Below are 56,726 nucleotides of genomic sequence, written 5' to 3'. Positions count from 1 at the left end.
GCGGCAGCGGCGGGGGCGGTGATCGTGGCGTTGGGTACCGCGCTGCTTTCCGTGAGGGTCTTCGGTCAGGTGAGCGGGGCCGGTATGGCACTGGGACGCTTCCTGACGGGCATGATCCTGAAGTGGATGGTGATCATCGGGGGGATGATCGCGATCATGTTTCAATACAAATTGCCGCCGCTAGCCGCCATCACGGGGCTGGTGGTGGCTTATGCGGTTAATCTGCTGGCGTTCAGATTCAAGGGTTAAAAGATGGCAAGCGAGCCGCAGGGCGGTCTTACCGAATACATTCAGCACCACCTGACGCATTTCAAACCGGTGCAGATCAGCACAAACGGCTTCTGGTCGGTGCATATCGATTCGCTGACGGTCTCTCTGCTGTTGGGCGTGCTGTTCTGCCTGTGGTTCTGGTCCAAGGCCCGCAAGGCAACCTCGGGTGTCCCGAGCAAGGGCCAGGCCTTCGTCGAGATCGTGCTGGAGTTCGTCGACGGCCAGGTCAAGGACGTCTTCCACGGCGATCGCCGTTTCCTCGGCCCGCTGGCGCTGACGGTTTTCGTCTGGGTGTTCCTGATGAACGCCATGGACCTGCTGCCCGTTGATCTGCTGCCCTGGATCACCCATCAATTCGGTATCGGCCATTTCCGTGCCGTGCCCACCGCCGACCTTAACCTGACTTTTGCCATGTCGATCACCGTGTTGCTGCTGGTGATCTTCTACAGCTTCAAGGCGAAGGGTTTCGGCGGCTATACCCACGAACTCTTCACGGCGCCCTTCGGCTCCCATCCGCTGCTCTGGATCCCCAACTTTGTGTTGAACATCGTTGAGCTGCTGTCCAAGCCGGTGAGCCTGTCGATGCGACTGTTCGGCAACATGTACGCCGGCGAGCTGGTGTTCATGCTGATCGCGGGCTTGTTCAGCGCCGGCAGCTGGATTCTTTACGGCATGGGCATCGTTGGTTATGCGGTGTGGGGCATCTTCCACATCCTGATCATCTCGATTCAGGCCTTCATCTTCATGGTGCTCACCATCGTGTATATCTCGATGGCTCACGATCACCACTGATTCATTCACTTTTGTCAGAACAACTGCTTTTTTTCTTGAGGAGAACACCGTGGATCTAGTTGCTCACCTTGCCCAAGTCCAGGGCTTCACCGCCATCGCACTCGGCCTGATTATCGGTTTCGGTGCGCTCGGTGCCTGTATCGGTATCGGCATCATGGGCTCGAAGTTCCTCGAAGCCGCTGCCCGCCAGCCTGAGCTGGTTCCGCTGCTGCAAGGCCGCATGTTCCTGCTGGCCGGCCTGATCGACGCGGCGTTCCTGATCGGCGTGGCGCTGGCGATGTTCTTCGCTTTCGCCAACCCGCTGCTCGGCGTGCTGCACGGCTAATCAGCCGTTCGGGTGTTTCACTTCCGGATGCGGTCGCGAACTTGCGATCGCATCCTTGTAGCAATAGACATTTTTTACAGGTAACGCAGCGATGGAATTCAACGCGACCTTGATCGGCGAAATGATCGCATTCGCCATCCTGATCTGGTTCTGCGTCCACTTCATTTGGCCGCACATCACCAAGGCCATCGAAGAGCGCCAGCTGAAAATCGCTGAGGGCCTCAATGCCGCCGAGCGTGCGCATGCCGAGCTGAAGGACGCCGACAATAAAGTGGCGGCCGAGATCAAGCAGGCTCGCCAGCAGGCTGCCGAAATCATCGACCGCGCCCAGCAACAGGCCAACCAGATTCTGGACAAGGCCCGTGCTGATGCGGTGTCCGAGATCAACCGCCTGAAGGCGGCTGCGCAGGACGATATCGCTTCGATGGCGCAGCGTGCCCGCGAAGATCTGCGTGAGCGCGTCGGTGCCCTGGCTGTTCAGGGTGCATCGAAGATCGTGCAGCGCGAGATCGACGCCGCAGCGCACAGGGCGTTGCTCGACCAGCTTGCCGCCGAGATCTGATCCATGGCAGCCCAGGCAATCACGCTCGCTCGCCCCTACGCCCGCGCCGCTTTCGAGTTGGCGCAGGTGGATGGCGCACTCTCCGCCTGGTCGCAGGCGCTGGCTTTCGCTGCGGAAGTGGCGAAGGATCCGCGTGTGACCGCGCTGAGCACTGATCCGCGTGTGCAGCCGGCGCAGCTGGTTGCACTGCACCTGCCCAACGGTGACAAGGCCGACGGCGCGTTCGGCAAGTTCCTCGGGGAGCTGGCTGAAAAGCGCCGCATGACGCTGCTGCCGGAAGTGGGTGCGCTCTATGAAACCTATAAGCGTGAAGCCGAGTCGCAGCTGTTGGTGAAGGTCACCAGCGCGATGGCTCTGGATGCTGCGCAGGTTGAACAGCTCAAGGAATCGCTCAAGCGCCGCTTCAAGCGCGAGATCGAACTGGAAACCCAGGTCGATCCTTCGCTGCTCGGTGGTGTGGTGATCGATACCGGTAGCGAGGTGATCGACGGCTCCGCCCGTGGTCGCCTGGAACGCCTGGCCAGCGCCCTCGCGCAATAAGCATACACATCTAGGATAACGACCATGTCCAGCACCACCCTGAACCCGTCCGAGATCAGTGAACTGATCAAGAACCGCATCGAGCAGTTCAAGCTTGGCGCGGAAGCTCGCAACGAGGGCACCATCATCAGCGTGTCTGACGGCATCGTGCGCATCCACGGCCTGGCCGATGTGATGCAGGGCGAAATGATCGAACTGCCGGGCAATGCCTTTGCGCTGGCGCTGAACCTTGAGCGCGACTCGGTCGGCGCGGTGGTGCTGGGTGAATACCAGCATCTGCGCGAAGGCGACACCGCCAAGACCACGGGTCGCATTCTCGAAGTGCCGGTTGGCCCGGAACTGCTCGGCCGCGTCGTCGATTCGTTGGGCAACCCGATCGACGGCAAGGGCCCGATTGATGCCAAGCTCAGCTCGCCGATCGAAAAGGTTGCGCCGGGCGTGGTGTGGCGTAAGTCGGTCGACCAGCCGGTGCAGACCGGTTACAAGTCGGTCGACTCGATGATCCCGATCGGCCGCGGCCAGCGCGAGCTGATCATCGGCGACCGCCAGACCGGCAAGACCGCCCTGGCCGTCGACGCGATCATCAACCAGAAAGATTCCGGCATTAAGTGCATCTACGTCGCCATCGGCCAGAAGCGTTCGTCGATCGCCAACGTGGTGCGCAAGCTGGAAGAGAACGGTGCGCTGGCCAACACCATCATCGTCGTCGCTTCGGCTTCCGAGTCGGCCGCACTGCAGTACATCGCGCCGTACGCCGGTTGCGCCATGGGCGAATACTTCCGCGATCGCGGCGAAGACGCGCTGATCATCTATGACGATCTGTCCAAGCAGGCCGTGGCCTACCGCCAGATCTCGCTGCTGCTGAAGCGCCCGCCGGGCCGCGAAGCGTATCCGGGTGACGTGTTCTATCTCCACTCGCGCCTGCTTGAGCGTGCGGCGCGCGTGTCGGAAGAATACGTCGAGAAGTTCACCAACGGCGAAGTGAAGGGCAAGACCGGTTCGCTGACCGCGCTGCCGATCATCGAAACGCAGGCCGGCGACGTGTCCGCGTTCGTGCCGACCAACGTGATCTCCATCACCGACGGCCAGATCTTCCTGGAAACCGACCTGTTCAACGCGGGTATCCGTCCGGCCGTGAACGCCGGTATCTCGGTGTCGCGCGTGGGCGGCGCCGCCCAGACCAAGATCGTGAAAAAGCTGTCCGGCGGCGTGAAGCTGGCGCTCGCGCAGTACCGCGAACTGGCCGCCTTCGCGCAGTTTGCTTCGGACCTCGATCCGGCCACCCGCGCCCAGCTCGACCGCGGCCAGCGCGTGACCGAACTGATGAAGCAGTCGCAGTACGCCCCGTTGTCGATCGCCGAACTGGCCCTGTCCGTTTATGCCGCTGAAAAGGGTTATCTGGACGACCTGCCGGTGAACAAAGTGTTGGCCTTCGAGAAGGGCCTGCACAGCTTCTTCCACCAGAACCATGGCAACCTGATGAAGGCCATCGTCAGCACCGGCAACTGGAACAATGACATCGAAGGGGTCTTCAAGTCTGGCCTCGACGAGTTCAAGAAGACTGGTAGCTGGTAAGAAACAAAGGGTGTGCAGTCGTTCGAGACGAATGACTGCACCGCACGCCGGTCGACTTACCGAATCGGCATAGACCCCACAGGTTGAGGCAAACGTGGCAAGCGGACGCGAAATTAAAACCAAGATCAAGAGCACGCAGAACATGCGCAAGGTGACGCGTGCGCTCGAAATGGTCTCGGCCTCCAAGATTCGCAAAGCGCAGGACCTGATGAAGGCCTCGCGTCCCTATGCGCGCACCATGCGCAGGCTCGTTGCGCACATCGCGCACGCCAGCACGGAGTTCAAGCATCCGTTTCTGGTCGAGCGGGAAGAGGTCGCGCGCGTGTGCTACGTCGTGGTCACCACCGACCGCGGCCTGTGCGGCGGCCTCAATTCCAACTTGTTCCGCCGTCTGCTGCCTGCAGTACGCGAGTGGCAGGACAAGGGTGTGCAGGTCGACGTGGTGGCGATCGGCCAGAAGGCTGTGCAGTTCTTCCGCCGCATCAAGGGTGTCAACCTGATCGGCAGCACCTCGCACCTCGGTGAGCGTCCGAAAGTCGAACAGCTCATCGGCGTCATCAAGGTCGTGCTGGATGCGTACAACGAAGGCCAGCTGGACCGCGTGTTCCTTGCCTACAACGACTTCGTCAACACCATGACGCAGCGTCCCTCCATCGATGCCCTGCTGCCGCTGCCGGTGGTTGCTGCAGAAATGGAAGCGGCCGAAGGACAGCAGGGAGCCGGTACGCCGAGCTGGCCGGTTGCCGGGCTGAAGGTGGAGCAGTCCCACGATTGGGATTACATCTATGAGCCTGATGCACCGACCGTGCTGGAGCACGTGCTTGGGCGTTACATCGAATCGGTGGTGTACCAGGGCGTGCTGGAAAACCTCGCCAGCGAACATGCGGCGCGCATGGTGGCCATGAAGTCGGCGTCCGATAACGCCAGCAAGGTCATCGGCGAGCTGACGCTGAGCTACAACAAAGCGCGTCAGGCGGCGATTACCCAGGAAATTTCCGAAATCGTCGGTGGCGCGGCAGCGGTGTGAGTGCGGTCATCCGTGACCGCGAAGCTCAAAAAGCTGTGGCCCATCGCAGTAAGTTGTTAAGGCGATCATCCCTGATCGCGGAAAATCAAAAAGCTGCCATCCGTGACAGCACTTTTAAATAAAGAGCGACGCCCAGGCGGCGCTTTGACAGTAAAAACAGACACTTTTAAAGATCCATCCGGAGCATATCCATGAGTCAGGGCAAAGTTGTACAGATCATCGGCGCGGTTATCGACGTCGAGTTCGCGCGCGATCAGGTGCCGCAGGTGTATGACGCACTGAAGATCGACGGCACTGCGATTACGCTGGAAGTCCAGCAGGTACTCGGTGACGGCGTGGTGCGCACGATTGCCCTGGGCTCCACCGACGGCCTGAAGCGCGGCCTCGTGGCGCGCAACACCGGCGAAGGCATCAAGGTGCCGGTCGGCAAGGCCACGCTCGGCCGCATCATGGACGTGCTCGGCAATCCGATCGACGAAGTCGGTCCGATCCAGGCGGAAGACCATTGGGTCATCCACCGTGAAGCGCCGTCCTACGACGAGCAGGCGATGGCCAACGAACTGCTGGAAACCGGCATCAAGGTGATCGACCTGGTATGCCCGTTCGCCAAGGGCGGTAAGGTCGGCCTGTTCGGTGGCGCCGGCGTGGGCAAGACCGTGAACATGCTCGAGCTGATCAACAACATCGCGACCCAGCATTCGGGTCTGTCGGTGTTTGCCGGCGTGGGTGAACGTACCCGCGAAGGTAACGACTTCTATCACGAAATGCAGGACGCCGGCGTCGTGAAGCTGGACAACCTGCCGGAATCGAAAGTGGCGATGGTGTACGGCCAGATGAACGAGCCGCCGGGCAACCGTCTGCGCGTGGCGCTGACCGGCCTGACCATGGCCGAATACTTCCGTGATGAGAAGGACGAGCACGGCAAGGGACGTGACGTGCTGTTCTTCGTCGACAACATTTACCGCTACACCCTGGCCGGTACCGAAGTGTCCGCGCTGCTCGGCCGTATGCCGTCGGCGGTGGGTTATCAGCCGACGCTCGCCGAGGAAATGGGTGTGCTGCAGGAACGCATCACCTCGACCAAGACCGGTTCGATCACCTCGATCCAGGCCGTGTACGTGCCTGCGGACGACCTGACCGACCCGTCGCCGGCCACCACCTTCGCGCACTTGGACTCCACCGTGACCCTGAGCCGCCAGATCGCCTCGCTCGGCATCTATCCGGCCGTGGATCCGCTGGACTCCACCAGCCGCCAGCTCGACCCGCAGGTAGTGGGCCAGGAACACTACGACGTGGCTCGCCGCGTGCAGGGCATGCTGCAGCGCTACAAGGAGCTGAAGGACATCATCGCCATTCTCGGCATGGACGAGCTGTCCGAAGAAGACAAGCAGGTGGTGTACCGCGCACGTAAGTGCGAGCGCTTCTTCTCGCAGCCGTTCCACGTGGCCGAAGTGTTCACCGGCGCGCCGGGCAAGTACGTGTCGCTGAAGGAAACCATCCGCGGCTTCAAGATGATCGTTGACGGTGATGTCGACCACATCCCGGAGCAGGCGTTCTACATGGTCGGCACCATCGACGAAGCCATCAAGAAGGCCGAGGAGATGGGCGCCAAGAAGGCGGCCTGATCGACGGCCACACTTCCGGAGTCACCTGCCAGCAGGTTGACTCCGGGAAGATGGATCCATCCTTTCCGTCCGATCCGTCGGGCGAAGCGAGAGAGTTATGAGCACCATTCGTTGCGACATCGTCAGTGCCGAGGCCGAGATCTTTCATGGCGAAGCAGTGATGGTGGTCGCCACCGGCGAACTGGGCGAACTGGGCATCACGCCCCGCCATGCGCCGCTGATTACCCGCCTGAAGCCGGGCCACATTGATGTGGTGCTGGAGGGTGGCGAGCGCCAGCAGTTCTATGTCTCCGGCGGCATTCTTGAAGTGCAGCCGCAAGTCGTGACCGTACTGGCCGATACCGCTGCCCGCGCAGCCGACCTTGACGAAGCTGCTGCGCAGCGCGCCAAGAAGGAAGCCGAAGATGCGCTGGCCAATCGCACTGATGCGCTTGAAGTGGCCGAGGCCCAGGCCAAGCTGGCCCAGGCACTGGCCCAGTTGCAGGCGTTGGAGCGTATGCGCAAAAACCTCAAGCACTAAGCTGCTTTGGCCTGTTACAGCGAAACGCCGGCCTTGTGCCGGCGTTTTTGTCTGCGGCACCATGATCTCCATCCAAGGGGCAGGGGGCGCGGTCGATGAACCGGCGATACGGATTCAGGCTGTCATGTGTTTGCTCGTTGCCGGCTGCGTCGCGGCCACAAGACACAAGCCGAACACGGACGCGATGGCAAAAGGCAACATGTGCTGGAACAGTGCCGAGCCTGTTGGCATCCAGCGCGATCAGCTCAGCCACGATGCCAATGCCCCCGCACGACCGTCCGCGCTATGCCTCCAGCGTCGCCGCCGTATGCCCCTAGCGCGCCCGCACGAACGAGTATCCTTACGCCCATTGATCCCATGTGAATGCTTATGAGCCAGCTACCTCTGCACGTCATTGTTCTCGCTGCTGGCGAGGGCAAGCGCATGAAATCGAAGAAGGCCAAGGTATTGATGCCGCTGGCCGGCAAGCCCCTGCTGGCGCATGTGCTGGCGACCGCAAGAGCACTACGGCCGGCAGCGATCCACGTGGTGTACGGCTTCCACGGCGATCAGGTGCTGGCGGCGTTCGATGGTCAGCCGGATTTGCAGTGGGCCTTGCAGGCCGAACAATTGGGCACCGGTCACGCCGTAGGCCAGGCATTGCGAAACGTGCCGGAAAACGCCCGGGTTTTGGTGCTTTATGGCGATGTGCCGCTCACCCGCGCCGATACCCTGCAGCGCCTGGTGCAAACCGAAGGTGGCCTGACCATGCTCGCCACACGTGTTGTAAATCCGCAGGGCTATGGCCGCGTGCTGCGTGATGGCAACGGCTTTGTACGTGCGGTGGTCGAAGAAAAGGATGCGGACGACACGCAGCGTGCCATTAACTTGATCAATACCGGCATTCTTGCGGCAGAGGCCGCATCGCTCAAGCGCTGGATTGCCAATCTCGATCGCAACAACGCGCAAGGTGAGTATTACCTCACCGACATCTTCAAGCAGGCGTGCGCGGAAAATCGCGCCGCGCAAAGCATCGAATGCGACGACCCGATGGAAGCCGCCGGCGCCAACACGCCGTGGCAGCTGACCGAACTCGAAGATGCTTATCGCCAACGCGCGGCACAGGCCCTGGCTCAACAAGGCGTACGACTGGCCGATCCGCGCCGTCTGGATGTACGCGGTGAAGTCAAGGCGGCTGCCGATGTGGAAATCGATGTCGATGTGATTCTCGATGGTGACGTGCAGCTTGGTGAGGATGTGCGCGTCGGACCGTTCACGCGGCTGAAGGACGTGCAATTGGCGGCCGGCACCGTTGTGCATGCGCATTGCGATCTGGAAGGTGTTGTTACGTATGGCCCGTGCACCATCGGGCCGTTTGCGCGCCTGCGCCCCGGCACCGAATTGGCTTCCGGCGTGCATGTCGGCAACTTTGTGGAAACCAAGAAGGCTTACATCGGCGACAACAGCAAGGCCAACCACCTCAGTTATCTCGGTGATACCTTCATCGGACGTGGTGTCAACGTGGGCGCAGGCACCATCACCTGCAATTACGACGGCGTAAACAAGTTCGCCACCACCATCGAAGATGACGTGTTCATCGGTTCCAACAGTGCCCTGGTGGCGCCGGTAACCTTGGGCGCAGGTTCGACGATCGGTGCAGGCTCTGTGATTACCACGGATGCGCCGGCTGGAGAACTCACGATCGCAAGGGCACGCCAGACCACACTTCCAGGCTGGAAGCGTCCCGTAAAGCAGCCGAAGTAATCCATGTCGGTCACAGGGGTATTGGTGGCCCTTGCTGGATTGCCGGGCACCGGCAAGACGTCTATCGCGCGCGAACTTGCTCGCAGGCGTGGTGCCATGCATCTTCGCATCGACACCATTGAGCAGGCCTTGATAAAAGCCGCCGGGATCACTGGAAAAATAGGTCCAGAGGGATATTTCATCGCTTACGCCCTGGCCGAAGACAATCTGCGGCTGGGCCGGATCGTGATCGCTGATGCGGTCAATCCGCTTGCGATCACACGGGACGCCTGGCGAAACGCGGCTTCACGGGCGGGTGCGTCGATCATCGAGGTTGAAATTTGCTGCTCGGACACGGCGGAACATCGACGCCGCGTCGAATCGCGGACAGCCGACATCGCCGGGCTCGTATTGCCCACCTGGCAAGACGTGCAAAGCCGCGTCTACGAAAACTGGAATCGCGATCGCGTCATCATCGATACCGCGAATCTTACTGTGGATGCGTGTGTGTGGCGGCTCGACCAGTGTTTGTGTGCTGCGAAAGCGGCGCACTGATATCGCCGCGTTTCAGGCAAAGCGCCAGCCGTCAATTTCCACCAGCAGTTCACGGCGGCAAACGTCGCCATGCACCAGCAACACCGGCACACCCGGCAAGCGCTGTTGCAGAACGTCGCGTACGCGAGGCGCATCAACGGGATGGCGCACATAGGCCTTCAGCGGTGAGTGCGTGTCGAATCCGGCAGGCATGTCCGCCGTCGCCAGCAAGGCTTCGAGATTGGTCAGCGTTTCGTTGAGTTGCGCTTCAAGATCGCCTTCGTGCGCCGACGCATGGCCGACCACCGCCGCCGTGCCGGAAATCGCCAGGGCATCGCGCGCCGGCATCAGCATGGCGCGCGCAAAACCGGGCGAAGTGCGGCCGTACTGGCGCGGATAACGCCACGCGCTGACTTGCCGTGGGTTCTCGATGGCAAGCCCCTCATCGACGCTCGCCAGCAGGTAGATCTGCAACAGCGGCTGGTGATGGTGATGCCCGATGGCCGTGGCGGCCGGAAAACCGGCTGCGAAGAAATCGCCCAGGCCCGCCGCGCGACCATCGCAGAATTGCTTGTAACGCTCCGCGTCACCGTCACCGTGGTTGATGTCGCTGATGTAGTTCCAGATGCGCAACACGCAGCGTTCGTCACGCGTACTCATGAACTGGCGCAGTTGCGTATAGGCCTGGTGCGTCGCGCTTTGGGTATCGCCAACCGCGGACTCATTCAACTCAATCGCCGCAAACAGCCAGCCGCCACCGGCCGACCAGCGCACGTCGCCGTGACGGCCGCAGCTCACCTCGCCATCCACCTGCCATAGCTCGAGTGGGGCGGGTGCGTCGAAGCACTCCAACGCCACGCCCAGCCAGCGGGGATCGTCACTGTCAGGCGACCCGGCACCAAAGCCGAAGACCGCCAGCGTGCCAGGTTCGGCCAGGGCTGTCTTGGGAGCCGCCATGCGGTAAGTGACACGTGGACAACGCATTAGGCCCGGCTGGACCTGCAGGTTTTCGCTCGCCTGAACCATGCTTGCAACCAGGGACGACAAGGCCCCTATGTTACACTGGCCGGCCACTTTGGCCCGGGATTGGCCGCGCAAGCCGGAGCACCGAAACACGCATGCCGACGCAGACTGCCGCCGAACACGAACTGGCCATCCTGATTGTGGACGCCCTCAACCTGGAGACGGTCGATCCCATGCAGATCGATCCGCAAGCACCGCTGTTCGGCGGCGACCTGGGCCTGGATTCGATCGATGCCCTGGAAATCGCCCTGGCCGTTTCAAAGCGCTATGGCATGCAGCTGCGCTCGGACCATCCGGATAACCAGCGCATTTTCAGCAGCTTGCATGCGCTCTCCGAGCATATCGAACGGGAGCGAACTGTCTGATCGTGGGCAGGTTCTCACGTTAAGGCCTGTGACAGGTCAGCTCAGCATCATCAGTACAGTACTCCTAATCGGCAACTTCACGTGGACCAGCCCAGCTCGAGCGACCAGCGCTATCGAACGGTGTTCTGCGTAGACCCGGACCACCCGTGCCTGCCCGGGCATTTCCCGGGGCAGCCCTTGGTGCCTGGCGTGCTGCTGCTTGAGCTGGTGGCCAAGGCTTTGCGCGCATGGCGCAACCAGCGTATTGCGCGGGTACTGGAAGCCAAGTTCGTGGCGCCGCTGTACCCCGGGGAACAGGCTGAACTGCAACTGGGCGAAAAGGCAGGGCGCGTGCGTTTTGAAATTTTGCGCGACAGCCAGGTGCTGGCGCGCGGTGTGATCGAGGGCGCGACATGAGTGCGCACTGGCAAGAGCAGCGCGAAGGCGGCAGCCGGGCTTCACTCGGGCTGCTGATCCATGCCGCCCTGCGTTGCGGGCGTGGCTTCATTCTGTTCTGCCTCTATCCCATCACGCTGTACTACTTCCTTAAGCGCGGCGCCGAACGCCGTGCGTCGCGTGACTACCTCACTCGCTTGTTTGGCCGTCCGGCTACGGTGTGGCAAGTGCTGAAACATCTGCACTGTTTTGCGGTGACGATGGCGGACCGCATCTACCTGCTTGCGCATGGTGAGCGGGATTTCGATATTGAAGTGCAGGGGCTTGATCAACTGCAGCAATGCATAGCTCAAGGCCGTGGTGTGTTGCTGGTCGGCTCACATCAAGGCAGTTTCGAAGTGTTGCGGGCGCTCAGTGCGCGTTGTCCGGAAGTGCAGTTGCGGGTGTTGCTGGACAAGCAGAAGACGCCCGCGATCACCGAGCTGCTGGAGTCCCTCGCCCCGGAAGTCGGCGAGGCCGTGATTGACGTTTCGCGTGGTGGCGCCGCCATTACGTTGGCGGTCGCCGAAGCCTGCCGCGCCGGCAGCATGGTCGCATTGCTGGCCGATCGTGGGCGTGCCCATGAGACCCTGCGCAAGGTCGATTTTCTGCAGCAGCCTGCGCCGTTCCCGATTGGGCCATGGTTGCTGGCCAACACCCTGCAAGTACCGGTCGTGCTTTGCTTTGGGATGTATCGCGGTGGCCGCCGCTACGCGCTCAGCTTCGAGTTGTTTGCCGAGCGCGTGGAGATTCCTCGCGACGGCCGTGATCGGGCTATCGATGACGTGTTGCGTCGTTATGCGCAGCGACTGGAACATTACGCACGCCTCGAACCGTATAACTGGTTCAACTTCTACGATTTCTGGCAGCAGGACGAAGCACAGCCCGTCGCGATGGTTCGTGCAAACACCGTGTCTGAAGCGTGAGCACGATGACACAACCACATTGGTCGGCGCTGATTCCACACGCGGATGACATGCGCCTGCTCGATCATGTGATGGACTGGGACGATCGGACCATCCATGCCATTGCCGGGCGGCACGGCGTTCACGATCACCCGCTCCGTGACGCTGCGAATCTCCACGCTGTGCACATGGCCGAATACGGTGCGCAGGCATCGGCGGTCCATGGTGCTTTGCTGGCGCTGGCGCGTCAGGTAACGAGCCCACGGGCGGGCCGCCTGGTCAGCTTGCGTGACATGCAATTAAACGCCGAGTACGTGGATCTTTCCGCTGGCCCTCTCGACGTTCACGCAGAGTGCCTGTTTGCCGATGAACGTGGTGCGCAGTACACGTTCAAGGTTGAGCAACATGGGCACGGATTGGCATCCGGCCGTGTAGCGGTGATCTACACCGAGAGCTGATGCCCTAGGCAATGCGACAGGAATAACTGTCGTCGATCACCAGTGGCTGGGCGCGCGAGCGGTTGTAACTGGCACGAATGCTGCCGTAATGAAACACGCGGCCGACGGTGTACATGGCAATCCGCATCACGTCACGCACGGGACTGAAATGGCTTAGCCGAAATGAGCCTTCGTAACGCGAAGCGATCGGCACCGAAACGATGCCGAGTCCTTTTTCGCGGGATGCTGCGATCAATACCGCCGCCTCGAACACGAAGTTCTCCGCATTCAACTCGACCAGATCCAGCGCGCTGCGCGGATACCAGCGCTGCCCGCTCTGTGTATCGGCGATGGGTTGTGCGCACGCCCAGGAAATACCCCAGTCTGCGAAGGCGTTGGCTCGGCGCCGGCTTTTCGGCTGTTGTTCGCGTTGCAACAGGCGGGCGCCGATGACGATGTGATCCGGAAAGCGTTTGCCGACGTCGACCAGGCGTGGGATGTCTTCGGCCAGATGCTGGCCATCGCCATCCATGGTCACCACGGCGTCGAAGCCCCGTCGCAGTGCTTCGCGGAAACCGGTACGCAGGGCTTCGCCCTTACCTTGTCGTTGCGCATGGCACAGCAAGGAAACCGGCATGGTGTTGACGATCTCGGGTGTGCGGTCGTCAGAGCCATCATCGATCACGATCACCGGAACGCCCAGGCGCAGTGCCGACTTCACCACCCGGCCGATGGCTTTCTCTTCATTGAGACAAGGAATCAGCACACACCAGCGCAGGGTATCGTTCACGCATTCACCTCCATTTCGACCCGCAGTCCATGTCGTTCCGAAGCGGGCAATACGCATTCGCCACCTTCGCTGGCCAGCATGGCCAGCAACGGTAGAGAAGCCGCGGATGGGTTGTCGTGCGTCCATGTCACGCAGGCAGTGGGCAAGGGTGAATGTCGAGGAGCATCCGCAACCACGGTGAGCTTGAGACGAGGCAAATGTGCTTCGCTAGCCGGCGACAGGACCAACGCGCAGGCGAAGGTGAGCTGGCATCCGATGAGTTCGCCTAATGGACCGGCCCCGGCCGTATCGCTGCACACCAGCAGTACTGCACGCTGATCGGCACAAGCTTGCGTGGCGGCTTCCAATAAGCCGGCCCCAAAGCTTGCATATCCCGCACATACGGCGCTTGAAGGGGCGCGGCAATCCGTGGCGATGGTCCAGTAACCAGCCGATGCGTTATGCACGGAGTTATGGAAACGGGTGGGTGAAAGTTCACCGGGTGCCCGCGCAAGCACGCGGCACATATAGTCGGTGGTGGCCTGATCGCCGTAGGCCGATGCAAAAACGCAGGCCAGATTTTCAGCAGAGCGATGACTCATGGCGACAGCTTGTGAAGCAACTTCGATGGCAACCAGTACGCTTTCCGGTGCGCGACGACGTTCATTGAGCGACAAGGCGGAAGCAGTCGGGCGGGAAGCCGCTGCTGCCGGCGTGTCACCTGCGAACAGGCGGCGCAGCGCGTCGAAATCTGTTGCCTGCGGTGTCCACAGGCCAATGCCTTCTACTTGAACGTACAATCCGCTCATGCGCTGACATCCGTCGCTGTGCGCGCAAAAGCCAGGCAGGCATTGCTGCCGCCAAAACCGAAGGAATGGCTAAGTGCAATCCGCACCGGGCGAGATTCGTTGCGCCACGCAAAGTGTTGCGTGCAAGCGGGATCGGGTGAACTTGCGCCGGCGTTGCCCGGCACGAAATCCTCACGCAGTGCCAACATTGTGATCACAGCTTCCACGATGCCGGCTGCGCCCAAGGTGTGGCCAGTCAATCCCTTCGTGGAGCTGACCCGTGTTTGAGGCGGAAACAGGCGTGCAACCAGTGCGGCTTCCATCGCATCGTTCTTCTGACTCGCCGTGCCATGCAGGTTGATGTAGTCGACCTGTGCTACCGCGACGCCCGCGTGATCGAGCACATCACGCAATGCCAGTTCCGCGCCTCGACCGCTAGGGTCCGGTGTGGACATGTGATGAGCGTCACTGGATTCACCGCAGCCAAGCAAGCGCAATGCGGCATCGGGACGGGCATCGATACGTTCAAGCAAGGCGAAGCCGGCGGCTTCGCCGATCGAGATCCCGCGGCGTGCGGCATCAAAGGGGCGGCAAGGTTCGGGCGATACCAGTTCCAACGCGTTGAAGCCGAACAAGACGCTGTCGCACAGTGAATCGACGCCACCCACGATCGCTGCGTCAACGATGCCGAGCCGGATGAGTCGCTCCGCGCTGGCGAACACCTTGGCGCTGGAGGAGCATGCGGTCGAAATGGTCAGGCATGGGCCGCCGATATCCAGCACATCGGCGACAAAGGCCGTCAACGAATGCGGGTTATGGATGACCGGGCGACGCAGATCGGCAGGCAAGCGCTGATCGCCGTCGAGTCGCCGATAGCCTTCCTCGGTCGCGCCGATGCTGGCCGTGGATGTGCCTAGCAGCAGTGCGATACGTGCCGCGCCATAGCGCTGCCTGGCCGCCTGAACCTGTGGCAGAAAATGATCCTGGTTCAGGCCTATCCACGCCAGGCGGTTGTTGCGGCAATCCCATGGCGCATACGCATCCGGCAGGGTCGCCGACTCGACGCCTTCCACGCGGCCAATCCAGCACGGCAGTGGCGCATCGCCGAAATCGTTGGCCCGCAGCCCACTGCGCTGCTGCCGAAGTGCCTCAAGATGGGCGTCCAGGCCAAGGCCCAGTGCGGAGGTGGCGGTATAGGCCGTGACCGCGAGAGGAAAGGGTGTAACGAGCATGTCGTGAGCCTAGCGACGGGTCTTGGGCTTGCCTAGATCCCGTCCGAAAGCCCCGCAGGCTACCGTTCACCCTCCACGCGGCGTTCCCTCCACCTTCATGTGGAGATCACTTGCTAGGGCCTGTTAGCACGATTGGCGTAGCCCGCGTTGCCGAGGAGTGGCCACCATGCGGCAGCGCGCGGCTTGCCTTGGCAGCCAGCCAAGCCTGCGCCACGCACTACCACCTGACGACCACTCCTCGGCAACGCGGGCTACGCCAATCGTGCTAACAGGCCCTAAGCTTTACCCAAACACACGCTGATGGATTGGAATGATGAGCAGCGAGCAAGTCGAACGCGCCGAACAGTTTTTAATGACCTTGCAGGATCGGATTTGCGAAGCTGTCGAACGGATCGATGGGCAAGCTCGATTTGTGGAGGATGCCTGGACACGCCCGGCGGGTGGTGGTGGCCGCACGCGCGTCTTGCGCGATGGTGCGGTGTTCGAGCAATGCGGGGTGAATTTCTCGCTGGTGCATGGCGATAAATTGCCGCCTAGTGCGACCGCGCATCGTCCGGAACTGGCGGGCGGAAGTTTCGTCGCGACCGGGGTCTCGCTGGTGCTGCATCCGCGCAATCCCTACATTCCCACCACGCATGCGAATGTGCGGTACTTCGAGGCGAGCAAGCCGGGTGTCGAGCCGGTATGGTGGTTCGGCGGCGGTTTCGATCTCACGCCGTTTTATCCCTTCGATGAAGACGTGCGGCATTGGCATTCGGTGGCGCGCGATGTGTGTGCACCCTATGGCGAAGATATCTATGCCAGATACAAGCAGTGGTGCGACGATTACTTTTACCTCAAGCATCGCGGCGAAACGCGCGGTGTCGGCGGTTTGTTCTATGACGATCTGAATGAAGGCGGCTTCGAGCGCTGCTTTGCATTTACGCAAGCCGTGGGGCAGGGTTTTCTCGATGCGTATCTGCCGATTGTCGAGCGGCGCAAGGACATTCCTTACGGTGAACGTGAGCGTGAATTCCAGCTCTACCGCCGTGGCCGCTACGTGGAATTCAACCTCGTCTACGATCGCGGCACTTTGTTCGGACTGCAATCAGGCGGGCGTACCGAATCCATTCTGATGAGCCTGCCGCCGCGCGTGCGTTTCGAGTATGCGTATCAGCCGGAAGAGGGCTCGCCCGAAGCGCGGCTTGCGGAATACCTCAAGCCGCGCGACTGGGTTTGAATCCACGCGGAAACCACCGCATCACATGGACGGTGTCGCACCATGGAAGATGTTGGGCTTGGCGCCCTTCACCGGACCGATCTGCGCGCTGTCGCTGACGTCCAGCTGCACCGGGCGGCGGAAATCCAGCGTGCCGGTGACCACGGCATGCGGGCCGATCACGATATGCGGATCGTGGTTGGGCCAGCTCCAGCCGTGGGGTTCATTGACGAGGATGCCGCCTTCAACGCGTGAGCCGTCGCCGACGGTGATATCGCCGCTGGTCGTTTCGATGCCATTGCCGACATGCGCGTGATTGAGCCCGATCGAGCCATTGACGGTCGTCACATTGCCGGCGACATCCGCGCGGGATTCCATGGAAATGCCGCCATTGGTGGTTTTGATATTGCCACTCACGCGGCTGCCTTCATTCAGGGCGATATGGCCATTGACCGTGTGCAAGCCGCTGGCCTGGGCTTTATCGCCCAGATCCACCGAGCCATTGACCGTGCCGGCGGTCTGCACGATCGCTCCACCGCCGATATGCACCGAGCCATTGACGGTATGAACGTCTCCGGCATGTTCACCCGGGCCGACATCGATCGTGCCGTTGACCTTGTCGATATCCTGGGCCGCGGCGGCCAGAGGCAGCAGTAGGGCGAGGGCTAGCGCAACAAGACGCATTGGAAATACTCCTGGGTAGTGTCATCCCTAAGATGCTTCGGCTTGCTGGCGGGTTTAGCGTGACTTTCGGCAGGGTCAACCATTGACGGAGATGGGGTGCGGTCTCACCATTTCGCACTCGCCTCATACTTCAGACACGATCCTATGCATAAACTCGTCTTGATCCGCCACGGCCAGTCCCAGTGGAACCTCGAAAACCGCTTCAGCGGCTGGGCCGACGTCGATATCACCGAGCAGGGCGCGGCCGAGGCCCGCGAGGCGGGCGAGTTGCTGGTCCAGGCCGGGTATCACTTCGACGTGGCGCATACCTCGGTGCTCAAGCGTGCGGTGCGCACCTTGTGGCACGTGCAGGATGCGATGGATCTGATGTGGATTCCGGTGTTGACCGAATGGCGTCTCAATGAGCGGCACTATGGCGCCCTGACCGGTCTCAACAAGGCGGAAACCGCCGCCAGGTACGGCGAGGATCAGGTGAAGATCTGGCGTCGCAGCTATGACATCCCTCCGCCGGCGCTGGAGCGCGATGCCAATCCATCGCTGCGCGACCCGCGTTATGCCGAGCTCGATCCGAAACTGATTCCGGATACGGAATGCCTGAAGGATACAGTCGCCCGCGTGATGCCTTACTGGAACGAAGTGCTGGCTCCTGCGATCGGCGCCGGTCAGCGTGTGCTGCTGGTCGCGCACGGCAATTCGATCCGCGCGCTGGTGAAGTATCTGGACGGCATTTCCGACCAAGACATCGTCGAATTGAATATCCCCAACGGCGTGCCGCTGGTCTACGAATTCGATGACAACATGAAGCCGCTGCGTCACTACTACCTGGGTGATGCCGACGCCATCGCGGCAAAGATGGCTGCGGTGGCGAATCAGGGCAAGGCCAGGTAAATCTCCCGGTAAGAATGCATGACAGGCGTCAGTCGCCTGTCGTGCAAACAGGCCCTAAGCTGCCCGCACCTTTCCCGCACACAGGTAGCAGCATGGCACCTCATTTCACCACGCCCCTGATCATGCTCCCGTTGCTGGCATTTGCGGTGTTGCGGCGTGTGCGCAGCCAGTTCGGGCCGCAACCGATCCGGCGCAACAGAATGACCCTGCGTATTGTCATTTTTGCGGTGCTGGGCTGCGTGATCCTGGCGGCATCCCTGCACAACATCAGCTTGCTGGGCGGGATCGGCGGAGGCGTGATCGCCGGTGTCGCACTGGGCCTGCTCGGCTTGCGCTTTACCCGGTTCCTGGTCGATCCGGTCAAGGGCGACTGCTATGTGCCCAATCCCTATATCGGTACGTTAGTGACCATGCTGTTCCTGGCCCGTTTGCTCTACCGCTTCGCCATGCTTTATCCGCAAATGCAGGATGTCACCGGAGCGACGCCGCCGATCCAGAGTCCGGCCATCGGCCAAAGTCCGCTGACCTTGGCCATATTCGGTCTGCTGGTCGGGTATTACGTCTGCTATTTCGCCGGCCTGCTGATGCATCACCAGCGCGTCCTGCGCAGCCGGCCGGGGCAGCCGGTGTAGGCAGGGTCTAAGTCAGAGCGCGTCGTGATCCAGCTCGCCGGTGCGGATGCGGATCACCTGTTCCAGGCTGCTGACGAAGATCTTGCCGTCTCCGATCTTGCCCGTGCGGGCTGACTGGGTGATGGCTTCAACCACCCGTTCGAGCTGGTCATCCGACACGGCCACTTCCAGCTTGATCTTGGGCAGGAAGTCCACCACGTATTCGGCGCCCCGGTAGAGTTCGGTATGGCCTTTCTGTCGTCCGAAACCCTTCACCTCGGTCACCGTAATGCCTTGTACGCCCGCCTCGGCCAGGGCCTCGCGGACATCGTCCAGCTTGAACGGTTTGATGACAGCCACAACCAATTTCATGGAAATTCCTCATCAGGCCCCAACTGGCCCGGTTACGCGATGCGGAGCATACATTCTGCCTAGCTGAAAGCTAGCCTGTCCTATCTTGTAGGAAAATGCCTACACATTTTGGTGGAGCTCACTGATGGCGCCCGATTTTGCACACTCCTTACACTTTCTCCCGACGAGTTCGAGGTGCCTACCATGACGGGCAGGCAGGATATCGATCAAATTGCCCTTCGACTTGTTTCGTTGGTACCGCCAGGGCTGGCAGACGCGCATAAGGATTTGCGCGCCAATTTTCGCGATATCCTGGCGCAGGGATTGCGCCATCTCGAGCTAGTTACCCGAGAGGAATTTGACGTTCAGACCCAGGTATTGGCGCGAACCCGCGCCAGGGTCGAGGAACTCGAGCGGCGCGTGGCGGAACTGGAATCCGGCGTGCCACCTCAGCGGGCATAGCCAGTTCCGGTAGCCGCCCCCGATTCGTCACCATCACCCCAAGGAGTCGGGGGCGGCTCTTTTCTTTCGCCCCGATTGCCATGGAGTCGCTCGATGGACCGTTCAATCAGCGACTCTGTCGTATACCGCGTTCACACCCGATGAGCCTGGCCGTCACGCTCAGCCGTGCCCAGGAGGGCGTCGCCGCACCGCAGGTGATGGTGGAAGTCCATCTGTCGGGCGGTCTTCCCAGTACCCACATCGTTGGCTTGCCCGAAGCGGCGGTCCGTGAAGCACGCGATCGTGTCCGGGTGGCCATTCAAAGTGCTGCCTTTGAATATCCCAACCGCAAGGTCACGGTGAATCTGGCTCCGGCCGAGTTGCCCAAGGATGGCGGTCGCTTCGATCTGGCCATCGCTCTGGGCATCCTGGCCGCTGGCCATCAGGTGCCGCGCGAAAAGCTCGATGACTGCGAATTTCTGGGCGAACTGGCGTTGTCTGGCCAGCTCCGGCCGGTTTCAGGCGTGCTGCCCGCCTTGCTGCGAGCCCGTGCCCGTGGACGCCGAGTGGTCGTGCCGCGGGCCAATGCCGAGGAGGCGGCGCTGATTTCCGAAGTGGACGTGCGCGTCGCCGACACCCTTACCGAGGTTTGCGGCTGGCTGCGTGGCTCCCACGAGCTGCTGCCACCCACGTCGTCGCTTGCGTTGACGGGCGATGACTCCGGGCCTGACCTGATCGATGTGCGCGGCCAGCTACAAGCGCGCCGAGCCCTGGAAATTGCGGCGGTCGGCGGTCATCACCTGCTGCTGATGGGGCCGCCCGGCACCGGCAAGACCATGCTGGCCGAGCGCCTGCCCGGCATTCTGCCGCCGCTGACCGAATCCGAGGCGCTGGAAACCTGCGCCGTCCTGTCGGTGGCCGGCCAGCCGGTCGATCCCGCCCACTGGCGCCGTCGTCCCTTTCGTGCGCCGCACCACACCGCCTCCGCGGTCGCCCTGGTGGGCGGCGGCTCGCAGCCGAGACCCGGCGAGATCTCGCTGGCGCATAACGGGGTGTTGTTCCTGGATGAATTCCCTGAGTTCAGTCGCCACGTGCTGGAAGTGTTGCGCGAACCGATGGAGTCCGGACAGATCCTGATTTCGCGGGCAGCGCGCCAGCTGAGCTTTCCCGCCCAATTCCAGCTCATCGCAGCGATGAATCCCTGTCCTTGCGGCTATGCAGGCGACTCGCGTCAACGTTGTCGCTGCACGCCGGACCAGGTCCAGCGTTATCGCTCGCGTATTTCGGGTCCGCTACTTGATCGTATTGATCTGTGCGTGGAAGTCCCGGTCGTACCGCTGACCGAATTGAGCTCGCCGCGCAGCACGCGTGACGAAGACTCTGCCACGGTTCGCAAGCGCGTCATCCGCGCGCGCCAGCATGCGCTCAATCGCGCCGGCCGTCCCAATGCCGAGATCAGTACACGCGAACTGGAGCGTGATTGCGCATTAGGCCCGGCGGAGCGGCGCTGGTTCGATGGAGCCCTCGAACGACTTGGATTGTCGGCGCGCGCCTACCACCGGACTTTGCGCGTAGCCCGTACCATAGCCGATCTCGACAATGGCGCCGCCGCGCTCGACCGCCACTATCTGGCGGAAGCGCTGCAGTATCGCCGCTTATCGCTGGTATCAGACTAGACCCGGATTTACCCCTATGTTTATGGTGCGATACGGCCATCCTGATGTGCCGCAAAGGGGGTGTGCATGAGTATTGAGCTCGGCTTGCTGCTCACCGGCATGCTGGCCATTGGATTTTTCGCGCAATGGCTGGCTTGGCGGGTAAAGCTCCCCGCCATTCTGTTCCTGCTGCTGGCGGGCATTCTGCTTGGCCCGGTGGGACATGTGCTCAATCCGGACAAAGTGCTCGGCCCGCTGCTGATGCCAGTCGTCTCACTGTCCGTGGCCCTGATTTTGTTCGAGGGCAGCCTGACCTTGCGCTTCCACGAACTGTCGGGGATCAGTCACGTGGTGCGAGGCCTGGTCAGCTACGGCGCGATTGTCGCCTTGCTGCTGCTGGCGGCTGCAGCACATTACATGGCGGGCCTGGGCTGGGATCTGGCCTTGTTGTTTGGCGCGCTGACCTGTGTAACCGGCCCCACCGTGATCGTACCCATGCTGCGCACCTTGCGGCCCAACGAGCGCATTGCCAATGCGCTGCGTTGGGAGGGCATCGTGATCGATCCGCTTGGCGCGCTGTTCGCTGTGCTGATTTACGAAGCCATCGTGTCGCATCACCAAGGCCATGCGATCGGCGTGTTCCTGTCCACCGTGGTGATTGGCGTGGTGTGCGGTGGTGTTGCCGCGCTGGTACTGGCGTTTCTGTTGCGGCGACAGCTGATTCCCGAATACCTGCAAAACTTTGGCGCGTTAGCCATCGTGTTGCTGTCGTTCATGCTCTCCAACGAGATGGCGCATGATTCCGGCCTGCTCGCCGTCACGATCATGGGTATCGCGCTGTGCAACATGCGCGACGTGCACGTCGATGACATCCTTGATTTCAAGGAACATCTCACCGTGCTGCTGGTGTCGATACTGTTCATCCTGCTGGCAGCACGATTGAGCTGGCCGCTGCCGCCGGGCACATTGTGGGCCGGTGTAGGTATTTTTCTCGCTGCGCAGTTCGTCGTGCGTCCGATCAGCGTGATCGTATCCAGCCTCGGCAGCAGCCTGAGCTGGCGCGAGCGTGCGCTGATTTCGTGGGTCGCGCCGCGCGGCATCGTGGCGGCCTCGGTCACCGCGTTGTTCGCCTTGCGCCTGTCCAACCTTGGGATCAACGGCAGCGAAGTTTTAGTGCCGCTGGTATTCATCCTGATCATCGGCACGGTGGTGTTTCAAAGTGCAACGTCCCGGCCGCTGGCGCGATGGCTCAAGGTGGCCGAGCCGGAGCCTCGTGGCGTATTGATCTACGGTTCCGATGCGGTCGCACGCGCCATCGGCAGCGTGCTCAAGCAAGCCGGATTCCACGTGCTGCTGGCCGATGACGACTGGGATGGCATTCGTCGCGCACGCATGGAAGGTCTCGGCACGTTTTACGGCAACCCGGTGTCTGCATATGCCGATCGCCATCTCGACCTGGTCGGTATCGGTCACATGCTGGGTCTATCCATCCACCGTGAGCGCAATTCCCTGGCTTGCCTGCATTACCAGCAGGAATTCGGACGCGAGAAGGTCTACCGGCTGCGCAATCTGGCACCGCAGGAAACCACTCATCGCAAAGCGCTCAATGATCGCTTGCTGGTGCCCGCACTTTTTGAAGAAGGCATGACGCATTCGCGCTTTGCGGAGTTGCTGATACGCGGCTGGCGCATCAAGTCAACCGGGCTCACGACAACCTTCGACTGGCCGCACTTCATCGAGCAATACGGTTCGACGTCGATATTGATGTTTGGCGTGGATGAAAAATCTGCGTTGCGCGTGGCGGCGGAACGTCGTGAGCTGGAACCGCGTCCCGGGTGGACGGTGATCGTGCTGGTGCCGCCGGAAACGCCCTGAGTTGCAGTGCTTAGTACTTGACGTCAGTTTCATGAGTCCCGATTGCACCTCGCCGTCCTCTCGCTGAAGGCCGGCGTGACGGCGATGCGAGATGTACCCTGCCCGCCATAAGCGGGCAGGGTGTGAGTGCATCAGGCCGCCGAAGCTCTTTTGAACTGCGCTTCTTCCGTCGAACCCTTCAAGGCCGTGGTCGACGACTGACCTTGCTGTATCGCCTGGGTCACCGCGTCGAAGTAACCCGTGCCTACTTCGCGTTGATGCTTTACCGCCGTGAAGCCGCGCTCGGCTGCCGCGAATTCTTTCTCCTGCAATTCGACGAAGGCGCTCATCTGACGCTGTGCGTAGCCATGCGCCAGTTCGAACATGCCGTAGTTGAGGCTGTGGAAGCCGGCCAGCGTGATGAACTGGAACTTGTAGCCCATCGCACCGAGTTCTTTCTGGAACTTCGCGATGGTCGCGTCGTCCAGGTTCTTCTTCCAGTTGAAGCTGGGCGAGCAGTTGTAGGCCAACAGTTTGCCCGGGAATTTTGCATGGATCGCCTCGGCGAAGCGGCGTGCCTCCTCCAGGTTCGGCTTGCTGGTTTCACACCACACCAGATCAGCAAACGGCGCATAGGCAAGACCGCGGCTGATGGCCTGATCGAGACCGGGGCGTACGCGGAAAAAACCTTCCACCGTGCGCTCTCCGGTGGTGAATGGCCTGTCGTTGTCGTCGATATCGGAGGTGAGCAAATCCGCGGCGTCCGCGTCGGTGCGTGCGACCAGCAGGGTCGGCACGCCAGCCACGTCGGCAGCAAGACGCGCGGCATTGAGCTTGTCGACCGCTTCACGGGTTGGCACCAGCACCTTGCCGCCCATGTGACCGCACTTCTTCACCGACGCCAGCTGATCTTCGAAGTGCACGCCGGCGGCACCGGCTTCGATCATCGCCTTCATCAACTCAAATGCGTTGAGCACGCCGCCGAAACCGGCTTCGGCGTCGGCGACGATCGGCACCATCCAGTCGATCTCATCCTTGCCTTCCGCGTGATGCAACTGATCGGCGCGCAGCAAGGTGTTGTTGATGCGCTTGACCACCAACGGTACCGAATTGGCCGGATACAGGGATTGGTCGGGATACATCTCCCCCGCCACGTTGGCATCTGCCGCCACCTGCCAGCCGCTCAGATAAATGGCCTGCAAACCTGCCTTCACCTGCTGCATGGCCTGGTTGCCGGTCAAGGCACCCAATGCGTTGACGAAGTCTTCCTTGTGCAGCGATTTCCACAGGCGCTCGGCGCCGCGACGGGCAAGTGAGTGCTCCACCTCCACCGTGCCGCGCAGGCGTACCACATCGTCAGCGCTGTAGTTGCGCTGGACGCCGGCCCAGCGTGAGTTGTTCTTCCAGTCCAGCGCGATCTGTTCGGCGGTAGGCAGTGTGCTTTTCATGACATGTGCTCCGTAAGTGCAGTGAATACGCGCGATCAGGCGAGCTGTTCGTAGGCGGGGAGAGTGAGGAAGTCGCCGAGTTGATCGGCATGGGTCAGTGTGGCGAGCAGGTGCGCGGCATCCTTGGCGCGGCTGGCGCCAGGCAGCGTGCTTTCGCTCAGGCGATGGGTGTGCTTAGCCAGCGCGTGATCGAACAAGGCGAAATCGATCGGTGCGTGATCGGAAAATTCCAGGCTGCCGTGATGCAGCCATTGCCACAGCTGTGCGCGGGCAATCTCGGCCGTGGCGGCGTCTTCCATCAGGTTGTGGATCGGCACGCAGCCCAGGCCTTCCAGCCATGCCGCCGTGTAGCGCAGCGCCACTTCGACGTTGTTGTCGAAACCGGCGCGACTGATGGTGCCGCCGCAGGGCGAGATCAGCATGTCGCGGTTGGCCTTCACGTCCTCGCGCTGCACGTGCAACTGGTTCGGCGTGGGCATGTGGCGATCGAAAATATCCATGGCGATCGGCACCAGGGCCGGATGCGCCACCCAGGTGCCGTCATGGCCGGCCTGCACTTCGCGCAGCTTGTCGGCGCGCACCTTGGCCATCGCCTGGTCGTTGGCGTCGTCATCGCCCTTGATCGGAATCTGCGCGGCCATGCCGCCCATCGCGAACGCGCCACGGCGATGGCAGGTCTGGATCAGCAGTTCCGAATACGTTTTCAGGAACGGCACCGTCATCACCACTTGGCCGCGGTCGGGCAACAGGCGGTCGCGATGACGACGCATCGTCTTGAGGAAGGAGAAGATGTAATCCCAGCGGCCACAGTTCAGGCCGACGACGCGCTTGCGCAGTGCGTGCAGGATCTCGTGCATCTGGAACACCGCGGGCAGCGTCTCGATCAGCACCGTGGCTTTCATCGTGCCGAGCGGCAGGTCGAGCTCATCCTCCGCCAGCGCCATCACGTCATCCCACAGCGCCGCTTCTTCCATCGCCTCAAGCTTGGGCAGGTAGAAATACGGGCCGCGGTCACGGGCGTGCAGGTGGTGGGCGTTGTGGAAGGCGTACAGGCCGAAGTCGACCAGGGCGCCAGCCATGGTCTCGCCATCGACCGTGACATGCCGTTCCGGCAGATGCCAGCCGCGCGGGCGCACCACCAGCACCGCCGGATGGGGACCGATCCGGTATTCCTTGCCCTCGGGTGAGCGGTATTCCAGCGAGCCGTCGACCGCGTCGCGCAGGTTGACCTGGCCATCCAGCTGGTTGGTGAAGCTGGGGGCGGAGGAATCCTCGAAGTCGGCCATGAACACCTTCGCGCCGGAGTTCAGCGCGTTGATGATCATCTTGCGTTCGACCGGCCCGGTGATCTCCACGCGGCGGTCCTGCAGCGCGGCCGGAATCGGCGCCACCGTCCAGTCGGACTCGCGGATCGCTTTGGTATCGGCCCGGAAATCCGGCAGGGCGCCCGCATCGTAGCGGGCCTGGCGCTGGCGCCGTGCCTGCAGGAGCTGCTGGCGGCGCGGCTCAGCAAAACGATGCAACTGGGCCAGGAAGGCCAGGGCCTCCGGGGTCAGGATGTCTTCATAGCCGGCGGTGTCGGCATGGATCTGGGCCGGCTGACTGACGAACTTTTCACTGGGTACTGCCATGAGCTTCTCCACCAGAAGGTTCGGCGAAGAAGCTAGTCAGCACACATCGATTTGACAAAACAAATATTTCAATTGTAGATATTATAATTATTAATACATACGCTAAGGTATTGAAGAATCTGTCATGAAAGATCCTGTCCGGAAGCCAAACATGACAAAAAAGGCGGTTACGAGGACCAAAAAGCGGCCAGGGAAAGACATGCCGGCCTCGGGTGACGCCGGCCGCTTCTATTACAAGGGCAACCGGCTGAAGCAGATGCGCGCCTTTGTCGCGACGGTAAAGCTCGGCACCCTCAGCCGCGCCGCCGAGTCGCTGTATCTTTCGCAGCCCTCGATCAGCCTGCAGTTGCAGGCGCTCGAGCGCGAGCTGGGGGTGGAGCTCCTGCGGCGCAGCCGTCGCCGCATCAACCTCACCGATGCCGGCGAGGCGCTGTACGAACTGGCGCGCCCGCTGGTTGAGGGCTGGGAAAACCTCGACCGTGAGTTCCAGACCAAGATCAAGGGCCTGCAATCCGGACGACTGATCGTGGCGGCAGGCAGCTCGACCATCCAATACCTGCTGCCGGAACTGGTGCGCCGCTACCGCGAACAGTTTCCCGATGTGCAACTGCAACTGGCCAATGTCACCGGCAAGGACGGCATGGCCTTGCTGCGCGCCGACGAAGCGGATTTTGCGGTGGGCTCGATGCTCGACGTGCCCAACGACATCGCCTGGGCACCGGTCTATCACTACGACCCGATGCTGATCACGCCACTGGATCATCCGCTGGCGCGCAAGCACAGCGTGGCGCTGGAGGATCTTTCACCTTACGGCCTGATCCTTCCGCCGCAGCGCCTGTCCACCTATCGGCTGGTCGATCTGGTGTTCCAGCAGCGGCAAGTGCCCTATCAGGTGGCGATCGAAGTCGGTGGCTGGGAAGTGATCAAGGAATACGTGGCAATGGGCATGGGTATTTCCATCGTCACCGGCATCTGCATCACCGAGGCGGATCGCAACCGTCTCGCCGTACGCAACATGCGGCAATACTTTCCGCAACGCAGTTACGGCGTGGTGATGCGCAAGGGCAAGTATCTCAGCGCGGAAGCGCGGGCCTTTATCGACTTGATCCGGCCAGGCTTGCTCACCCATCGCGATTACGATGAGTCAGGCCACTCGGAGCGTTGATCGGGAGAGCTGCGTTCTTGAAGAGAGCGGAGATAGGAGTGAGGAGTAAGAGGAAAAGCACCCATCGCTCTTCTCTCACTCCTCTCTCTTCTTCCCAAGCCATTTCCCAAAAGGACATGCGACATGAACCTTCGTATATTCGCCTTCGCCGCCATCACCCTGGGCTGTTCATGGGCCTGCAGGGCCGCAGATCAAAACGCCCAGGTGATGGAGCCGGTTCAACGTTTTTTCGACGCCCTCGGCAGACAGGACAAGAACGGTTTGCTGGCCGTGTTGGCTCCGAATATCGAAATCACCAGCGTGCAACAGAATGCATTGCACCGGCTAAGCATCGAAAAGCTGGCAGATGCCATCGCCGCACATCGAGGCGGTCCCATCGCCGAGCGCATTTATCAGCCACAGCTGCATGTCGATCAGGATCTTGCAGTCGTATGGGCGCCCTACACATTCACCATCAATGGCCGTGTGGATCACTGCGGCACGGATGTGATCACACTCGGCAAGCTCCAGGATCGCTGGCTCATCATCGGTTTGTCCGACAACGAACGCAAAGACCATTGCTAGAAAGAGCGAGTGGAGAAGAGAGGGGAGTGAGAAGTAAGAGAAGAGCACCCATCGCTTTTCCTCTCACTTCTCACTCCTCTCTCTTCTCTCCTTACTCCTCGGTATTCCGATGCTTCCCCCGGTACGGCCGGAACAGCGCGCGAATCATGGTCATGTCCGCATCGGGATCGGCGCTGGCCTGCACCAGCGGTCCAAGTGTGAACGTCTTGCTCGGATAATCGATGAAGACAGTCTGGATCGGTACATCCGCTTCGCGCGCGATGCGCAGAAAGCCCGATTTCCACTGCTTCACGCGCTTGCGCGTGCCTTCGGGCGTAATCCCCAGCCACATGCGCTCGTGCTCGCCGAAGCGCTGCACCATCTGGTCCACCACATTCAGCGCTGCGCTGCGATTGATCGGAATCAGGCCGATCGGGCGCAGGATGATCCCTAGCGGGCCGTCGAGCACTTCGCGCTTGATCATGATGTTGATGTTCACGCCCAGCCCGATTTTCATCATCAGCCCCCAGATGCCGTCCCAATAGGACGAGTGGGGAGCGCCGATGATGATCAGCTTTGGCAGATCGGGTAGCTTACCGAGCAGGCGCCAGCCGGAGAGCCGCAACAGGCTGCGCATCAGCCACGGCCAGAAGCGGCTGTTGAGCTTTGGGGCTTGCGCCGGCACCGCTGGCAGGATGGGCTCGCTCACTCATGGCTCCAGGATCGCGATCGGTTTTGCTTGGTTTTGGCGCGCTGCTGCTTTCCTTCCAGACGACGTTGCTGCGACGCGCGGGTGGGCTTGGTGGCAATGCGCTTCTTGGGGACGACCAGCGCGCTACGCAGGATCTCGACCAAACGCTCGCGGGCATCCTCGCGATTGCGGCCCTGGTCGCGGAAGCGGCGCGCCTGGATCACCAGCACACCCTCGTCGGTAAGCCGCCGGTCACTGCGGGCCAGCAAACGTGTACGCACATCATCGGGCAACGAGGGCGAATGCATTACGTCGAAACGCAGTTCGACCGCACTTTCGGTGCGGTTTACATGCTGGCCGCCGGGACCGTCGGCACGCAGGAAGCGTACGACCAGCTCGGATTCCGGCAGGACGATGGATCGGCTCACGGGTAACATGGCACGAAGTTTAGCTGGTTGAGCCGAGCTAGAAGTGAGTGGAGAGGAGTGAGATACCAGAGAAAAGCCATCTGGCTTCCACTCATTCCTGAGCATTTTCCGCGTCGGGCAGGCTCCAGCCGAATCGCTCCAGCAAACCGGCATAGGCCGAATCCAACGGCGCCTGCAGTTGCATCGGACGGTCTTCGAGCGGATGGCGCAATTGCAATCGCCAGGCATGCAACAGCATGCGGTGGCAACTGAAATACTGCTTGTAAAGACGGTTGTGATCGCTACGCCCGTGCTGGCAATCGCCGATGACCGGGTGATGGATATGCGCCATGTGCTTGCGGATCTGGCGGAAGCGCCCGGTTTCTGGTTCGGCCAGCACCAGGGCATAGCGCTGCTGTGGATAGCGGCCCAAGGCAATCGGCACTTCCACCGTCGCCAAGCGGCGATAGTCAGTGCGTGCATCACGACGCGGACCGGTTTCGCGCGAACCCGGCAGCGGGTAGTCGACAACGCCTTCGGCCGGTTCCGGCCAGCCGCGCACCACGGCGAGATATTGCTTGTGCACATCGCGCCCCATGAACTGCTCGCCGAGCGCCGCGGCCACCTCGGTGGAGCGGGCGATCAGCAGTACGCCGCTGGTAGCGCGATCGAGGCGATGCGCAAGATAGACCGTTCCGCCCACCTGCTCGCGCAGGATGTCGATCAGGAAAGTATCGGCATTGCTGACCATCTTGGAGCGATGCACGGCCAATCCCGCAGGCTTGTTCACGGCGATCAGTGCATCGTCTTGGTAGAGGATTTCAAGCATCAACGTGGCTGAAAGGCGTCGGGATCAAATCAGTGACGCATCCAGCCGTAGGCAAATGCCAGCAAACCACCGGCCGCCACGCACAAGGGCAGCACCGCGCCATGATGGTGCGAAAGCGTCCATAGCAAGGTGGCGCTGAGAACCAGCGTTCCGCCCAGCAGGCCACAGCCAATCATGCGCAGCATGCGGCGCGCCAGATCGCGTTGATGGCTCAGGGTTTCAAAATCGCTGATGACGCGTTGCTCGCCCACGGCGATCTGCCGCATGGCGTCGCGCACCAGCTCGGGTAACTGCGGTGCATTGTGGAACCACTCGGGCACGCGTTTGCGAATTTCGCGCAGGGTGCGCAGGGGACTGTAGCGCTCACGCAAAATGCGTTTCAGCACCGGATGCGCGACGGCCCAGATGTCGATATCCGGATCGAGCATGCGGCCCACGCCTTCGATATTGAGCAGGGTCTTTTGCAGCAGGATCAGCTGCGGTTGCAGGGTCAGCTCGAAGCGGCGCGCAGTCTGGAACAGTTTCACCACCAGCTCGGCCAGCGAAATCTGCGACAGCGGCCGCGTGAAGTAGGGCTCGCAAACCGTGCGCACCGCGGCTTCAAGTTCATCCAGCCGGATGCTGGCCGGCATCCAGCCGGCATCGATATGCAGCTTGGCGATGCGCGCGTAGTCGCGCTCGAACAGGGCGATGAAATTCTGCGCCAGCCAATACTGATCCGCTTCGGGCAGCGAACCCATGATGCCGAAATCCAGCGCGATAAAGCGCGGTTCCTTCACCCGCGTCGGATCGACCCAGATATTGCCGGGATGCGCATCGGCATGGAAAAAGTTGTCGCGGAAAACCTGTTCGTAGAACAGGCGCACCCCTTTGGCGGCCAGTTGCTTGCGGTCGATGCCGGCTGCATCGATCGCAGCGATATCGTCGCAACTCACGCCCGACACGCGCTCCAGTGTCAGCACACGCGCGGTGGTGAGTTCCCAGTGCACTTCCGGCACGTAGAGATCGACGCCACTGGCGAAGTTACGGCGCAGCAGGCTGGCATTCGCGCCTTCGCGTTGCAGATCCAGTTCGTGCTCCAGCATCTTCTCGACTTCTGCCACCACGTCGAGCGGACGGATCTTGTCGGCGTTGGGATGCCAGCGTTCGGCGAGTTCGCCCAGCGAGCGGATCAGGGTGATATCGCGCGCAATGCGTTTGTCGATGCCGGGGCGCAGCACTTTCACGACCACTGCGCGGCCATCGTAAAGCGTGGCGGCGTGCACCTGCGCAATCGAGGCGGAAGCCAGTGGCGCCGCGTCGAAGTTTGCATAGAGCTGGTCCAGCGGCTCCTTGAGCTCGCGCTGCACGATGGCACGCGCCTCTTCACCGGGGAAGGGCGGCACCTGATCCTGCAGCAAGGCGAGTTCGTCGGCAATGTCGCCCGGTACCAGATCACGCCGGGTGGATAGCACCTGGCCGGCTTTGACGAAGATCGGCCCCAGTTCGTTCAAGGCCAGCCGGATGCGCGCGCCGCGCGAAAGCGGACGTACATCGACGACCGGACGTCCCAGAAAGGGGCGCACGAATTTCAGGGGGCGGAACAGATGCGTGGCGTCGACCAGTTCATCCAGCCGATAACGCAGCAACACCACCGCCACACGCAACAAGCCCGGTACTGCTTTCAGGGGCGTCACGGATTCGATCCCCGCTGCCGCTCCAACCGTGCAAGCCTTGCTTCCAGACGTTCGGTACGTTCGCGCAGCGCATCGACGTCATCGAGAAAACCTTCGACTTCACCCGGCGCCAGCACCATGCGCGCCTCGTCGCGCAACCATGCCGCGCCATCCTGGCTCAGATGCGTGGCCGTTTCGCGCGCGTGGCTCAGGCCACTGCGCACGGCCTTGGCCAGGGGCACGCCCAGTACATCACCAAAGGTCCGGGCAAAGGCTTCTTCGAAATCCGGAGCGAAGCCGCTGGCGAGCTTTTCCAGCCGGCGCGCCAGTTCCGCATCACCCGCGATCTCCACCTTGCCCGGCGCCATGTCGCCACCGCGGCGGAACAGCATCGAAAGCAGGCTGCCCGGCGTGGCGGCCACGCGCAGATCGCTCGATTCGGGCGCGGGACCGACTTTCAGGCGCTGCTGCTCAACCGTCACCGCCAGGGCAAGTTCGACGCCGCGCAGATGCACCTGCACGCTGCGGCCTTCCATGGCGGCGAGCTTGGCTTGGGTATCCGGATCGAGCGACAACGTGTGGTTGAGCGCGGTTTCCAGCGCGCGGCCCGCAAGTTTGCGGAGCGGCTGTGGCAGCAGGTTCGGGGCGGCGGCGGCAGTCATGCCCGAATTGTAGCCGCCTGCGCGCCGTGCTGACCGGCATGCTTGAAGCTCAAAATCCGGTGGCGCCCGGGAAGCCGAGCTGGCGCCAGGCTTCATAGACCGCCACCGCCACGCTGTTGGAAAGATTCAGGCTGCGGCTGTCCGCACGCATCGGCAGGCGCAGCCGTTGTTCGGGCGGCAAGGCCGATAGCACCGCTTCCGGCAGCCCGGCGGTTTCGCAGCCGAACAGCAAGGCATCGCCATCGGCGAAACGTGCATGGACGTGCATGGTGCGCCCGCGGGTGGAGAACGCGAACACGCGCGGGTGATTCAGCGCGGCAAGGCAGGTGTCGAGATCATCGTGCACCATGACGCGGGCATATTCGTGGTAGTCGAGGCCGGCGCGACGCAGGCGCGTATCGTCAAGCTCGAAGCCCAAGGGGCGGATCAGATGCAGGCTGGCGCCGGTATTGGCGCACAGGCGGATCACGTTGCCGGTGTTGGGCGGGATTTCGGGGCGGAACAGGATGACATGCAGCATGCCGCCATTATCGGATGGCGAGGCCGATCACGTCTCGTGATCAGCCCGCCGTATTGACGCTGCCGGCGGCTGCCGACACCAACGGGGCACTGGCCGTGCCTTGGGCTGCCAACTGCACCGGCACCGCCTTGGCGGTCACCATCGCTGCCAGGATCAGTCCGCACACCAGCACGCATGCCCCGAACAGACTGCGCATCATCATGGTTTCGAATGTCATGTTCGTATCTCCTTGAAGGTTTGAATCGGTGGTGACGCTCAGCCTTCGCCACGGATGCAGACGGTGTCGCTGCTATCCGGCAAGGCGCAACTGGAAGGTGCCGAGGCAAGCAATGCGCTGACCGGGCCGCCTGAAGCCAATTGCACGGGTGTCGGCTTGGCGGTGACCATGGCGGTGAGGATCAGTCCGCAAACCACGATGCATGCTGCGAACAGGCCACGCAGGACCAGCGCTTCGAATTTCGTTTCGGTGAGTTTCATGTCCATTCTCCGGTGGATGAGCCAGTAAGGCTTTCGCTTGGTAGGGAGCAATCCCTGTGCCAACCGGATGAAGGTCTTTAAGACATTGAAATTCAAAAAATAATTTGTGCGTCTCGGCGGGCGTCGAGCTGTCCGCGGACACCGGACACGGCGTCCGGACAGTGTCCGGGCGGACAGCCGGCGTTCGGCGACAGACGGCGGCGACGCGTTAGGATGCAATGCAGATGCACTTCCGCATTCCCCACCTCTATGGAGCTACTCATGCGCAAGACCCTGCTGTTGCTCGCACCTGTCGTGCTGCTCGGCGGCTGTACCTGGGGCATTAATCCGGATCCGGGATCGAACAGTGTCCGCACGGTGTGGACCGGTGACGTTTCCAGTTGCCACGATCTGGGCAAGATCACCGTGTCGGTGATGGATCACGTGGGGCCGTTTGACCGCAACGACATCAAGGTGCGTGACGAGCTGCAGGTGCAGGCACGCAACAGCGCGATCAGCATGCACGCGGACACGATCAAGCCGCTGGCCGATCCGGTCGACGGTTCGCAACCGTGGGAAGCCTTTTATTGCGGCAATCACGTGGTGCAGCCGTACGCGCCGCCGCCGATCCAGAGCAACCCGCAACAGCCGTACCCGCAGCAGCCAAACCAGCCGCAATACTCGCCGCCGGGCCAGTCACCACAGGCGCCGGTGCAGCAGGGTGGCGGCTTCCAGAGTTATCCCGCCAAGGGTGGCTGATCGCGGCTTAGCGGGCGAACACGCCATGCAGATACAGCTGCAAGGCGTGTTGCAGTTGCGCCACTGCGGCTTGGCGCCCCGGCATGCCCGGTTCGGCGTGGATGGCAATGGCCGCCTTCATGATCTGCTGCACCACCACTGCCGCCGCGTACATCTCCTCGCTTGAACGATGCGGCGCGCGGCGCGCGAGCAGCGCCTGCAACTCGGCGCGGACACGCCGCCGGATCGCCATGCCATCCGAGCCAGGCGTCGGCGCGGATTCGGCCAGCACCACGAACGCTGGATGGCGCTTGCGGAACATCACCAGGAAGCCGCACAAGCGTTCGGCCAACTCCTCCGTGCTCCATGACGCTGACTGCTCCGCGAGTTTCCCCAGCTCCGCGTACACCGCTTGCGATTGCTGTTCGAGCAGCGCCTGCGCCAACACTTCCTTGGTCGGGAAGAACTGATAGAGCGAACCGATCGACGCACCGGCGCGTGCCGCGACCTCGGTCATCGTGGTGGCCTCGTAGCCCTTTTCGACAAAGCAGCCGGCGGCCGCTTCCAGCAGGGCGGCGACACGTTCGTGGCCGCGCTGGCGTTGTGGCACTCGGCGTACTTCGCTTGATTTTTGTGAGGGCATCCTCATAAACTCCTAAGCGAGGATATCCTCACTTATCTGATCCGGAGAATCCAGTGGAAAAGCTCGATTCGCGCCGTACGGCGCTGGTTCTTATCGATTTGCAGAAGGGTATCCTACCGTTTGCGGGCGGTCCGCATAGCGCGACGGATGTGCTGAACAAAGCGAGCGCGCTGATCCAGCGCTTCCATGCACTGGGCGCGCCCGTCGCGCTGGTGCGCGTGGGCTGGTCGGCCGATGGCGGCGACGCGCCGCGCCAGCTGGTCGATCGCCCGATGCCGAGCCACGGCTTTCCCGCGGACTGGTGGGAGTTTCCCGAAGCGCTTGGCGTCGCCGACAGCGATATCCGCATCACCAAGCGTCAATGGGGTGCCTTCTACGGCACCGAGCTGGAATTGCAGCTGCGCCGGCGCGGTATCGAGCACATCGTCCTCGGCGGCATCTCTACCAACATCGGCGTGGAATCCACCGCGCGCAATGCCTGGGAGCTCGGATTCAGTCTGGTCTTTGCCGAGGATGCGATGAGTGCGGCTGGCGCCGAACAGCATGCGTTTGCGCTGGAGCATATTTTCCCGCGGCTCGGGCGGGTGCGCTCGACGGCGCAGGTTTTGGAGATGATGGGGTGATTGCGGTTGTCGCGTGATGCCGCACTGACCCTTTGGCGTCATGCAGTGGAAGAAGCGCGGACCGTAGGGCTTTCGCCCTACGGCCGCTAACCAAACACAACTAAAGCAAGGAGTTGATGATGGCGGGCCCGGATCATAGACAGGCCCTTTTGGTTTCCTTGCAGCGCAATTATCTGGTCACTTCATTCGCGCACGTAAGCGGCATTGGATGAAGGTTGCGTCAGATATTTCCAGAAGAAGGGTGTCAGTCTTTTCGCACAGGTCGCGCGCCGTGGGTAAGGCCGATGCGTCGGAAGGCCTTCTACGGCATGCATTCGCGTCCGCAGGACATACTAGGTCGCAGACATCACCGCGCTTTCACGCGCACGCGCCAGCAACCAACGCTGCAAGTCAGCATCCTCGGCATCCAGCGGTTCGGCCGAAGCGGGCCGCTGAAGCATCGCCGCCAGTGCAGCGGGAACTGCCACCGGCTGTCCAATCAGCGGTTCCACCACGCTCTCGAACTTCGCCGGGTGTGCGGTCGCCACCACGGCCCACGGCAAGTCGTCGCCGGCGGCGCGCAGCGTGTCCAGCACGTGCACGGCGGTTGCGGTATGCGGGCAGAACACTTCGCCATGTTCGCGTGCATGCCTGGCGATGACCTCGCGAATCGTGCGGTCATCCACGCTTTGCGCCAGCAATTGCGCACGCAACGCGGCGGCGTCGGGAAAGGTCCAGCGCAGACGTTCGAAATTGCTGGGTGCGCCCACGTCCATCGCATTGGCCAGGGTGGCCACCGCTTGCCGCGGCGCATAGTCATGGCCGGCAAAGAAATCGGGCAGGGTGGCGTTGGCATTGCAGGCCAGGCGAATCTGGCCGATCGGCAAACCCATCTGGCGCACCCATACGGCGGCGAGCGCGTTGCCGAGATTGCCGGTGGGCACGATCAGGTTCAGAGCCTCCCGCTGTTCGCGCCAGTGCATCAGCGCCGCGTGCGCGTAATAACTCATCTGCGGCAACAGTCGTCCAAGGCTGATGCTGTTGGCGGACGAGAGCGGTGATCGGGCTTGCAGCGCGGTGTCGTTCAAGGCGGCCTTCACCATGCGCTGGCAATCGTCGAAACGGCCTTGCACGCGCAGCGCCTGCACGTTGTCGCCGAAGCAGCCCAGCTGATGCGCCTGTCGTGGCGAGACACGGCCATCCGGATACAGGATCACCACGTCGATGCCGGGTTGCCGATGGAAGGCGGCACCTACCGCAGCGCCGGTATCGCCGGAGGTCGCGACCAGGATGGTCAGCCGTTGCGAATGGTCGTCGCGCAGTCTGCGCATGCATGCGGCGAGAAAGCGCGCGCCGACGTCCTTGAAGGCGGCGGTCGGCCCATGAAACAGCTCCAGCACCGAGGTTTTCGGATGCTGCGGCAAGCGGCGCAAAGGTGTCGGAAAGGTCAGCGCCTCGGCGCAAATGGCCGGCAGTTCGCGCGCCAGGGCATCACCGGCAAAGAACGGCGCGAGCAGGGTGGCCGCGGTATCCGCCAGCGTGCCTGCCGGTTGGAAATCGTCGATCGTGAGTTGTGGCAGGCGCTCGGGCACATACAAACCACCGTCAGGCGCAAGTCCCGCCGTGATCGCTTCGCTAAGCGTGGCGGCAGGGCTGGCGTTACGGGTACTCGGAAAGCGCAAAGCCACGGTCATGCGTGTTCACCTGCGTCGACAGCCGGAAGGAGCGATGCGGCCGGACCGTCTATGGGCGCGACGAAAACATCGCTGTCCAGGCCCGCTTCGGCGAATGCGCTGCGCATGGCGGCGGCGGCGGTTTCCGCTTCGGCGCGATGTTCGAACCAGCCGAACACGCTGGGCCCGGCGCCGGAAATGCTTGCGCCCATGGCGTGATGATCCAGCGCCGCCTGCTTCACCCGCGCGAAGTTCGGTATCAGTGGAGCGCGGCGCGGTTCCACCAGCACATCGTTCAAGCCCTCGCGGACCAGTTCCGCCTCGCCACGCCAGCAGCCGGCCAGCAGCATGGCCAGATTGGCCGACTGCGCAACGAACTCGCCCAAGGCGTAATCGCCGGCGAGCGCGGCGCGCGCCTTGCGTGTTTCCAGCACCACATGCGGATGCACCAGGGCGCAATGCCAGGTCGGCGGCACCGGAACACGCACCAGCCGGTCGCGCGTGGCGAGCACCAAACCGCCGATCAGCATCGGACCAACGTTGTCGCCATGACGTCCGCCGCTGGCGACGGCTTCACCTTCCAGCGCGAATCCATACAGCGATTCGCGCGACAGCGGCCGATCCAGCAGTGCATTGGCCGCCACCAGCGCGGCGACGCACGAAGCAGCCGAACCACCCATGCCCGAACCCAGCGCGATGCCTTTATGCAGGGCAATCTCAAAGCCATGCTGCAAGCCCAGTGCCTTGCGCAACGCCATCAAGGCCGCGCCGGCGGTGTTCTGCGCCGCATCGGTGGGCAGCACGTCGACACAGCCATCGATGCTGGCAATCCGCACCGTCGGCGTATCGATGCGACGCACATCGGCGTGGTCCGCGGCACCGGCGATGCAGTGTCCAAGAATGTCGAAACCCACGCCGACATTGCCAACACTGGCAAAGGCGGTTGCGGAGGCGGATTGCAGTCGTTGCGGGAGCATGGGGGACTTCATGGCAAGCGAGGCATTCATGCGCGCACCTCCAGTGATTCGGCGATGCGCAGCAGATCGGCAAACACCCCGGCAGCCGTCACCTCGGGACCGGCGCCAGGACCTTGCACCAGCATCGGATTATCGCTGTAACGCAGGGTGCGGAACTGCACGATGTTATCCGTAAGGCGCGTATGCGCGAACGGATGGGGTGAGGGCAGCGCCTGCAAACCCACCTGGGCACGGCCATCGCGGTCAAGGCTGGCCACGTGGCGTAGCACGCCGTCCACCGCTTGTGCCGCGGCCAGCGGCTGGCTCATTACGGCATCCAGTTCATCCAGGCGCTCCATGAACTCCTCCAGCGGCAGTTCTGCCAATTCGGGCGGCACCAGGCTTTGTACCGCGACATCCTGCAAGGACAGCGGCCAGCCCGCTTCGCGCGCCAGGATCACCAGCTTGCGCGCTACGTCCATGCCGGAAAGGTCGTCGCGCGGATCGGGCTCGGTATAGCCCAGTGCATGTGCTTCACGCACCAGCTCGGAGAAGGGGCGCGTGCCGTCGTACTGGCAGCACAGCCAGGCCAGCGTGCCGGAGAACATGCCTTCCACCGATAGCAACTGATCGCCCGTATCGAGCAGATCGCGCAGTGTCTGCACCACCGGCAGGCCGGCGCAGACGGTGGCCTCATAGCGAAAGCGTCCGCCGTGGCTACTGGCCGCGCGAATGGATTGCCAGCGCGACAGCGGCCCGCTGCTGGCCAGCTTGTTCGGAGTGACCACGTGCAGGCCGGAAGCCAGCCAATAGGGGTATTGCGAGGCCACCGCATCGCTGGCACTGCAATCGATCAGCATCGCGTGCCGCTGATCGTCGCCACGCACATAGGTGGCAAACTGGTCCAGATCGGTGGGACGCCAGGTCTGCGCATCGTGCTGGGCATTGAGTTCGGGATCGTCGCAGTCGAGCCACATGCGGCGGCTGGCGGCCACGCCGCAGAGCTTCAATTCCAGGCCGGATTCACGCGCTAGACGTTCCTGTGCGCTGCGCAATTGGGACAGCAGCACGCTGCCCACCCGTCCGGGGCCAATCAAGCCGATGGCCAGGGTCCGACGACGCGAACTCGCGGCGTGCAAAGGTGGCAGGCGGTGCGGGTGTTCGGCGATGAGTGATGCGCAGCTGTCCATGATGGCCTCCGGTAGAGGCCCCTGCTCGCTGGCGGTTCGGGAGTGCCGGCCCGCCTCTTCGAGGGCGGGGCCGTTGCGTATGAGATTTACTCTTCGCGCACAGACACCACCCCGTAGCCGGTCGTTCCGGTTCCGGTAGTGGTGGTAATTGTGGCGATGATCGCTGTCGCCGAAACGCGCGCACGCCCGGCAATGGCCGGGATGGAGTCAATGCGTGCTGGCGCGGATGCGTTCGACATGGTCCCGACATTAGTTGTGCGTTGCAGCGGCTGTCAACAGTTGCTTCATGAAACTATCGCATTAGACATGGTGGTTGGTTTGGATGGCTGAATGGCGATGGCGGCAGGTGTTACGCCATTGCAACAGTCGCATCGCCGGATACGCGTCATTCGACCTTGGTCGTGCCGTTATCCGCTGGCACCTGCCCACTGCGGACTTGCTGGATGAAAACCGGCACTTCCCGGTTTATCAGGTCGGCGCGATCCACTTCCACATAATGGCCGCTGCCCTTGGCGATGATGCGGCGGCCGTTGCTGGATAGATGCTTCAGGTCTTCCTGCATGCTCTCCCAAAGGATCGAGGATTTTTTTCCAATCTCCGGAGGTATCGAATCAGAATCAGTGTTGGCAAATATTTGCGGATCTTCAGTCATCACAAGTATCGGAAGGTTACTGAAAGGACCCGTGTGCCGCGTTTCGTCACTGGAGTGGTCGATGTCGTTGAACTCGGCAAAGTTGGTATCTACTACTGAAATCTTGCAGTTGTTGGCGTAGATGAAGCCGCGCTCGAACTCCAAGCCGGGCACGATTTGCTCACACTTCCCCGTAGCGCGTGCAATACCGAACACCGTTAACCATTTCAGTCGAGTGGAGTAGTACGACTGCAAATTTTCCAAGATTTGCGGTGGAAACCGTTTGAACTGGTCCGGTGAGCTTGCATCGACGAAAATCATTCCTGCGACATCACCTGGATAATGGGCGATATAGGCACGATCATAGACACCCGCCATGGAGTGTCCCATCAGGATGATCGGTTTCCGAATATCGGCGGCCTGCAACAGTGCATGCAGCTGATCGGCCAGGGTGTTCGCATCGTGTTCGGGCGATAGCTCATCGCTCCAGCCCAGGCCCGAGCGATCGTACGAGCAGACCCGGGTAGTCTTCGAAAGCGTGGGCTGCACTTTCTGCCACACGGTCCAGTCATCGCCGAGTCCGGAATCCAGGATCAAGGTCGGCGAACCGCTGCCCGTGCAGTACAGGTGCATGCTGTGACCATTGACCGTGTACATCTTGCCGGGCGCGGGATAGTGCTCGCGGTAATACTGCGTCGCCGCCCAATTCCATAACGCGCCACCGGCGGCGAGCAGGATGGCCAGCGCGGCCAAGCCGATGCCAGTCCAGCGCAAGACCCGCCACCAGCGGTGTTTGCGTGCCCCGTGCTGCGATTCGCTAACGAGCGTCATCCGGCCCCTCCGTTCCCCAGAGTGGCTGGATACTAGCAATCACCGGTCCCCAGGGCGCGTGCCGCTATGCTGCAGGCTTAGTGCGCAAGATCAATCGAATACACCGCGGTCCCGTCGCCGTTATCACGCAGCTGCTTGACGTTGTGCAGACCGTCGGTCTCGGCCACCGCCTGCTTGTCGCTGGCCGACGTGAACACGACCGGGCCATGCGTCTTCAGGCGTGCAAAGTGCCATGAAGCAGGCGGCAGATCCTGGTTGCCGAGCGAAGGATGCTGCTGCAGCCAGCGCGCCAGAATTTCGCGTGTGCCATCCGGCGCCGCCAGCACTACATTGTTGCCATCCAGCCCCGGGAAGTGACCGCCACCGCTGGCACGATAGTTGTTGGTCACCACCACGAAGGTCTGCGACGGCTTAACTGGCCTGCCGTGATAGATGAGCTTCACGATGCGCTGACCGGCCGGTTTCGAGACGTCGATGACATAGGCAATGCCACCCTGGATCTGATCGAAGTTGTAGCCGACGTACTTGTCGTTGATCAGCATCTGCTCGCCCGTGGCGTTCGGATCGATCCGGTTGAAGCGTTGTGCCGATTGCTCCAGCCACGCCTTGAGACCGCGGCCATCCACTTTTACCGCTGTGAGCGTGTTCGGATAAAAGTACAGATCCGCCGCACTGCGCAGGGTGAGCGGGCCCGGCAGCACATCGGTGTAATCGTCCGGTCCGCCAAAACCAGTGCGGAACGCCGCCGCTGAGCCCAGCACCGGCACGCGGGCCAGTTCCGGATGGGCGGAAGGCAGCTCCTGCTGCACGTAATCGATCTGCGCGGCGTTCACCGGCGCCAGCGCGCTCATGTCACCTTCGTCAGCGAAGTAGGTGCTCATGCGCACCGCAGTCTGGCCAATCGGCGTGTTGACGTAATCGATCGTCGCCTGCTGTACCTTGCCGACCACCAGTTGCACCTGCGGATCTGCCGGCACACAGTTGGCCGGCGAAATCGTCGGCTTGCCACCCACCATCATCGGCGGACAGATCGGCCACACCTGGCTGATAGTCTTGCTCTTGTCGATCACCCAGTGATCTTGCTGGCGCACCAGGGCCAGCCGGATCACGCCCAGATCCTTGCCGAAGAAACCGCCCATCACCGCAGGCACGCCGCGCACAAAGCCGCGCTTGTCATCGACATCCTGCATGTTGGCGAAACGCGGGCCGGGGAAGTCGGTGTGTTCGTGGCCCATCAGCAGCACATCGATGCCCGGCACACCGGCCAGATACCAGCCGCCGTTTTCCATCTCCGGCGTGTACGGCGAGGTGTTCATGCCGCCGTGCAGGATCGCAATCACCAGATCCGGATGCTGCGCCTGGATTTCCGGCAAGTACTTCTGCGCCGCTTCCACCACGCCGGTCACCGTTACCTTGCCTTCCAGATTCTGCTTGTCCCACTGCATGATCGGCGGCGGCGTGAAACCGATGATGGCGATCTTCAGCGGCACGCTCAGTTGGCTGCCGTCCGGCGTAAAAGCCGCCACCTTGCGTTCGATCATCGTCCACGGCTTGAAGATCGGCTTGCCATCGCGAACGCTGTTCACATTGGCCAGCACCAGCGGGTAATGCGGGCCGGCACAGTGCTGCTGCCCGGCACCATCCACGTTCATCGGCGTGCCGGTGACCTGCGACAGGTAGGGCAGGCCGTAGTTGAATTCATGATTGCCGATGGTGCCGCCGTCGTAGCCGATGGCATCCATGCTCTTGTAGATCGCCAGCTCTTGGTCGCAACCGATTTTCTGCACCTGCGCCTGGTAATCGGCCAGCACGCTGCCCTGGATGGTGTCGCCGGCATCGAACAGCAGGCTATTAGTGAACTGACTGCGCGCCTTGCGTATCAGCGTCACCGTACGCTCAAAGCCTAGCGTCGGATCGGCTTTCTGCTTGTAGTAGTCGTAGCTGAGGATATTCGAATGCAGGTCGGTGGTTTCCAGCACCGCGACGTCGGCGCGCAGGCCATCGGGCAGCGGCTGCGGCTTGGTGGCCTGTGGCGGCTGGCTGGCGCAGCTGGCGAGCAGAACGGCGCTGACGAGGGCGGTAAGGCAGCAAGAGCGTAGGCGCATGGGGGTTCCGGCTGAAGGCTTACAGACCATGAACCTAGCAGATATAGGTGACGATTCGCGTCCGGCAAAGGCCTCTTGACGGTAAAAAGGCTTTAAAATGACGCTCTTTTGACAGCCACAAAACGAAGCGCCGCCCTACGAGGCGACGCCGTACAGGGGGAGCCCCACATGCCGTCGATTCCGTTTCGCATGTCGCGAAACCGTACCGCCTTGTTTTGCGCACTAGCCTTTTTTGCCGTATGCGTCTGGTTTACCGCATGGCAGGAGCCGTTGCTGGAACAGCGCAGCTTCGTATTGGCCTTGATGCTATGTGTATTCGGTGCATCGCTATTCGTGTTTGCGCGATTGGCGTTTGCCCTGGTCTTCAGTGGAGGCCTGTTTCTACTGCTGCGCGCGATCACCGTGCTGAAGGAGCAGTATCTGGAATCGCCGCTGATGCCGGCGGATTTTGTGTACTACGTGCGCTCCAGCCTGTTCGAAACGCTGCGGCGTTATCCGAATATCTACAGCGTCGGCCTCTGCGTGGGGATTGCCGTGCCCATCGTGCTCTGGCTGGCATGGCATTGCGATCGGCGCCGGTTTGCCAAGCTGCGCGCCTTGCCGCAGGCGTTGCTGCGTGTCGCGGGTATCGCCGCCTGCGCGCTGTTGTTCTGGCTGTGCCTGCTTCCCTCCGGTCCGTTCGCGCAAGTGCATGCGCGCGGCACGTGGGAGAAGATGTCCGACGATGCGGATCTGACCAATTTCTTCGTCAACCTGCGCGACTCAAGCGTGCACCTGCCGGCGATGTCCGATGACGCCCGCGCCGCGCACGATTGGCAGGCCTCGGCGGCAGGCATCCCTGGAACCGTCGATCCCAGCCAGTACCCGGACATCGTGCAGGTGCTGGAAGAAAGCACCTTCAATCCGGCCCCGTACACCCATTGCGACGTACCCGAATGCGATGTGGCCATGCTCAAGCCCGATGCGCATACGCGCGGCACCGGCCTCATGCGGGTACACACGTTCGGCGGCGGCACCTGGGTCAGCGAATTCGCCGCGCTCACCGGCATGCCGCAGGATATCTTCGGGCCCGGTGGCATGTATGCGCCGTACGTGCTGGCGCCGCATGTGCGCGACTCGCTGCCGCTACAACTGCGCAAGCTCGGTTATCTCACCGTGGCGATCTACCCGACCCATGGCGAATTCCTCAATGGCCACGACGCTTACAAGGCTTATGGTGTCGATCATTTCTACGGTGCCGGCGAACTCGGTCTTGATGACTGGGACGAAACCGATACGCAGATGTTCGCCGCCGCGAAGCAGGTCTACGACAAGCTGAAAAAGCCGGGACAACCGGTTTTCATCATGATCCTGACCATCAACCAGCATGGTCCGCATGATGATCCCATGTCGACCTTGCCCAAGCAGTTCCAGAATCTGCTGCAAGGCTTGCCGCCTGCCACGGCGTTGAATTTCGATACCTATCTGCAACGCCTGCATGATTCGGATGTGGCGATGAAGGGCCTGGAACACGACTTCCTCGATCGCCCTCAGCCCACCGTGCTGGTGCACTTCGGTGATCATCAGCCCTCGTTCGACAACCTGATGCGCACCTTGCCGCGCAGCTTGCCGCCGGCGTTGGTGCCGTATCAGGACTACCTTACCTATTACATGATCAAGAGCAACGTACCCGGCGCGCCGTTGCCCAGCTACCCGATGATGGATATCGCGCACTTGCCGGGCATGGTGCTCAAGGCGGCGGGGCTGCCGATGGATGGCTACTTCTCGGCGCTGACGTCGTTGCGTGAGCGCTGCAACGGCTTGTATGCGGACTGCGCTGACAAGCAACTGGTGAAGTCGTATTACGCGTGGATCTTTAATCATCTGGGTGTTTATCAGTAATTCCAGCACTCGCTTTTTCTCCCTCTCCCCCCAGGGAGAGGGAGAAAGGCCAAAAAATCGCGTAAGCGAATCTGCATTACCCATCTATCACCAGGAAACTGCCCCGCCCAGACAGCATGAATGCCTAGCAAAATGGGATCTCCTTTGTGCGCATTCAAAATGGGACGAATTTATCCTTGGTCTCTCGGGTCCAAGGCAGCTCTTCCACCGAGCATGTGGCTGCTCAGTCAGATGTTTTCGCCGAGGCGGCAACAACCAGCCCTCACCTCAGCCAACAGACATTCCCTGACGCTTCTGTTTCAGACGCCAATCGCTACGTAGGTTGGACGCCACCACCGCCCCGACCAAAGCGTCAAACCACACAGCCCGCTACCCATGACGACTTCGCCGGCGTACCGGCACAATCCGTCGTCGACAAGCCCGCAGAAGGACTGCCTGATCTGACCCGGCTGCCAAAACCGACAGCGGGAAAATCAGCCGGATTCGAGCAGGCATCCGCTGGATTCTGGGACGAGCCCGTCACCAGCCATTGGATGACACGGCGCATTCAGCAGGAAAATCAGCTTGCTTCCCAGCTCGATCAGGACGTCAAGGAGCGCATTGAAGCGGGTGAGTTGTCGACCGAGGCCAAGCGCATCGTCGACAACAACGTCCACCAACGCAGCGATCCGGAACATGGCTTGTATACCGTGAAGGCCGGCGGTGATAACGCGGCCGAGCCGCTCAATGGCGTCGTCATCATGACGCAAAAGCCGGCAGGTTATAGCTACGTCGAGAAAAAAGTGACGGACAGGTTGGATCGAACCGGCGCCACCGTACTTTACATTCCCGGACGTGATGGCACCTTGCGGGAGTTCGCCAGCGCCAAACAAGCGCTTGATTGGTTTGATGAGCAACTTAGAAACAATGCCGATTTTCGCCATGTGATACTGGCGAAACAGGCGCCGCAAAACCAGCAACGCATCTCCGTTGCGATAGACAAGCAGGGGTCGGCGGTTTTTGCAGATCGCATGTCCGGTGACCTGCCACAAGCCATGGTCGAATCGCAGATCAATACCTGGAAAACCACTGCGCTCAGTTCTGCGCAAGGCGCATGGCTGTCGGAAAGCGGTCTGGATGTGTCGCGTAGCGATGAAAGCCAGGAATTGGCAATCTGGAATGCGGATAACCGGCTCATTCGTGACCGTTTGCCGGCGCGATTGAAAAACCTCACCCTCAACGATGCTGACAAGGAAAGCTTGCGGGCGTTGGCCGGGGATATTCAAGAGCAGGATGAGATCGCGCAGAATTATTATGGCGATGTGCCCAGTTTTGATACCTATGCAGCCCGCACGATTCGGCAGCAAATTCTCAAAGACAAGCATGTCGCCATCGATCCTTCCAGGATTACGCTCACTATTCCAACCCGCACATATGTTCAACTTCCGGGTATAACTGGACCGAGCTCCCACACCGTAGACGGCACTGTCCGTTATCCGCTAACGGAAGTCATCGCCCAGCAGCTTCTGAATACTGCGCCCAAGGAGTGGCGGATCGACCGAGCGGTCTTATCCGGTCCTGGCGCGGAAAAGCTCGATACCGACTACGTCGAGAACCTGCAGGACGAATTGGAACTGCAAGAAAACTACGCCAAGAAGATCCAGCAAACCTTTGCCGAGCCGACAACGCCTGACGGAAAAGAGGCGTTCGATATCGCTTTAAGCGCCGTCAAGAAAGGCAACGCCGATAAAATGCGATACGACGCAGAGATAGCGCTGCACGCAGGTGACCTGACTAAGCGTGACTATAAGATGGTCATGGATGTTGTCGATTTTCCGGACGCGCACGGGCGCCCTATGGGCAGTGACGGCAAAGTCACGCATGTATACGGGTTGGCGCTCGATGGATCGAATGGACGGCACGGCATCAGCATGCGTGACGTCGCCATGTTCGATCGTGATAACGAACCAGGCATCGTCGTTTATACGCCGGGCGCGCCGGACGGGAAGGCATTCCGTCGTTATGACGGTCGCGATGCTTTCACGCATGACCTGCGTCAGCAGTTGGCTTCGATCAACCATGACAAGTCGGATTCGTGGAGTCCCGTGGCGCAATATTGGGCGAGCCAGTTTGGTGCCCATCAGCTTCGTGAGGGCCTGCCGTGGCTTAAAAGCATGGCTCAATCCGGAACGGCCGATAGCAAACTGGGCAGCGTGCGCATCGACGGCGATTTTTTTCAGCATCAGTATGACTATCGTGTCAGGCATCTTTTGAGCGATGCCGACGCCAAGGCAAAAACCGATAATGAAGTCACCGTGGAAAACCGTCTTGATATTGCAAAAGATATCTATCGGGCTGGTTCCACGATCGCAAGCATGTTTGCACCAGGCTACATCGTGTTCCCGCTGGCGATGTCCGAGGTCGCGTCCGATCTTTTTCAGTCTTATCAGGCGTACAGCCAGGGCGACAAGCAAGCGGCGAGCGATGCGCTGCTTAGCGCGCTGACCGGTATTCCAGGCGTCGCTTCCAGTGCTGCCCGCGGCGGGGCGAGGGCATGGATGCCGTTTCGCGGCGTCAGGCGGCCGCTAGTAGCCGCTCCGTCATCGAAACTGGACCTGCAGCGCCCGACCCTGCCCCAGGGAAACCTGCCTGTCAGCTCCGTGCCGACCGGTCAATACAAGGGCCTGTATGCAGATGGTGCGAATCAGGCGCTGTATGCCAAATTGGATGGTGAATATAGCCGTGTGTATGTCGACAGACAGACCGGCGCGGTGCATGTCGGCGACCCGGGTTCTCTTTCGGCAAGCTCAGGCTTTTTCAATGATCCAATCGTGCAACGCAACGCGCTGACCGGAGACTGGCAGGTGGCGCCGCGAATGGGGCTGCGCGGTGGCATGCCGTGGTGGAGGAGGAAAGATAAGGATGATTTCAACCTCGACAGACCTATTACGGTGGATGCGGCCCAGAAAAAAGTCGTGGACACCTGGAAAATAGAATGGAGCTCACCTGAAGAGGGATATACCTATCATGGCTATGTGTTTCGCGGTGATTTCCGCGAGCCGTCAACGATATTCAAGGAAGGTTTCCAGCTGCGCACCCCGATTAAAAATCTCGGTGAGGTAAACGGATTCAAAGGAGGTTTTGGAGGAGGGCGTGATGCGCTGGATCCCGATGGCAAGGGTATTTCGACTTCGGCTTTTTATAGAAAAGATGGAGCAGGCGCCTATTTCTACGGCGAAAGCCGCGGCGGATACACCTATCTGATTGATGGTCGCGGTCTGAAAGGCTATCACCTGTACCGAAATGCGGCGATTCAAGCGCAAAACCGCCGGAACAACCCCGGCTCAGTGGGTGCGGAATTGCAGCCATGGGAGATCAATTACGGCGAAGATATCCCCGGGTCGCGCGTCGTTGGTGCGTACAAAGAGGGCGTGTTTACAAAAAATCCGGGCTATACCCCGAAGGGCGGGTGATCTCCCGCATAAGTGGAGACCCGTTCCTTTTGGCAGGCAGACAAATACTTCCGGGTGGTTACTCGCTTGAACATGCCGTTAGTGAGCAAGGCAGGGCGGCCATCAACTTAGCAGATCTCGGAGACGCTCCAGTTGTTACGCGTGATGGCTGGTTTCACGCGCTTCTTGCTTTTCCCTCGCTGTTTTGACGCGCCTTGCCGCAATGAGGGAGAGGTGGTTTGAAAAGTCACGGTCGAGCGCATCGCGGTTGCTGCGGTGCTCCAGTGCCACCTGCGGATGATTCCATAGCTGATATTCGGTGATGACACATCCCTCGATCAACAGGCATTGGACTTATGCGCACGGTGGTATCTCCTTTTCAACACATTTTCCTCGACGTCAAAGCGACATCTACGCTCGCTTCAAATAGCCGTCAAAAACCAGAACCCCCTGACGCTGCCCCAGCATTCTCAGCTGCTGAAAATTCAGATGTGCCGATCAGGTCCAGGCGCTCGCCCATACAGGTGGAACCCAAGCAAGGTATCAATCAGTCATGGGAGGATTTTCAGAGGGAGCATTTCGAATGGAGTCATGGCCGGCCTCCCATTAGTCCGGATGAAATTTCACCGGACGAAGGAAGACTGCCACGGCCTTCCGGATGGCAGATCGTCTCGGAGTTGATTGCGGGTTTTCTCTTCGGCGGCCCAGGGCTGCCAGAAGAAGGTATCAAGCCGCCCGCTTATCGTCCGGCACCATTTCGTCGGGTCGTTTTTCGTCCGGAAGAAGCGGGGCTGCGTTCCGTTGAGAACCGCGGCAGTCAACCGGTCATTAAGATCAAAGGGCGGCCCTCGATAAGCAGGCCCGTGTCGTCAAGCATGAGTGATAAGCAACGTCCGCTCTCGTTTGTCTCGGATCCGGAAAGCTTCGAGCTAAAGGACCTGGATACACAGAGCCTCACTTCCAGATTCAATATCTATTACCAGCCGGGAAAAAAACCGGAATATGTGCAGATAGACGGAAAGTGGTACGCCACCGCCGAAGAAAACGGTCAACGTTTCGTTTACATGCCCGGCGATGATGACATTGCTCAGACATGGCCATTGCGCGAGGACAATGGTCAATGGCGCTTCGCAGCACTGGACGAACTGCCGGGTCGTCCGATCCTGTCCGTCGAGCGCATCCCCTCAAGCTACCGAGTCGATGTGCCGGCCGACCTGCAAGAAGCCGATGCGCAGGGCATCTATCGGGCGGGTGGACAGGAATACATCAAGATAGACGGATTGCTCTATCGATCCGAGCAGGATGGCACGGGCCGCTATATCCGCGACAGCAATCCCAGCCACCGCATAGCCGTGCAGCCTTCTGACCAAGGCTGGACGCTTACGCCACCCTCGCGTGGCTTGGGCGGTGAACCCGAGGCTCCGGCGGAAACGATAAAAGAAATTTTCGATATGACCACGGAACGGGCGCAAGCATTTCTAAGCCAATACCGCTTTGCTACCGAGGGCCCCTATACCGAGCGCAACTTTGTTCGTCAGCTCAATCAGAACTTCCGGATTCCACGCTGGGCAGACCGATTCAGGGTGAGGGAGGATGCATCGCCGCTCCCTGCGATACCGGCCATTGCCTCCCACCCTGCTCCGCCGGGTGGCAGGGATGTGATCAATCCCATCTCCGGGCAGCAGATCCATATCGACGAAGGCGGCTATTTGAATTCGGCAGGATTTATCGAGCGCAGAGATGCGCCGCAGGTTTATCGCGCCATCGACAGCGTCAATGCTGGAAGAAATGACCCAACCGAGGTGGGTTTCCGCAAATCTTATCGATTCAATGTCATTCCCAAAATGCTTCGCGGCCCAGGGCTGATTGCGTCAGCAGACCGACATGGGCCTGACGTCATGTTCAGCGCGGGTGGATTGTGGAAAAAATGGCTTGATCACTACGCCATTTATCGTATCGACACCAAGGGCTTGAGGAGCGTCTCGCTGCAAGAAAATATAAAAAACAATCCGGGTGTCATGGAGCGGCTATTTAATATCCCACGCGGGGTGCTCTCTGAAATCAATGCCATCGATAATGAAGCGTTGCGCACCAACATGTTAGACGACCTGACATGGCACGCATACAGTGCGAATGAGGTTCATGTCGAGAATGCGCGTCCCGACCCATTGCGGGTTACCTTCGAAGAAGGCTCAAGAACCTTCGACGTACCTTCGCCAGAAGACGCATCGTCGCCTACTAGTGCTAAAACGTGGTTGCCTCCCGAGACCGCTTCATCCGAAAGCACTGTCGACACGAAGGTTGTCTTGCGGGTTGAGCCAAAAAAATATCCTTCCAAACATATTCCTCGAATAGGCTGACGCAGGTGCCGGACGCTGATGGTCCGCTCCTCGGATCACGAGCGCGTTTGTGGCAATCGGTAAAGACGAACGCAAAGTCAGCCATTTACCGGATAGCGACGTAGGTTGGCGGTAAGCGAAGCGCACCCCAACATCGCCATCTCCAACACATCGCCATCTCCAACACATCGCCATCTCCAACACATCGCCATCTCCAACACATCGCCATCTCCAACACATCGCCATCTCCAACACATCGCCATCTCCAACACATCGCCATCTCCAACACATCGTTGAATCTTCATCCGCCCGGGAATGTTTTATGGGCAAGTCATGACATGGCGACGTCGGGGTGCGCTTCGCTTACCCCGACCTACGCGCGCTTTTGAAAGTCCGATAAACCGTTAACCGAAACGGGCTTCCGCAAGGTCAGCCATCTCTTGGCTAGAAAATAATACTGCCTGCTGCTGATTCTGCGATGGATACTCGAGCTATTCCACGGAATGACGAATTCCATCATCAGCAGGCATCCTATTTATGCGCACGGCATTATCTTCTTTTCCATCGATTTCCCCCGACCCCAACGCGACATCTTTCACGACTTCAAATAACAGCCAACATCCGGCATCGCTCAACGCCATTTCAGCATCGCTTGGCACTGCAAGCCCTGACGTGGACAGCTTCGATCAAGGCGGTGGCACTGTTTCTTCGGACGTCAATGCGCCATCAGGTTCCGACGCGACGGTACCGGGCTCTAACGCAGACGCGTCGATCAGATCCAAGCGATCACCTATTCAGGAGGAGCCAAAGCAAGGCATCAATCAGTCTTGGGGAGATTTTCAGAAGGCGCATTTCGAGTGGAACCATGGAAGGCCTCCCGCCACGCCCAGTGAGATTTCGCCGGATGAAGGGAAGCTACCATCACCCTCTGGATGGCATGCCGTGGGGGAGTGGGTGATGGGTTTGCTCTTCGGCGGGCCAGGGATGCCTGAAGAAGGCTTCAAGCTGCCGGCTTATCGTTCGACAACGGTTCGTCCGGAACTAGCTTATCGTCCGATAACGGTTCGCCCGGAGGAAGTGGAAGATCTGTCTGTTGGAAAAGTAGGTAGCACACCGACAGCGGAAATAAAAAAACAACTTTCAACAGAGGGGGCTCCTCCCTCCAGCCTCGAGCATGCGCCAAGTACGTCCTCGCCTGCTTCGAGGCCGGAAGACTTCGAATTGAAGAACCTGGATACGCGGCATCTCACTTCCCGGTTCAACATCTATTACCGGCCTGGGGAAAACCAGGAATATGTGCAGGTAGACGGAAAGTGGTACGCGACCGCGGAAGAACAGGGTCAGCGTTTCGTTTACCAGCCCAACGAGGAAGGCGTTGCGTCGACATGGCCGTTGCGCGAGGACAACGGTGAGTGGCGCTTCGCATCACTGCACGAGCTGCCGGGCCGTCCGATCCTGTCCGTTGAGCGCATCCCCTCAAGCTACCGTGTCGATGTGCCGACCGACCTGCAAGACGCCGATGCGCAAGGCGTCTATCGGGCGGGTGGACAGGAATACATCAAGATGGACGGGTTGCTTTATCGATCCGGGCAGGATGGCACGGGCCGCTATATCTACGACAGCAATCCTAGCCACCGCATCGCCGTGCAGCGTTCGGATCAAGGCTGGACGTTTACACCACCCTCGCGTGGCTTGGGCGGTGGGGCCGAAACTCCGACGGAAACCGTCAAAGAAGTGTTCGACATGACCACGGAGCGGGCGCAAGCTTTTTTGAGCCAATACCGGTTTGATGCCGAAGGCCCCTATACCGAACGCAACTTCGTTCGTGAGCTCAATGACACCTTTCAGGTTCCAGGCTGGGCCGATCGATTCAGGGTCGAGGTCGGTGCTTCGTCGTTACCTGCGATCCCGGCCATGGCCTCCCACCCCGCTCCTCCGGGTGGCAGGGATGTGATCAATCCCATCTCCGGACAACTCATCCATATCGACAAAGGCGGCTATTTGAATTCGTCGGGATTTATCGAGCGCAAAGATGTGCCGCAGGTTTATCGCGCGATCGACAGCGTCACGGCCGGCAGAAATGATCCCACCCAAGTCGGCTTCCGCAAATCGTATCGATTCAGGGGTGTTTCCAAGATGATTCGCGGCCCGAGCGTGATTGCGTCGGCAGACCGACATGGGCCTGATGAGATTTTTGGAGTGTTGGAAGACTGGCTTGATCATTACGCCATTTATCGTATTGACGCCAAGGGTTTGAAGAGTGTCTCCCTGCGAGAAAATATAAAAAGCAATCCCGGTGTGATGGAGCAGGTGTTCAATCTTGTGCACGGGGTGCTCTCTAAAATCAATGCCATTCCTGATGAAGCATCGCGTACTCAGCTGTTGGACGACTTGACGATAGGGGCATACTCCGCGAACGAGGTTCATGTCGAGAACGAATATCTCGATCCATCGCGGGTCAGCTTCGAAGAAGGCTCCATTACCTTCGAGCTCCCTTGGTCAGAAGATGTGTCGTCGCCGGATAGCGCTAAAACGTGGACGCCTCCCGGGACCCGTGCAACCCCAAGCCCTGCCGGAACGACGATCAGCTTCCCCCCTGAGGCGGGCCCCTCAAAAAGCATTCCTCGAATAGGCTGACGCAGGGACCGGACGCGGATGGTCCGCGCAGGGAATCGCGAGCGTAGGGTTTCAAGCGGGTGGAAAACGACGATCAGGAAAGTCTGATGCTCGTTTTGCGGTGCTTGAGTTTCTGCAGGGCGTCAAATCTTCAGGAGAGTGGGCCGGTGGTTTCGCCTCCGGCCCGATCTTTCACGCTTGCGGGTAAGCCACACCAGCCACCCAGGTCTCGCGCACCGTCAATCGATCATCCATCACCACCAAATCCGCCTGATAACCGGCGGCCATTCGGCCATGCGTGCGTTCCAGGCCGATCCACGCGGCGGGATAAGTGCTGGCCATGCGCGATGCTTCGGCCAGCGGCAGGCCCAGCATTTGCACCGCATTGCGCACCGCGCTCGCCATATCGAGTCCGGAGCCGGCCAAGACGCCGGCTTCGCTCTGGCAAATGCCATCGCGCATGGTGATGGTCTGCCCGTTGAGCACATAGTCGGGCTTGTCGCTGCCTACCGGCGGCATCGCATCGGTGACCAGGACGCATTTGCCGCGTGCTTTCGCCGCGATGGCGATACGCAAGGTGGCGGGGTGCACGTGGTGACCGTCGACGATCAGGCCGCACCAGCTATGCGGATCATCCAGCGCAGCGCCCACCACGCCTGGATCGCGGCTGCCAAGCGGCGTCATGGCGTTGTACAGATGCGTAAAACCGCTTACGCCGGCATCGAGCGCGGCGCGCGTGGTGGCGTAGTCGGCAGCGGTGTGGCCGGCCACCACGATCACGCCATCCTGGCTCAGGCGGGCGATGACGGCGGGCGATACTTCGTCCGGCGCCAGCGTCAACATGACTGCGCCGCGATGCGCTGCGGTGAGTGCTTCAATGTCGTCGTTGTCCGGATGACGGAACAGGTCGGCGTTGTGGATGCCCTTGCGCGCGTTGGCGAGGAACGGACCCTCCACGTGGATGCCCAAAATGCCCGGCACGCGCTGTTCGATCGCGTCGTCCACCGCGGCAAGCGCCTCGCGCATCTTTTCGGCGGTATCGGTAATCAGCGTAGGCAGCATGCCGGTGGTGCCGAACTTGCGATGCGCAGCGGCGATGCCGCGCAGCGTTTCTACCGTCGGAGCATCGTTAAACAGCAATCCGCCGCCGCCATTCACTTGCACATCGATAAAGCCGGGCAGCAGCAGATGGCCATGCAGGTCGTGCCGCTGTGCATCGGCGAGGCGCGGGTCGTTGTCCGCGACGATCGCGGCAATGCGCCGGCCGCGCACCAGCACGGCCAGTCCTTCACGCGGGCCGTGATCACCGAGTACGCGTCCGTTGACGAGCGCGATGAGCGGGCTGGCAGTCATTACACCGTCTCCGTGACCTTGCGCAGATGCGGCGGTACATCCGGGTCGTAACCGCGCGCCAGCGAGAGCGCGCTGGCCGCACGATAGAAACTCTGCACGGCGAGCAGCGGCGTGACGATGGCATCGATGCCGGTAGGCAGCGGCAGCGCGTCGGCACCTTCCGCACCCGGCGCGGCCACCCACACGCGTGCGCCGCGCGCACGGAATTCGGCGGCGACAGACAACGTGTTTTCCAGCGTGCCGTCATCCTGTGCCAGGAACAGCACCGGAAAGCCTGCGCCGACCAGCGCCATCGGACCGTGCTTTACCTCCGCCGCGCTGAAGGCTTCCGCATGCAGGCCGCAGGTTTCCTTCAGTTTCAACGCGGCTTCCAGCGCGGCACCAAAGCCGTAGCCGCGCCCGACCACGTAGAGATTGTGCACATCGACCAGGCCGTGTTCGAGCGCGCTCCAGTCGCCGTCCCAGCCGCGGCGCAAGTCATCGGGCAAGCGTGCGACGGCGGCATGCAGCGCCTGGTCGTTGCTCCAGTGCGCGGTCAATTGCAGCACTGCGGCGAGCGTGGCGAGGTAGCTCTTGGTCGCGGCGACGCTGCGCTCGGGACCGGCGCGCAGTGGAATCACCGTATCCGCCAAACCGGCGAGCGGGGAGTCTTCCACATTGACCATCGCCACCACATACGCGCCGGCGGCTTTCGCGGACTGCGCGCTGCGCAGCAGATCAGGACTTTTGCCCGATTGCGAGATCGCGATGAACAGCGCGCCTTCGAGCTTGAGGTTCGCATCGTAGATCGAAGAAATCGAGGGCGATGCCGAAGCCGTCACCAGGCCCAGTCGCGTTTCGAACACATACTTGGCGTAAGCCGCGGCATGGTCGGAACTACCGCGTGCGCAGGTGACGATAAAGCGTGGCGGTTGCGCACGCAGGCGTTCGCCAAGCGTTTGCAGCAAGGAGGCGTTCTGCGCCAACTGCCGTTCGACAGCGGCAGCGCTTTCCTGCGCCTCGTTGTACATCAGGGTGTCGGAGGAGGATTTCATGGCGTTGGAGGAGTGAGTGGAGAGGAGTGAGGAGTGAGAGAAAGCGGGTGCTTCCGCGCGGCCTGGTAGCGCCGGCGGAATGGGGTGAAAGGCGTAGCGAGCAGCACGGAGAAGAGCGCGGCGGACCGGCGCCTTCTCTCACTCCTCACTCCTCTCCACTCACTCCTAACCCTCAGGTCTGCCGCGGCGGCGCCGTCGAGCCACGCACCACCAGCTCGGGCATGAAGCCTTCGTTGGCTGGTTCCGAGTCCTGGTTTTGCAGGCCGCTGATCAGGTGCAAGGCGGCATGCCGGCCGATCTCGCTGGTCGATTGCCGCGCGGTGGTGAGCGCCGGCCAGGCTTGCTTGGAAAACGGACTGTCCTCGAAACCGGCGATGGAAAGATCCCACGGCACGTCCAGTCCCGCTGAACGTGCTGCGGCCAATACGCCCGCGGCAATTTCGTCGTTGCAGCCGAAGATGGCGGTGGGTGGTTCCTTCAGCGCCAGCAGCTTGCGTGCGCCGCGGAAGCCATCGTCGAAGGCATAGCGGCCGGGCAGGATCAGTTTGCGGTTGAGCGGGATGCCGTAATCCTTCAAGGCATCCGCGTAGCCCTGATAGCGCTCCGGGCTGGAGCGGTGATGCGGTTCGCCCCACAGAAAGCCGATGCGCGTATGGCCGAGCTGGATCAGGTGTTCGGTGATCGCGTAGGCCGCATCGTGGTCGTCCACGTAGACGCAGGGCATGCCGTCCTTGGGATCCTCGCGTGCGGCGATGATGCGCACGAAGTCCACCTCGTGGGCCTTCAATGTAGCCAGCAGGGCCGATTGCTCCGACATCGGCGGCGCCAGGATCAATCCCGCCAGGCGGGCGCGCTGCACCAGCGACACCAGTTCCTCGGCCAGGCCCGGCGCGGTCGAGTCGCAGGGATAGATCTGCAGGCCGAAGCCCCGTTCCCGGCACGCCGACAGCACGCCGTTCTGCATGTCGATCACGTAGTGCGCGTTCGGGTTGTCGTAGACCAGGCCGATCGCATAGGCGTGGCTGCTGCTGCGCAGGCTGCGGGCGGAGGGGTCCGGGCGATAGCCGAGCTGCTCGATCGCCCGCTCCACCTTTTCGCGTGTCTCCGACCGTACCGCGGCTTCGTGATTGATGACGCGGGAGACCGTCTTGAGCGAGACGCCGGCGTGCTTGGCGACATCCTTGATGGTGGGGCTGTGCAACGGGGGTTCCTCCCGGGTATTGGGTAGGCATCCTAGGGATGCCGCAGCCCCAGTCAACGGGTTGAGTGGTGGACGCAGTACCGGCGTCTGACATCGTCAATTATGCCTCAGGCCGGGCGGGTACCCACGTTATGGCCGATGACACCGTAGTACAGGATGTACAGATAGCACGGCACGATGACCATCAGGAACGCGAGCTGGAAGTTGATGTACTGCTTCAGATGCACAAAGACCTGGGGCATCAGGGCGCCACCGACGATACCCATGATCAGCAGCGCCGAGCCCAGTTCGGTATGGCTGCCCAGGCCCTTGATCGCCAGCGGGAAGATCGCCGGCCACATCATGGCGTTGGCAAAGCCCAGCGCGGCGACGAACGCCACCGAGATAT

General features: G+C 61.3%; 55 protein-coding genes and 1 pseudogene (1 of these 56 running past the window's edge). 29 read left to right on the top strand and 27 right to left on the bottom strand.

Going from position 1 to position 56,726, the window contains the following annotated elements; genetic code table 11:
* From ISP19_RS03095 to ISP19_RS03045, 11 genes are all read left to right on the top strand, one after another.
* On the top strand, positions 1–249 hold the 3' portion of the coding sequence (locus ISP19_RS03095; RefSeq protein WP_284385289.1) for a hypothetical protein. The gene continues 168 nt to the left of window position 1, outside the view; the window shows 249 of its 417 coding nt (coding positions 169–417); its start codon lies off the left edge, out of view; its stop codon occupies positions 247–249.
* 3 nt (positions 250–252) lie between these two features.
* Entirely contained in the window at positions 253–1,062 is an 810-nt protein-coding gene (gene atpB / locus ISP19_RS03090) for a F0F1 ATP synthase subunit A (RefSeq protein WP_204679731.1), read from the top strand.
* 49 nt (positions 1,063–1,111) lie between these two features.
* Positions 1,112–1,387, top strand: coding sequence for a F0F1 ATP synthase subunit C (atpE, locus tag ISP19_RS03085; protein ID WP_204679729.1), 276 nt, complete (start codon positions 1,112–1,114; stop codon positions 1,385–1,387).
* Positions 1,388–1,478: 91 nt separating this feature from the next.
* A complete protein-coding gene (locus ISP19_RS03080) occupies positions 1,479–1,949 on the top strand; it encodes a F0F1 ATP synthase subunit B (protein WP_204679727.1) in 471 nt (156 codons plus the stop codon).
* A 3-nt stretch (positions 1,950–1,952) separates the two neighbouring features.
* Positions 1,953–2,489 (top strand): F0F1 ATP synthase subunit delta, encoded by a 537-nt coding sequence (locus ISP19_RS03075; protein WP_204679725.1) that lies wholly within the window; start codon positions 1,953–1,955, stop codon positions 2,487–2,489.
* A gap of 24 nt (positions 2,490–2,513) precedes the next feature.
* The gene (gene atpA, locus ISP19_RS03070; protein ID WP_204679723.1) at positions 2,514–4,064 is read left to right on the top strand and encodes a F0F1 ATP synthase subunit alpha; all 1,551 of its coding nucleotides are present in this window, start codon (positions 2,514–2,516) and stop codon (positions 4,062–4,064) included.
* Between the two features lie 94 nt (positions 4,065–4,158).
* On the top strand, positions 4,159–5,091 hold the full coding sequence (atpG, locus tag ISP19_RS03065) for a F0F1 ATP synthase subunit gamma (protein WP_204679721.1): 933 nt from the start codon (positions 4,159–4,161) through the stop codon (positions 5,089–5,091).
* Positions 5,092–5,282: 191 nt separating this feature from the next.
* The gene (atpD, locus tag ISP19_RS03060) at positions 5,283–6,716 is read left to right on the top strand and encodes a F0F1 ATP synthase subunit beta (RefSeq protein WP_204679718.1); all 1,434 of its coding nucleotides are present in this window, start codon (positions 5,283–5,285) and stop codon (positions 6,714–6,716) included.
* Between the two features lie 97 nt (positions 6,717–6,813).
* Complete coding sequence (locus ISP19_RS03055) at positions 6,814–7,236, top strand: F0F1 ATP synthase subunit epsilon (protein WP_204679716.1); 423 nt, start codon at positions 6,814–6,816, stop codon at positions 7,234–7,236.
* 369 nt (positions 7,237–7,605) lie between these two features.
* A complete protein-coding gene (gene glmU, locus ISP19_RS03050; protein ID WP_204679714.1) occupies positions 7,606–8,979 on the top strand; it encodes a bifunctional UDP-N-acetylglucosamine diphosphorylase/glucosamine-1-phosphate N-acetyltransferase GlmU in 1,374 nt (457 codons plus the stop codon).
* 3 nt (positions 8,980–8,982) lie between these two features.
* Positions 8,983–9,513, top strand: a complete 531-nt coding sequence (locus tag ISP19_RS03045; RefSeq protein WP_204679712.1) for a P-loop nucleotide/nucleoside kinase family protein — start codon at positions 8,983–8,985, stop codon at positions 9,511–9,513.
* Positions 9,514–9,525: 12 nt separating this feature from the next.
* Here ISP19_RS03045 and ISP19_RS03040 read toward each other — a convergent pair whose 3' ends face one another.
* Positions 9,526–10,518, bottom strand: coding sequence for a chorismate transformation FkbO/Hyg5 family protein (locus ISP19_RS03040; protein WP_204679710.1), 993 nt, complete (start codon positions 10,516–10,518; stop codon positions 9,526–9,528).
* 92 nt (positions 10,519–10,610) lie between these two features.
* Between ISP19_RS03040 and ISP19_RS03035 the strand changes: the two genes are divergently transcribed.
* From ISP19_RS03035 to ISP19_RS03020, 4 genes are all read left to right on the top strand, one after another.
* Entirely contained in the window at positions 10,611–10,880 is a 270-nt protein-coding gene (locus tag ISP19_RS03035) for a phosphopantetheine-binding protein (protein WP_204679708.1), read from the top strand.
* 81 nt (positions 10,881–10,961) lie between these two features.
* A complete protein-coding gene (locus ISP19_RS03030; RefSeq protein WP_284385286.1) occupies positions 10,962–11,276 on the top strand; it encodes an ApeI family dehydratase in 315 nt (104 codons plus the stop codon).
* On the top strand, positions 11,273–12,220 hold the full coding sequence (locus ISP19_RS03025) for a lysophospholipid acyltransferase family protein (protein ID WP_204679706.1): 948 nt from the start codon (positions 11,273–11,275) through the stop codon (positions 12,218–12,220). The genes ISP19_RS03030 and ISP19_RS03025 overlap by 4 nt, the downstream gene beginning before the upstream one ends.
* 5 nt (positions 12,221–12,225) lie before the next feature.
* Positions 12,226–12,657, top strand: coding sequence for a hotdog family protein (locus tag ISP19_RS03020; protein ID WP_204679704.1), 432 nt, complete (start codon positions 12,226–12,228; stop codon positions 12,655–12,657).
* Positions 12,658–12,661: 4 nt separating this feature from the next.
* Here ISP19_RS03020 and ISP19_RS03015 read toward each other — a convergent pair whose 3' ends face one another.
* From ISP19_RS03015 to ISP19_RS03005, 3 genes are read right to left on the bottom strand one after another with little or no spacing between them, the layout of a single operon-like run.
* On the bottom strand, positions 12,662–13,426 hold the full coding sequence (locus ISP19_RS03015) for a glycosyltransferase family 2 protein (RefSeq protein ID WP_284385285.1): 765 nt from the start codon (positions 13,424–13,426) through the stop codon (positions 12,662–12,664).
* Positions 13,423–14,214 carry a beta-ketoacyl synthase chain length factor gene (locus ISP19_RS03010; protein ID WP_204679700.1) on the bottom strand — a complete coding sequence of 264 codons (792 nt, stop codon included), beginning with the start codon at positions 14,212–14,214 and terminating at the stop codon, positions 13,423–13,425. Before ISP19_RS03010 ends, ISP19_RS03015 begins: the two co-directional genes overlap by 4 nt.
* Positions 14,211–15,425, bottom strand: a complete 1,215-nt coding sequence (locus tag ISP19_RS03005; RefSeq protein WP_204679698.1) for a beta-ketoacyl-[acyl-carrier-protein] synthase family protein — start codon at positions 15,423–15,425, stop codon at positions 14,211–14,213. The genes ISP19_RS03010 and ISP19_RS03005 overlap by 4 nt, the downstream gene beginning before the upstream one ends.
* 313 nt (positions 15,426–15,738) lie before the next feature.
* On the opposite strand from ISP19_RS03005, the gene hemF reads away from it, so the two are divergent.
* Positions 15,739–16,644: an oxygen-dependent coproporphyrinogen oxidase gene (hemF, locus tag ISP19_RS03000; protein ID WP_204679696.1), complete on the top strand. Its 906-nt coding sequence runs from the start codon at positions 15,739–15,741 to the stop codon at positions 16,642–16,644.
* A 21-nt stretch (positions 16,645–16,665) separates the two neighbouring features.
* Here the strand turns inward: hemF and ISP19_RS02995 are convergent, their stop codons facing one another.
* Complete coding sequence (locus ISP19_RS02995) at positions 16,666–17,307, bottom strand: DUF4097 family beta strand repeat-containing protein (RefSeq protein ID WP_204679694.1); 642 nt, start codon at positions 17,305–17,307, stop codon at positions 16,666–16,668.
* 144 nt (positions 17,308–17,451) lie between these two features.
* Here ISP19_RS02995 and gpmA point away from each other — a divergent pair, with 144 nt between their 5' ends.
* The gene (gpmA, locus tag ISP19_RS02990) at positions 17,452–18,195 is read left to right on the top strand and encodes a 2,3-diphosphoglycerate-dependent phosphoglycerate mutase (RefSeq protein ID WP_204679691.1); all 744 of its coding nucleotides are present in this window, start codon (positions 17,452–17,454) and stop codon (positions 18,193–18,195) included.
* Between the two features lie 92 nt (positions 18,196–18,287).
* Positions 18,288–18,827, top strand: a complete 540-nt coding sequence (locus ISP19_RS02985) for a CcdC protein domain-containing protein (protein ID WP_204679689.1) — start codon at positions 18,288–18,290, stop codon at positions 18,825–18,827.
* A 12-nt stretch (positions 18,828–18,839) separates the two neighbouring features.
* Here the strand turns inward: ISP19_RS02985 and glnK are convergent, their stop codons facing one another.
* A complete protein-coding gene (glnK, locus tag ISP19_RS02980) occupies positions 18,840–19,178 on the bottom strand; it encodes a P-II family nitrogen regulator (RefSeq protein ID WP_204679687.1) in 339 nt (112 codons plus the stop codon).
* A 183-nt stretch (positions 19,179–19,361) separates the two neighbouring features.
* Between glnK and ISP19_RS02975 the strand changes: the two genes are divergently transcribed.
* The 3 genes from ISP19_RS02975 to ISP19_RS02965 all read left to right on the top strand — a co-directional run bounded on the left by ISP19_RS02975 (position 19,362) and on the right by ISP19_RS02965 (position 23,128).
* Positions 19,362–19,619, top strand: coding sequence for an accessory factor UbiK family protein (locus ISP19_RS02975; RefSeq protein ID WP_204679678.1), 258 nt, complete (start codon positions 19,362–19,364; stop codon positions 19,617–19,619).
* Between the two features lie 140 nt (positions 19,620–19,759).
* Positions 19,760–21,274, top strand: a complete 1,515-nt coding sequence (locus ISP19_RS02970) for a YifB family Mg chelatase-like AAA ATPase (RefSeq protein WP_204679676.1) — start codon at positions 19,760–19,762, stop codon at positions 21,272–21,274.
* A 66-nt stretch (positions 21,275–21,340) separates the two neighbouring features.
* Complete coding sequence (locus tag ISP19_RS02965) at positions 21,341–23,128, top strand: cation:proton antiporter (protein ID WP_204679674.1); 1,788 nt, start codon at positions 21,341–21,343, stop codon at positions 23,126–23,128.
* A gap of 131 nt (positions 23,129–23,259) precedes the next feature.
* Here ISP19_RS02965 and aceA read toward each other — a convergent pair whose 3' ends face one another.
* Both aceA and aceB read right to left on the bottom strand, forming a co-directional pair.
* The gene (aceA, locus tag ISP19_RS02960; RefSeq protein WP_204679672.1) at positions 23,260–24,555 is read right to left on the bottom strand and encodes an isocitrate lyase; all 1,296 of its coding nucleotides are present in this window, start codon (positions 24,553–24,555) and stop codon (positions 23,260–23,262) included.
* A 35-nt stretch (positions 24,556–24,590) separates the two neighbouring features.
* Positions 24,591–26,186 (bottom strand): malate synthase A, encoded by a 1,596-nt coding sequence (aceB, locus tag ISP19_RS02955; protein WP_204679670.1) that lies wholly within the window; start codon positions 26,184–26,186, stop codon positions 24,591–24,593.
* A 199-nt stretch (positions 26,187–26,385) separates the two neighbouring features.
* On the opposite strand from aceB, the gene ISP19_RS02950 reads away from it, so the two are divergent.
* A complete protein-coding gene (locus ISP19_RS02950) occupies positions 26,386–27,351 on the top strand; it encodes a LysR family transcriptional regulator (RefSeq protein ID WP_239556436.1) in 966 nt (321 codons plus the stop codon).
* Between the two features lie 123 nt (positions 27,352–27,474).
* On the top strand, positions 27,475–27,915 hold the full coding sequence (locus tag ISP19_RS02945; protein ID WP_204679667.1) for a nuclear transport factor 2 family protein: 441 nt from the start codon (positions 27,475–27,477) through the stop codon (positions 27,913–27,915).
* Positions 27,916–28,006: 91 nt separating this feature from the next.
* On the opposite strand, the gene ISP19_RS02940 is transcribed toward ISP19_RS02945, so the two are convergent.
* From ISP19_RS02940 to ISP19_RS02905, 8 genes are all read right to left on the bottom strand, one after another.
* Positions 28,007–28,603, bottom strand: a complete 597-nt coding sequence (locus ISP19_RS02940) for a 1-acyl-sn-glycerol-3-phosphate acyltransferase (protein ID WP_204679665.1) — start codon at positions 28,601–28,603, stop codon at positions 28,007–28,009.
* On the bottom strand, positions 28,600–29,022 hold the full coding sequence (gene arfB, locus ISP19_RS02935; protein WP_204679657.1) for an alternative ribosome rescue aminoacyl-tRNA hydrolase ArfB: 423 nt from the start codon (positions 29,020–29,022) through the stop codon (positions 28,600–28,602). Before arfB ends, ISP19_RS02940 begins: the two co-directional genes overlap by 4 nt.
* 82 nt (positions 29,023–29,104) lie before the next feature.
* Complete coding sequence (locus tag ISP19_RS02930; RefSeq protein ID WP_204679655.1) at positions 29,105–29,821, bottom strand: pseudouridine synthase; 717 nt, start codon at positions 29,819–29,821, stop codon at positions 29,105–29,107.
* Between the two features lie 29 nt (positions 29,822–29,850).
* A complete protein-coding gene (gene ubiB, locus ISP19_RS02925; protein ID WP_239556450.1) occupies positions 29,851–31,488 on the bottom strand; it encodes a ubiquinone biosynthesis regulatory protein kinase UbiB in 1,638 nt (545 codons plus the stop codon).
* A gap of 5 nt (positions 31,489–31,493) precedes the next feature.
* Entirely contained in the window at positions 31,494–32,138 is a 645-nt protein-coding gene (locus ISP19_RS02920) for a ubiquinone biosynthesis accessory factor UbiJ (RefSeq protein WP_204679645.1), read from the bottom strand.
* 49 nt (positions 32,139–32,187) lie between these two features.
* The gene (gene trmL / locus ISP19_RS02915) at positions 32,188–32,658 is read right to left on the bottom strand and encodes a tRNA (uridine(34)/cytosine(34)/5-carboxymethylaminomethyluridine(34)-2'-O)-methyltransferase TrmL (RefSeq protein ID WP_204679636.1); all 471 of its coding nucleotides are present in this window, start codon (positions 32,656–32,658) and stop codon (positions 32,188–32,190) included.
* Positions 32,659–32,698: 40 nt separating this feature from the next.
* Positions 32,699–32,875: a hypothetical protein gene (locus ISP19_RS02910; RefSeq protein WP_204679628.1), complete on the bottom strand. Its 177-nt coding sequence runs from the start codon at positions 32,873–32,875 to the stop codon at positions 32,699–32,701.
* A 38-nt stretch (positions 32,876–32,913) separates the two neighbouring features.
* Entirely contained in the window at positions 32,914–33,135 is a 222-nt protein-coding gene (locus ISP19_RS02905; RefSeq protein WP_204679626.1) for a hypothetical protein, read from the bottom strand.
* Between the two features lie 261 nt (positions 33,136–33,396).
* On the opposite strand from ISP19_RS02905, the gene ISP19_RS02900 reads away from it, so the two are divergent.
* On the top strand, positions 33,397–33,873 hold the full coding sequence (locus ISP19_RS02900; protein ID WP_239556434.1) for a DUF4156 domain-containing protein: 477 nt from the start codon (positions 33,397–33,399) through the stop codon (positions 33,871–33,873).
* A gap of 7 nt (positions 33,874–33,880) precedes the next feature.
* Here ISP19_RS02900 and ISP19_RS02895 read toward each other — a convergent pair whose 3' ends face one another.
* Positions 33,881–34,495, bottom strand: coding sequence for a TetR/AcrR family transcriptional regulator (locus tag ISP19_RS02895; protein WP_204679624.1), 615 nt, complete (start codon positions 34,493–34,495; stop codon positions 33,881–33,883).
* Positions 34,496–34,548: 53 nt separating this feature from the next.
* Here ISP19_RS02895 and ISP19_RS02890 point away from each other — a divergent pair, with 53 nt between their 5' ends.
* On the top strand, positions 34,549–35,118 hold the full coding sequence (locus ISP19_RS02890; RefSeq protein ID WP_204679622.1) for a hydrolase: 570 nt from the start codon (positions 34,549–34,551) through the stop codon (positions 35,116–35,118).
* 332 nt (positions 35,119–35,450) lie between these two features.
* Here ISP19_RS02890 and thrC read toward each other — a convergent pair whose 3' ends face one another.
* The 6 genes from thrC to ISP19_RS02860 form a co-directional block, all read right to left on the bottom strand.
* Positions 35,451–36,791 carry a threonine synthase gene (gene thrC / locus ISP19_RS02885; protein WP_204679618.1) on the bottom strand — a complete coding sequence of 447 codons (1,341 nt, stop codon included), beginning with the start codon at positions 36,789–36,791 and terminating at the stop codon, positions 35,451–35,453.
* Positions 36,788–37,777, bottom strand: coding sequence for a homoserine kinase (locus ISP19_RS02880; RefSeq protein WP_204679616.1), 990 nt, complete (start codon positions 37,775–37,777; stop codon positions 36,788–36,790). The genes thrC and ISP19_RS02880 overlap by 4 nt, the downstream gene beginning before the upstream one ends.
* On the bottom strand, positions 37,774–38,916 hold the full coding sequence (locus ISP19_RS02875) for a homoserine dehydrogenase family protein (protein ID WP_204679613.1): 1,143 nt from the start codon (positions 38,914–38,916) through the stop codon (positions 37,774–37,776). The genes ISP19_RS02880 and ISP19_RS02875 overlap by 4 nt, the downstream gene beginning before the upstream one ends.
* A gap of 86 nt (positions 38,917–39,002) precedes the next feature.
* Positions 39,003–39,155 (bottom strand): hypothetical protein, encoded by a 153-nt coding sequence (locus ISP19_RS02870; RefSeq protein WP_204679612.1) that lies wholly within the window; start codon positions 39,153–39,155, stop codon positions 39,003–39,005.
* Between the two features lie 146 nt (positions 39,156–39,301).
* Complete coding sequence (locus tag ISP19_RS02865) at positions 39,302–40,378, bottom strand: alpha/beta hydrolase (RefSeq protein WP_204679610.1); 1,077 nt, start codon at positions 40,376–40,378, stop codon at positions 39,302–39,304.
* A gap of 77 nt (positions 40,379–40,455) precedes the next feature.
* Positions 40,456–42,483 carry a bifunctional 2',3'-cyclic-nucleotide 2'-phosphodiesterase/3'-nucleotidase gene (locus tag ISP19_RS02860; protein WP_204679608.1) on the bottom strand — a complete coding sequence of 676 codons (2,028 nt, stop codon included), beginning with the start codon at positions 42,481–42,483 and terminating at the stop codon, positions 40,456–40,458.
* Between the two features lie 168 nt (positions 42,484–42,651).
* Between ISP19_RS02860 and ISP19_RS02855 the strand changes: the two genes are divergently transcribed.
* The 4 genes from ISP19_RS02855 to ISP19_RS02840 all read left to right on the top strand — a co-directional run bounded on the left by ISP19_RS02855 (position 42,652) and on the right by ISP19_RS02840 (position 52,771).
* Positions 42,652–44,364: an LTA synthase family protein gene (locus ISP19_RS02855; protein ID WP_204679606.1), complete on the top strand. Its 1,713-nt coding sequence runs from the start codon at positions 42,652–42,654 to the stop codon at positions 44,362–44,364.
* Positions 44,365–44,510: 146 nt separating this feature from the next.
* Positions 44,511–47,816: a dermonecrotic toxin domain-containing protein gene (locus tag ISP19_RS02850; RefSeq protein ID WP_204679604.1), complete on the top strand. Its 3,306-nt coding sequence runs from the start codon at positions 44,511–44,513 to the stop codon at positions 47,814–47,816.
* A 335-nt stretch (positions 47,817–48,151) separates the two neighbouring features.
* On the top strand, positions 48,152–50,155 hold the full coding sequence (locus ISP19_RS02845; protein WP_204679601.1) for a hypothetical protein: 2,004 nt from the start codon (positions 48,152–48,154) through the stop codon (positions 50,153–50,155).
* A 516-nt stretch (positions 50,156–50,671) separates the two neighbouring features.
* Positions 50,672–52,771 (top strand): hypothetical protein, encoded by a 2,100-nt coding sequence (locus ISP19_RS02840; RefSeq protein WP_204679599.1) that lies wholly within the window; start codon positions 50,672–50,674, stop codon positions 52,769–52,771.
* A gap of 171 nt (positions 52,772–52,942) precedes the next feature.
* Here the strand turns inward: ISP19_RS02840 and nagA are convergent, their stop codons facing one another.
* The 4 genes and pseudogenes from nagA to ISP19_RS02820 all read right to left on the bottom strand — a co-directional run.
* Complete coding sequence (gene nagA / locus ISP19_RS02835) at positions 52,943–54,103, bottom strand: N-acetylglucosamine-6-phosphate deacetylase (RefSeq protein WP_204679596.1); 1,161 nt, start codon at positions 54,101–54,103, stop codon at positions 52,943–52,945.
* Positions 54,103–55,137 carry an SIS domain-containing protein gene (locus tag ISP19_RS02830; protein WP_204679589.1) on the bottom strand — a complete coding sequence of 345 codons (1,035 nt, stop codon included), beginning with the start codon at positions 55,135–55,137 and terminating at the stop codon, positions 54,103–54,105. Before ISP19_RS02830 ends, nagA begins: the two co-directional genes overlap by 1 nt.
* A 172-nt stretch (positions 55,138–55,309) precedes the next feature.
* Positions 55,310–56,338 (bottom strand): LacI family DNA-binding transcriptional regulator, encoded by a 1,029-nt coding sequence (locus tag ISP19_RS02825; RefSeq protein WP_204679587.1) that lies wholly within the window; start codon positions 56,336–56,338, stop codon positions 55,310–55,312.
* Positions 56,339–56,445: 107 nt separating this feature from the next.
* Positions 56,446–56,726 (bottom strand): annotated as a pseudogene (locus ISP19_RS02820) (glucose/galactose MFS transporter); the annotation flags it as partial.

This window comes from Dyella flava, assembly GCF_016904955.1.
In the GTDB taxonomy this organism is placed as follows: Bacteria; Pseudomonadota; Gammaproteobacteria; order Xanthomonadales; family Rhodanobacteraceae; genus Dyella_B; species Dyella_B flava.
Note: the sequence above shows the minus strand (reverse complement) of the source record. Positions and strands in the feature narration are given on the sequence as shown.

Bases quoted from the DNA above. Each gene is read 5' to 3' on its own strand.
- ISP19_RS03025 (WP_204679706.1), top strand. From the start codon at position 11,273: ATGAGTGCGCACTGGCAAGAGCAGCGCGAAGGCGGCAGCCGGGCTTCA.
- ISP19_RS02945 (WP_204679667.1), top strand. From the start codon at position 27,475: ATGAACCTTCGTATATTCGCCTTCGCCGCCATCACCCTGGGCTGTTCA.
- ISP19_RS03035 (WP_204679708.1), top strand. From the start codon at position 10,611: ATGCCGACGCAGACTGCCGCCGAACACGAACTGGCCATCCTGATTGTG.
- ISP19_RS02975 (WP_204679678.1), top strand. From the start codon at position 19,362: ATGACGGGCAGGCAGGATATCGATCAAATTGCCCTTCGACTTGTTTCG.
- ISP19_RS02870 (WP_204679612.1), bottom strand. From the start codon at position 39,155: ATGTCGAACGCATCCGCGCCAGCACGCATTGACTCCATCCCGGCCATT.
- aceB (WP_204679670.1), bottom strand. From the start codon at position 26,186: ATGGCAGTACCCAGTGAAAAGTTCGTCAGTCAGCCGGCCCAGATCCAT.
- ISP19_RS02845 (WP_204679601.1), top strand. From the start codon at position 48,152: ATGCGCACGGTGGTATCTCCTTTTCAACACATTTTCCTCGACGTCAAA.
- atpB (WP_204679731.1), top strand. From the start codon at position 253: ATGGCAAGCGAGCCGCAGGGCGGTCTTACCGAATACATTCAGCACCAC.
- ISP19_RS02970 (WP_204679676.1), top strand. From the start codon at position 19,760: ATGAGCCTGGCCGTCACGCTCAGCCGTGCCCAGGAGGGCGTCGCCGCA.
- ISP19_RS02905 (WP_204679626.1), bottom strand. From the start codon at position 33,135: ATGAAACTCACCGAAACGAAATTCGAAGCGCTGGTCCTGCGTGGCCTG.
- ISP19_RS02875 (WP_204679613.1), bottom strand. From the start codon at position 38,916: ATGGACAGCTGCGCATCACTCATCGCCGAACACCCGCACCGCCTGCCA.
- ISP19_RS02855 (WP_204679606.1), top strand. From the start codon at position 42,652: ATGCCGTCGATTCCGTTTCGCATGTCGCGAAACCGTACCGCCTTGTTT.
- ISP19_RS03005 (WP_204679698.1), bottom strand. From the start codon at position 15,425: ATGCTCGTTACACCCTTTCCTCTCGCGGTCACGGCCTATACCGCCACC.
- thrC (WP_204679618.1), bottom strand. From the start codon at position 36,791: ATGACCGTGGCTTTGCGCTTTCCGAGTACCCGTAACGCCAGCCCTGCC.
- ISP19_RS02900 (WP_239556434.1), top strand. From the start codon at position 33,397: ATGCGCAAGACCCTGCTGTTGCTCGCACCTGTCGTGCTGCTCGGCGGC.
- ISP19_RS03075 (WP_204679725.1), top strand. From the start codon at position 1,953: ATGGCAGCCCAGGCAATCACGCTCGCTCGCCCCTACGCCCGCGCCGCT.
- ISP19_RS02930 (WP_204679655.1), bottom strand. From the start codon at position 29,821: ATGCTTGAAATCCTCTACCAAGACGATGCACTGATCGCCGTGAACAAG.
- ISP19_RS02865 (WP_204679610.1), bottom strand. From the start codon at position 40,378: ATGACGCTCGTTAGCGAATCGCAGCACGGGGCACGCAAACACCGCTGG.
- gpmA (WP_204679691.1), top strand. From the start codon at position 17,452: ATGCATAAACTCGTCTTGATCCGCCACGGCCAGTCCCAGTGGAACCTC.
- ISP19_RS03020 (WP_204679704.1), top strand. From the start codon at position 12,226: ATGACACAACCACATTGGTCGGCGCTGATTCCACACGCGGATGACATG.
- ISP19_RS02860 (WP_204679608.1), bottom strand. From the start codon at position 42,483: ATGCGCCTACGCTCTTGCTGCCTTACCGCCCTCGTCAGCGCCGTTCTG.
- ISP19_RS02985 (WP_204679689.1), top strand. From the start codon at position 18,288: ATGGCACCTCATTTCACCACGCCCCTGATCATGCTCCCGTTGCTGGCA.
- nagA (WP_204679596.1), bottom strand. From the start codon at position 54,103: ATGACTGCCAGCCCGCTCATCGCGCTCGTCAACGGACGCGTACTCGGT.
- ISP19_RS03080 (WP_204679727.1), top strand. From the start codon at position 1,479: ATGGAATTCAACGCGACCTTGATCGGCGAAATGATCGCATTCGCCATC.
- ISP19_RS02920 (WP_204679645.1), bottom strand. From the start codon at position 32,138: ATGACTGCCGCCGCCGCCCCGAACCTGCTGCCACAGCCGCTCCGCAAA.
- ISP19_RS03045 (WP_204679712.1), top strand. From the start codon at position 8,983: ATGTCGGTCACAGGGGTATTGGTGGCCCTTGCTGGATTGCCGGGCACC.
- ISP19_RS02950 (WP_239556436.1), top strand. From the start codon at position 26,386: ATGCCGGCCTCGGGTGACGCCGGCCGCTTCTATTACAAGGGCAACCGG.
- ISP19_RS03055 (WP_204679716.1), top strand. From the start codon at position 6,814: ATGAGCACCATTCGTTGCGACATCGTCAGTGCCGAGGCCGAGATCTTT.
- ISP19_RS02830 (WP_204679589.1), bottom strand. From the start codon at position 55,137: ATGAAATCCTCCTCCGACACCCTGATGTACAACGAGGCGCAGGAAAGC.
- ISP19_RS03040 (WP_204679710.1), bottom strand. From the start codon at position 10,518: ATGGTTCAGGCGAGCGAAAACCTGCAGGTCCAGCCGGGCCTAATGCGT.
- ISP19_RS03010 (WP_204679700.1), bottom strand. From the start codon at position 14,214: ATGAGCGGATTGTACGTTCAAGTAGAAGGCATTGGCCTGTGGACACCG.
- ISP19_RS02995 (WP_204679694.1), bottom strand. From the start codon at position 17,307: ATGCGTCTTGTTGCGCTAGCCCTCGCCCTACTGCTGCCTCTGGCCGCC.
- ISP19_RS02910 (WP_204679628.1), bottom strand. From the start codon at position 32,875: ATGACATTCGAAACCATGATGATGCGCAGTCTGTTCGGGGCATGCGTG.
- ISP19_RS02895 (WP_204679624.1), bottom strand. From the start codon at position 34,495: ATGCCCTCACAAAAATCAAGCGAAGTACGCCGAGTGCCACAACGCCAG.
- arfB (WP_204679657.1), bottom strand. From the start codon at position 29,022: ATGTTACCCGTGAGCCGATCCATCGTCCTGCCGGAATCCGAGCTGGTC.
- aceA (WP_204679672.1), bottom strand. From the start codon at position 24,555: ATGAAAAGCACACTGCCTACCGCCGAACAGATCGCGCTGGACTGGAAG.
- hemF (WP_204679696.1), top strand. From the start codon at position 15,739: ATGAGCAGCGAGCAAGTCGAACGCGCCGAACAGTTTTTAATGACCTTG.
- glmU (WP_204679714.1), top strand. From the start codon at position 7,606: ATGAGCCAGCTACCTCTGCACGTCATTGTTCTCGCTGCTGGCGAGGGC.
- glnK (WP_204679687.1), bottom strand. From the start codon at position 19,178: ATGAAATTGGTTGTGGCTGTCATCAAACCGTTCAAGCTGGACGATGTC.
- ISP19_RS02965 (WP_204679674.1), top strand. From the start codon at position 21,341: ATGAGTATTGAGCTCGGCTTGCTGCTCACCGGCATGCTGGCCATTGGA.
- atpA (WP_204679723.1), top strand. From the start codon at position 2,514: ATGTCCAGCACCACCCTGAACCCGTCCGAGATCAGTGAACTGATCAAG.
- trmL (WP_204679636.1), bottom strand. From the start codon at position 32,658: ATGCTGCATGTCATCCTGTTCCGCCCCGAAATCCCGCCCAACACCGGC.
- ISP19_RS02880 (WP_204679616.1), bottom strand. From the start codon at position 37,777: ATGAATGCCTCGCTTGCCATGAAGTCCCCCATGCTCCCGCAACGACTG.
- ISP19_RS02840 (WP_204679599.1), top strand. From the start codon at position 50,672: ATGCGCACGGCATTATCTTCTTTTCCATCGATTTCCCCCGACCCCAAC.
- atpD (WP_204679718.1), top strand. From the start codon at position 5,283: ATGAGTCAGGGCAAAGTTGTACAGATCATCGGCGCGGTTATCGACGTC.